Origin of the sequence: Mycobacterium sp. SMC-18, assembly GCF_045310895.1 — a bacterium.
Taxonomy (GTDB): domain Bacteria; phylum Actinomycetota; class Actinomycetes; order Mycobacteriales; family Mycobacteriaceae; genus Mycobacterium.
Window position 1 is genome coordinate 115344 of sequence record NZ_JBJIAL010000007.1, and the last position, 57283, is coordinate 172626.

Consider the following 57283-nt stretch of genomic DNA (forward strand, 5'->3'; position numbering starts at 1 on the left):
GGCTAGTTCGCGGGCTCCAACACCATCGTGGGCAGGTTGCCCCTGTTGATCCCTCCGGGCAGTGGTCTGCTCGTGGTGGTCAACGGGGCGTCCGCCGCCTTGGCCGGTGGCGCGTGGCACCCGGTCTCCGGATCCATGCCGGGGATGCCGCCGGACTCGATGCAGCACAGATCGGCATTCCGGACGGTCTTCTTCATGCAGTTGTCGTACGCCTCGACATCCCAGGTGTCGTCGCTGGGAGCGGCGAGCGATATTGCCGGTGTCGTCAGCGCGGATGCGGCAGACAGCAAAGCGGCAGAAGCGATCTTGAGCGCTTTCACGGTGGCCTCCAATCAGGCCCGATGAGCAGTGGTTGACCAGTCCATGGTGCGCCGATGCCGGGCGTTGTGGACGGGAACTGCGAACTTCCTGAGCGAATCTGGCAAACCGGCGGTGGCACGGGCTGCGACGCGACGGCGGACCGTGGCCGGACCACGGCACTCCACCCGGTAAGCTGTGGCTCATGATTTTGGCCCTGCAGATCACTTTGATCATCACCAGCGTGTTGGTTGTGTTGCTGGTGCTGCTCCACCGGGCCAAGGGTGGCGGTCTGTCGACGCTGTTCGGTGGCGGTGTGCAGTCCAGCCTGTCCGGCTCCACGGTGGTCGAGAAGAACCTCGACCGGCTGACCTACTTCATCACCGGCATCTGGTTGGTGTCGATCATCGGCATCGCGCTGCAGATCAAGTACGGCGCCTGACCTCAGACTTCCGAACCGGCCACGCCCCTCGGGCGTGGCCGGTTCTGTTTGCCCAGCTACTGACAGGAATCGTCCAGCTGGTGCTGTGCCGGCGCTTATCCCGATGACAGGGCGCGCATAGCGCCGGCCCTTAATCTCGCCTCGTGGTGCATGTTCTTCGTATCGGCTCCGGCGCGCTGGTGTTGCTCTGCGTGGCCGGTGGTGCGGCTCCTGGTGTGGCCGGCGCCGATCCGCTCCCGGTGGCCGACGTCCGCCAGGCCGTCAACACCGAAGACGGTTGGCGCCTGGGGGTTTCGCTCACCCAGATGACCGTCAACTCGGTGCCCAACATGGCCGCGACGGCTTTCACGCGAGAAGGTTTCGTCACCGGCCGGGCCGAGGCCACCATCGATGGCAGCGGCTCGTCGGCGGTCAACAACGGGACGTTGGTCGTGGGTCTGCAGCTCGGCTGCCAGGTGGATCTCAGCGAGGGTGCCAGCGTCGGCGGCGACGCCGACATCGGCATCAACCCCGGCTTCAGCGGAAACGTACTGAATGCCATCGGCCCCTATGCGGATCTGGAAGGCAACGTCTCGGTGAACCTGCTGCCGGGCACGATCACCAATGTGGTGCTGGGCAAGAAATCGCTCAAGGGCCGCTCCGGCGGCATCACCGTGCACGACGCCCACGTCAAGGTCGACGCCTGCGGCGGGGCGGTGGCGATCCGGTTCTTCTCCACGGTGACCATCGATACCGACAAGAACGACGACAGTGTGAACGCCTACGGGGACATCCTGCAGCTATGAGCGTCGTACGAATGGTCGGCGTCGCGGCATCGGCCTGGTTCTTGGTTCTGGCACCGGTCGCTCGGGCCGACTGCACCGGCGCGGGAGACTTCGGCGCCGGATCGGGCTGCGCGCCACCGGGTGGCGGCAGCTCGTCGGCGAAGGCCTGGCCGCCGACATCGGTGGACTGGCCACCGAACGTGGATGCAGACAACTCAGGCGGGGACGGCGACGGCGGCGATTCGCACCCAATTGTGTTGCCCGACGGGCAGAAACCATCGGCCACGACGCCGCGTACGAGCGCCCCGGCCACGCCCACCACGTCGTCGACGCCGATCGTCCCCGTCGGTGCCCCGTGACCGGGTCGGTCGCCGTGCTCTGCGCCAACCGCGTGTGGCGTCGATACTGAAGTGATGGCCGAGGTTCCCAACGCTCCCGACACCACACTGCTGCCGATCGGATCGGTTCAGCGCACCGAACTGGGCCGCGAGGCCACCGAACCGATGCGCGAAGACATCCGCCTGCTCGGCGCCATTCTCGGTGACACGGTGCGCGAGCAGAACGGTGAAGCCGTCTTCGATCTGGTGGAACGGGCGCGCGTCGAATCGTTCCGGGTGCGTCGTTCCGAGATCGACAGGGCGGAGCTCGCAGCGCTGTTCTCCGGCATCGACGTTCATCAGGCGATCCCGGTTATCCGGGCATTCACCCATTTCGCGCTGCTGGCCAACGTCGCCGAGGACATCCACCGGGAACGGCGGCGTGCTCTGCACGTGGCAGCCGGCGAGCCGCCGCAGGACAGCAGCCTGGCCGCGACGTACCGCAAGCTGGACGAGGCCGGGGGACTGGACGCGGCGGAGGTCGCCGATGCGCTGCGCGGTGCGCTGGTCTCGCCGGTGATCACCGCCCACCCCACCGAAACCCGCCGGCGCACCATCTTCGACACCCAGAACCGGATCACCGACCTGATGCGGCTGCGGTTGCACGGGCACAGCGTGACGCGTGACGACCGCGACATCGAGACCGAGCTGCGCCGCCACATCCTCACGCTGTGGCAGACCGCGCTGATCCGCTTGTCGCGGTTGAAGATTCAAGACGAGATCGCCACGGGGCTGCGTTACTACCCGGCCGCGTTCTTCGATGTCATCCCACGCGTCAACGCGGAGGTGCGCGGCGCCCTGCAGGCCCGCTGGCCGGGTGAGCCGCTGCTGGAGACACCGATCCTGCGGCCCGGTTCGTGGATCGGCGGTGACCGCGACGGCAACCCCAACGTCACCGCAGACGTGGTGAGGCTGGCCACCGGCAGTGCGGCCTTCACCGCGTTCGACCGCTACTTCGCCGAACTCCTTGCGCTGGAACACGAATTGTCGATGTCGGCGCGGCTGGTCCGGGTCACCGATGCGCTGCAGGCGCTGGCCGACCAGCATCCCGAACCGGCCCACGCCGACGAACCGTACCGCCAGGCGCTGCACGTGCTCCGCGGGCGCCTGACGGCCACGGCCGCCGAAATCCTCGACCGGCAGCCCGAGCACGAGCTGGATCTCGGCCTGCCGCCGTACACCACGCCGGCCGAGCTGCTGGCCGATCTCGACGTCATCGACGCGTCGTTGCGCGCCGGCGGCACCAGCGTGCTGGCCGACGACCGGCTGGCCCGGTTGCGAGAGTCCGTGCGCGTCTTCGGTTTCCACCTCTGTGGCCTGGACCTGCGGCAGAACTCCGAAGTGCACGAGCAGGTGGTGGCCGAGCTGCTGGCCTGGGCCGGTGTGCACCCCGACTACGCGTCGCTGCCGGAAGATGAGCGGGTCGCCGTCCTGGTGGCGGAGCTGTCCACGCGCCGGCCGTTGGTGGGCCGCGACGCCCAACTGTCCGAACTGGCGCGCAAAGAACTGGACATCGTCGCGGCGGCGGCCCGGGCCGTCGAGGTCTTCGGGCCCGAGGCCGTCCCCAACTACATCATCTCGATGTGTCAATCGGTATCCGATCTCCTCGAGGCCGGGGTACTGCTCAAAGAGGCCGGCCTGCTCGATGCGGCGGGGCCCGAGCCGTACAGCCCGGTCGGCATCGTGCCCCTGTTCGAGACCATCGACGACCTGCAACGCGGGTCTTCCATTCTGGAAGCGGCCCTTGCCATTCCGCTGTACCGGTCGATCGTCACCGCCCGGGGCGACCATCAGGAGGTCATGCTCGGCTACTCCGACTCCAACAAGGACGGCGGTTACCTGGCGGCCAACTGGGCGCTGTACCGCGCCGAGCTCGATCTCGTGGAATCGGCCCGCAAGACCGGAATCCGGCTACGCCTGTTCCATGGCCGCGGCGGCACCGTCGGCCGCGGTGGCGGCCCGAGCTACGACGCGATCCTCGCCCAGCCGCCCGGCGCGGTCCGGGGCTCGCTGCGCATCACCGAGCAGGGTGAGGTGATCGCCGCCAAGTACGCCGAACCGCATGCCGCACATCGCAATCTGGAGACCCTGCTCGCGGCGACGCTGGAGTCGACGCTGCTCGACGTCGAAGGGCTCGGCGACGCCGCGGCACCCGCCTACGACGTGCTCGACGATCTCGCTGCCCGCGCGCAACGGGCCTACAGCGAATTGGTGCACGAGACACCGGGATTCGTCGAGTACTTCAAGGCCTCGACTCCCGTCAGCGAGATCGGTGCGCTCAACATCGGAAGCCGCCCGACGTCCCGCAAGCCGACCACCTCGATCGCCGATCTGCGGGCCATCCCGTGGGTGCTGGCCTGGAGCCAGTCGCGCGTCATGCTGCCCGGCTGGTACGGCACGGGGACCGCGTTCGAGGAGTTCGTCGACAACACCGACGGCGGCCTCGAGGTGCTGCAGGACCTGTACGCGAAGTGGCCGTTCTTCCGGACCGTGCTGTCCAACATGGCGCAGGTGCTCGCCAAGTCGGATCTCGGTCTGGCGGCGCGGTATTCGGAGCTCGTGGACGACGAGGCCCTGCGCCACCGGGTGTTCGACAAGATCGCCGCCGAACATGAGCGCACCATCCGGATGCACGCCCTGATCACCGGCCACGACGACCTGCTCGCGGACAACCCGGCCCTCGCCCGGTCGGTGTTCAACCGGTTCCCGTACCTGGAGCCGCTCAACCACCTCCAGGTCGAGCTGCTGCGCCGCTACCGCTCGGGCGACGACGCCGAACTCGTGCAGCGCGGCATCCTCCTGACCATGAGCGGGTTGGCCACCGCGCTGCGCAACAGCGGGTAGCCGACTCAGGCTGCGCGGTCGGCCAGTGTCACCGCGACGGATCCGTCGATCATCTTCGCCTCGATCACGATGCGCGCGGACGGTGTGGTGCGGCCGCGGAGTACACACTCGGCTGCCGGTGCGATGAGATGGGATCGGATGGTTCGGCGCAACCCACGGGCACCGTAGATCGGGTCGAACCCACAGTCTTGCAAGAACTGCACCACGGCTTCGTCGACACGGAGTTCGACCGATTCGCGGGCCAGCCGCGCGGTGAACAACTCCACTTCGCGCCGGGTCACCTGCCGGGCCGTCGAGGTGCTGAAGGGCTCCATGACGACGGTTTCGTCGATCCGGTTGAAGAACTCCGGGTCGAAGAACTCCTCGACCGCGGCGGTCACCAGACCGTGCATGTGGGTCACCGGATGTCGGCGCCACCGGGACGACCACCGGTGTGCGCGCTGGGCCGTGGCGACGGCCTTGGAACCCAGGTTCGACGTCATGAAGACGTAACTGTTGCGGAAGCTGATGCGTTCGCGCCCGTTCGCGAGCCTCAGCTGGCCGCTGTCGAGCACGTGCAGCAGCGCACGGATCACCGTGGGATCCGCTTTCTCGACCTCGTCGAAGAGCACGATGCCGGGTGTGTACGGATCGCCTTCGATCTTGTTCTTGTCGAACAGGGTGAAGGATTCCTTGCTTCCGGCGTATCCCGGTGGTGCCCCGGAGAACGACGCGGCGTAGTGCTCCTGGGCCAGGGCGGCCATGTCGATTCGGCAGAGGTCGTCGGGCCCGGTGCGGATCTCGGCGGCGACCTGGCGGACCAGTTCGGTCTTGCCGATCCCGGTCGGCCCGACCAGCAGCACGCTGGCCAGCGGGCGACCGGGATCTGCGATACCGGCATGCGCGATCGACAATGCCCGGGCGACGGCGCCGACGGCCTCCGGTTGACCGAGTATCCGCTGCCCGAGTCGGTCGGCGAAGGCATCGGGATCGAACCTGGTGACCGATTTCACGGCGACGTCGTTGATGCGCTGCGGCGTCGCGTTCTGATCGTGAAACATGTCGGTGAGGTAGGGCACGTCGCTCTCTTACGCCTCGACGGTCCGCTCGACGGGCAGGTTTCCCACGCGACAGTCCGCCACACCGACGGTGTCCCGGGTGATCGATTCGACGACTTCCTGAGCCTTCTGCGCGTCGGTCACCCACAGCTTGTAGAACTCGAACGGGCAATCGGCGACACCCTTGTCGCCGTCACCGGCCGCGTGCACGCCGGAGTAGCCGCGGTGCAGCAGTTTGAACAGGTGGTTCTGCGACTGGTCGTTCTGGCGGGCATCTCGAATCGCCGACAGCGACAGCTGCGCGTACTGGATTCCGTACTCTTCCTCGCCGGTTTCGCCCAGGGTGCGGCCGTCGAACCCGACGATGGCCGAGTGCCCGAAGTAGGAGTACACCCCGTCGAAGCCGGCCGCGTTGGCCACGGCGACGTAGGTGTTGTTCGCCCACGCCATCGCCTTGGCCATGAGCACCTGCTGCTCCTTGGCGGGATACATGTACCCCTGGCAGCGCACGATCAGCTCCGCACCCTTCATGGCGCAGTCCCGCCAGATTTCGGGGTAGTTGCCGTCGTCGCAGATGATCAGCGAGATCTTCATGCCCTTCGGCCCCCGGGAAACATAGGTGGTGTCTCCGGGGTACCAGCCCTCGATCGGACACCAGGGCAGGATCTTTCGGTACTTCTGCACGATCTCACCGGTGTCGTCGATGAGGACGAGGGTGTTGTACGGCGGCTTGTTCGGATGGTCTTCGTGGCGCTCACCGGTGATGGAGAAGACGCCCCACGTCTTGGCCTTCCGGCACGCCGCGGCGAAGATGTCGGTTTCGTCGCCGGGGATGGAAGCCGCGGTGGCGTACATCTCCTCGGGGTCGTACATGATGCCCTGAGTCGAGTACTCGGGGAACACCACGAGATCCATGCCCGGCAGCCCGGACTTCATTCCCACGACCATGTCCGCGATCTTGCGGGCGTTGTCGAGGACTTCTTCCCTGGTGTGCAGCCGGGGCATCTTGTAGTTGACGACGGCTACGCCGACGGTGTCCGGGCTCGACGAAATGTCACCATGACGCATGGCGGTTCTCCTCAAAAGGTAAGGGCTCGAACGGAATACGGACCGAAAACAACCGTGGCGATGCCGGGACTACGTCGACACCGGGCACGGTTGCCACCTCAAAAAGATTCAGATGAAATATCTTCAATTGAAATTAAATGCCCGTTGGCACGGTGTCAACCCGAGCCGGCCAAACCATCGGCCGTCACAATGCGGTCAGGGTGGTGAGCACATCGAAGTCGTATCCGTCGGCCACAGCCAGGTGCACCGGTTGCACCGTCGCGTCCGCCCGGTAGTGCACGGTGCCCCTCGGACCGTCGTACGAGACCCGATCGCTCGTCGCTATGTCGGTCAACTGCCCTGAGCGATGAATGAGTCGGGACAGCAGTTGCAGTCCCTCGTAACAGGATTCGGCGATACCGCTCAGCGGTGGCGCGGTGGGGCCGTGCAGGTCGTGGTAGCGGCCTGTCAACTCCATTGCGTTGGCGTCCACCAGCGAGGAGAAGAAGGAGGCGGCGACGAACAATCCTCGGGTGCCGTCCGCCCCGCTGCCCAGCAACATGCTCTCGTCCATCAACGGGCTGAACCGGAGGAACGAGTCGGCGGCGCCGAGGGCGGCGCAGGCGCGGTTGAATTCGACCGCGTCCTGCCCCACCAGCAGCATCAACACCGCATCGCATTCCGACGCCATGGCCGCCCTGACGGCCTCCGACATGTCAGCGCGGCCCAGGTCCACGAACCGGTGCCCGACGAGGTCGAGACCGAGATCGCGGGCATACTCCCGGACCGCGGCCACCGACGATCGCGGCCACACATAGTCGTCGCCGACGATGAACCAGCGCCGTACCCCGGCGTTCTCCCGCAACCAGCGCAACGCCGGCGCGATCTGGCGGTCCGGAGTCTCGCCGCAGCAATAGATGTCGCGGCGACGCTCGCCGCCTTCGTAGAGGGCGGGGTACACATAGGGCACCCGGCCGGCGATCACCGGAGCGAGCGCATTGCGTACGGAGGAGATGTGCCATCCGCTGACTGCGTGGATCGTGCCCGTTGTGATGAGTTGATCGATGCGCCGGGCGACCAGGTGCGGGTCGGCCCCGCCGTCGACCACCTCGATCTGCACTTCGCGGCCGAGGACTCCGCCGTCGACGTTGAGGTCGTGGGCCGCCAGCTCGCTGACGGCTTCACATGCCGGACCGAAAACGCCGCCCGGACCCTGCAGGGGCACCACCATGGCCACCCGCCATGCCTCGCCGACAGTGCTGGTGGCCTGCGAGTTCATGACCATTACGTCCTTTGCCGCACCGTCCGCGGACCGGCTATCATCATTTTCAATTGAAAGTATTGCGCTACCCGGCCCAGCGGGCAACACGTAGGAGTTGGTCATGGCGAGCACGGTGTCCCAGCACGACATGACGACGTCGATCACCGCCACGCTGCTTCGCGCAGCCCGCAATCTGACCGCCTGCCTGGATGCCGAACTTCACGACACCGGGCTCGGCGTCGACCACTGGCTGGCACTCGACGCCCTGGCCGCCGCCGCCGGACTCACGATGGCAGAACTGCAGGCGCTGACGCCGACCCCTGGACCCACCCTGACCCGGGTGGTCGACCGGCTGGTCGTCCAGGCACTCGCATACCGGGAGGTCGACCAATTCGACCGCCGTAAGGTTCGGGTCTTCCTCAGCGAACGCGGCACCCTGCTGCACGACAGTTTGCGTAGCCGGATCGAGCCCGTCGAAGCGCAATGGGCGGCGTCCAATCGCCGGCAGCTGTCTGACCGACTCGCGTCGCCGTAGTCCTACGAGGCCCAGTCGCGAACCGACTTCAGGACGCCGCGCACGACGTTCTCCGTGACCGTGATGGGCGACAGCACCGTCTCGGCGACCCCGACGATGGCCTCGACACGCGTCACGATCGCCTCCATGCGGTCGACGACGCCGAAGATGCGCGGCGCGAGTTCGTCGATCTGAGTGATGGTCTCGTTGAACCGCGACATCGTGGTGTCGAGGTCGCCGGTCAGCGTGCTGAGGGTCGCCAGGGTGCCTTCCATGTCGACCAGCAGTGCGTCGACCTGGGACACCGTGACGTCGGCGTTGAGCGCCGCCTGCGTGAGCGTCCGGATGCGGCCGCCGACCGGACGCGCGCGGCCATCGCCTTTGTCGACCATGGCTACAGTTTCGCTGCCGCGGCCTCGTCGAGCAACCACACCGTCGCCTCGGTGCCGACGGCGCCGGCCGCTGGAATGTCTTCTGCCGCAGCGCCACCGACCGCGGCCGCGACCGCGCCGGCCTTCTCGGCGCCGGCCACGACAAGCCACACCTGACGGGCCCGCCGGACCGCGGGCAGCGTCAGGGTGATCCGCCGCGGTGGGGGCTTGGGGGAGTCGGTGACGGCGACGACGTACCGTGCCGTCTCGCGCACCGCGTCGGTGTGCGGGAACAGCGAGTTGACGTGCCCCTCGCTGCCCATGCCCAGCAGGTGGACGTCGAATTCCGGTGTCGGCGAACCATTCCCGGCGACCAGGGCCAACTCGCGTTCGTAGGCGGCGGCCGCGGCGTCGATGTCGTCGCCGAACTCGCCGTCGCTCGCGGCCATCGCGTGCACGTTCGCGGCCGGAATCGCAACGGAATCCAGCAGCGCCTCGCGCGCCTGCTTGATGTTCCGGTCGGCATCGTCGGCCGGGACGAAACGGTCGTCACCCCAGAACAGGTGCACCTTGGCCCAGTCGATCGGATGTCCGCCGACGTGCTTGAGCAACTTGATGCCGGTGCCGCCGCCGGTCAGCACGATGTACGCCACACCGCGGGCCGCGATGGCACCGTTGATGGCCGACACCAGGCGGTCTCCCGCCGCGGTCACCAAAGCGTCTGCGTCGGCGTACTTTTCGATGATCTGCTCAGACATAAACAACCTTGTCCAGGCCCACCAGGGCGCGATGATAGATCTCGTCGGCATCCAGCCGGCGCATCTCTTCGGCGAGGCAGTCGCGAGCTTCCCGGCGGGCCAGCGGAATGCGGGCCTCCGGCCGGCCGGTGCGGGTGAGCGACGCGGTGACACCGGTCTGCGGGCGGCTCAGCGTGATGGTCTCGCTCGGCCGGGTCAGCACGACTTTGAGATCGCCGACTGCACGTGTCACAGGACCGTCGATGCAGGCCGCCAGCCAGCCGGCCAAGATGTCCAGGGCCGGTTCGTCTTTCAGCCCCGACACCAGTGCTTCGGTGATCGGTTCGTACGGTGCCTGATCCAGTGCGGCGGCGAGCAGCGCCCGCCAGTAGGTAACCCGGCTCCAGGCCAGATCGGTGTCCCCGGACGTGTAGCCGGCGAGTCGGCTCTTGATGCACGCCAGCGGGTCTTCGCCGTTGGTGGCGTCGGTGATCCGGCGGATGGCCAGCTTGCCCAACGGGTCGGCCGCCGGCACCGCCGGTGCCACGTCGGGCCACCAGGTGACCACCGGGGTATCCGGAAGCAGGAAAGGCGTCACCACGCTGCTGGCGTGGCCGGCCAGCGGCCCCGAAAGGCGAAGCACCACAACCTCGTTGGCGCCGGCATCGCGGCCCACCCGGAGTTGGGCGTCGAGGCGGGCGTCGGTGGCCAGGCGGTCACCCGGAATCACCACGATCACGCGGCACGGGTGTTCGCGGCTGGCGGTGTTGGCCGCGTCGATCGCCTCTTCCAGCATGGCTTCGGTGTCAGGTGCCACCACCAGGGTCAGGACCCGCCCGAGGGTGATGGCGCCGCCCTCTTCGCGCAGGGCGACGATCTTCTTGTTGATCGCACCGGTATCGGTGTCGGGCAGTTCGAGAATCACGGCCGCCTCCATTCGCGGCCGGTGCGCCGCAACATTTCGAACGCCGATTCCGGCCCCCAGGTGCCTGCTTCGTAGGCCTCGGGCCGGCCGCCGGCGCGGTCCTGCGCCGCCCAATGTTCGAGCACGGGATCCAATATCTTCCAGGACAATTCGACTTCGGCGTTGACCGGGAACAGCGACGGTTCGCCGAGCAGGACGTCGAGGATCAGTCGTTCGTAGGCTTCGGGGGAGTCCTCGGCGAACGCCGAACCGTACGAGAAGTCCATGCTGACGTCGCGGACCTCCATGAGATGACCCGGCACCTTCGAACCGAACCGCAGGGTGATGCCTTCGTCGGGCTGCACCCGGATCACCAGTGCGTTCTGCCCGAGCTCGTCGGTCATCGTCGCATCGAACGGCAGGTGCGGGGCCCGCTTGAACACCAGCGCGATCTCGGTGACCCGGCGCCCCAACCGTTTTCCGGTGCGCAGGTAGAACGGCACGCCGGCCCAGCGCCGCGTGTCGACTTCGACGGTGATGGCGGCGTACGTCTCGGTGGTGGACGTCTTCGAGAAGCCTTCCTCGTCGAGCAACCCGACCACCTTCTGTCCGCCCTGCCAGCCGGCGGCGTACTGACCGCGTGCCGTGGTCTCGTCCAGCGGCTCGGCCAGGTGCGTTGCCGACAGCACCTTGATCTTCTCGGCTTGCAGTTCATGCGGCGAGAAGTTGACCGGCTCCTCCAGCGCCGTCAGCGCGAGCAGCTGCAGCAGGTGGTTCTGGATGACGTCGCGGGCCGCGCCCACACCGTCGTAGTAACCGCCACGGCCACCGAGACCAATGTCTTCGGCCATGGTGATCTGCACACTGTCGACGTAATGGGCGTTCCACACCGGCTCGAACAACTCGTTGGCGAACCGCAGGGCCAGGATGTTCTGGACGGTCTCCTTGCCCAGGTAGTGGTCGATGCGGAACACCGATGACTCCGGGAACACACTGTTGACGACCCCGTTGAGCGCTTCGGCGCTGGCCAGGTCGTGACCGAACGGTTTCTCGATGACCACCCGGCTCCAGGACCCGTCCGACTTGTTGGCCAGGCCGGACGTCGACAGCTGCTCGCACACCTGCGGGAACGCGTTCGGCGGAATCGACAGGTAGAACGCGTGATTGCCGCCGGTGCCGCGTTCCTCGTCGAGCTTGTGCAACGTGTCACGCAGCCGTTGGAACGCTGCGTCGTCGTCGAACGTGCCCTGCACGAACCGGAATCCCTCGGCCAGTCGGTCCCAGACCTCCTGCCGGAACGGTGTCCGAGCATGTTGTTTGACGGCGTCGTACACGACCTTGCCGAAATCCTCGTCCGCCCAGTCCCGACGTGCGAAGCCGACCAGGGCGAACGACGGCGGCAGCAGCCCGCGGTTCGCGAGGTCGTAGATCGCCGGCATGAGCTTCTTCCGGGCGAGATCGCCTGTGACACCGAAGATCACGACCGCGCACGGGCCGGCGATGCGGGGCATGCGCTTGTCACGCTTGTCCCGCAGCGGGTTCACCCAGTCCGTCGGCCGCCCGCTGCTGTCGCTCATTTCAGCGCGTCGAGCTGACCCTGAGTGGCCTCGAGCAGCTCGCCCCAGGACTTCTCGAACTTCTCCACGCCCTCGACCTCGAGGACGTTGAACACGTCAGCAAGGTCGATACCGACGGCCGAGAGCTCGTCGAACACGGCCTGTGCGGCCGCAGCCGTGCCGGTGATGGTGTCTCCGGTGATCTGACCGTGGTCGGCGACGGCCTCCAGCGTCTTCTCCGGCATGGTGTTGACCGTGTCGGCGGCGACCAGCTCGGTGACGTACAGCGTGTCCGGGTAGTCCGGGTTCTTCACGCCGGTCGACGCCCACAGCGGACGCTGCACGCGAGCGCCCTCGGCCTTGAGGTTCGCGAACTGCGGGCCGCCGAAGACCTGCTCATAGGCCGCGTAGGCCAGCCGGGCGTTGGCGACGCCGGCCTTGCCGCGCAGACCCAGCGCCGAGCCGCCGATCTTCTCCAGCCGCGCGTCGATCTCGGTGTCCACGCGGGACACGAAGAACGAAGCGACGGAATGGATCTTGGACAGGTCATGGCCGGCTTCGCGGGCCTTCTCGAGCCCGGTCAGGTAGGCGTCCATCACGGCCCGGTGCCGCTCCACCGAGAAGATCAGGGTGACGTTGACCGAGATGCCCTCGGCGATCACCGCGGTGATCGCCGGCAGGCCCGCCAGCGTCGCCGGGATCTTGATCAGCAGGTTGGGCCGGTCGACGATCTTCCACAGCTCGATGGCCTGCAGGATCGTCTTGTCGGTGTCGTGCGCCAGGCGCGGGTCGACCTCGATCGACACCCGGCCGTCGACGCCGCCGGTGGCCTCGTACACCTTGGCCAGCACGTCGCACGCGTTGCGGACGTCGTCGGTGGTGACGGTGCGGATGGTGGCGTCCACGTCGGCGCCACGAGACGCCAGCTCGTGCACCTGCTCGTCGTAGGCCGTGCCCTTCGACAGCGCGGCCTGGAAGATCGACGGGTTGGTGGTGACGCCCACGACGCTGCGGGTGTCGATCAGCTGCTGCAGGTTTCCGGTCTGCAGCCGCTCACGCGACAGGTCGTCGAGCCACACGGAGACACCGGCGGCGCTCAGCGCCGCGAGGTTCGGGTTCTGAGTCATGAGGGTGCTCTTTTCTGAATCGGTTGTCAGTTGTCCAACGAGCGTTCTGCGGCGGCGACGACGGCCTCAGCGGTGAAGCCGAACTCCCGGAACAGGGTCTTGTCGTCGGCCGATGCGCCGTAGTGCTCGATCGAGATGATCTCGCCGGTGTCACCGACCAGCTTGTGCCAAGGCTGCGCGATGCCGGCCTCGACCGCAACACGTGCCGAGACGTCGGGCGGAAGCACCGCGTCGCGGTACTCCTTCGGCTGCGCCTCGAACCATTCCAGGCACGGCATCGACACCACGTAGGCGACGATGTCCTTGTCCGCCAACAGCTTCTGTGCCTCGACGGCCAGCTGTACCTCGGAGCCCGTCGCGATGATGATGACGTCGGCGTCGTCGGCGGGGTTACCGCCGCCGAGCACGTAGCCACCCTTCGCCGCACCTTCCGACGACGTGCCCTCGAGGACGGGTACCCCCTGGCGGGTCAGGATGAAACCGGTCGGGTTGTTGCCGTGGGTGCGCTGCAGGATGGTGCGCCACGTGTAGGCGGTCTCGTTCGGGTCGGCGGGACGGACCACCGACAGGTTCGGGATCGCGCGCAGCGCGGCCAGGTGCTCGATCGGCTGGTGCGTCGGGCCGTCCTCACCCAGACCGATGGAGTCGTGGGTCCAGATGTAGATCGGGTCGATGTTCATCAGCGCGGCCAACCGCACCGCCGGGCGCATGTAGTCGGCGAACTGCAGGAAGGTGCCCGCGAACGGACGCGTCGGGCCGTGCAGCACGATGCCGTTGAGGATCGAGCCCATGGCGTGCTCGCGGATGCCGAAGTGCAGCACGCGGCCGTACCAGTCGGCGGTGTAGTCCTCGGTCGAGATCGACGGCGGGCCGAAGGACTTCACCCCGTTGATGGTGGTGTTGTTGCTGCCCGCGAGATCGGCTGAGCCACCCCACAATTCGGGCAGCTTGCCGGCCACGTCGTTGAGGACCTTGCCGAACGCGGCACGCGTCGCGACGGCCTTGCTGCCCGGCTCCCAGTACGTCAGGTCGGCGTCCCAGCCCTCGGGCAGTTCGCCGGCCTCCAGGCGGTCCAGCAGCTTCTTGCGTTCGGGTTCCTTGGCGGCCCAGGCGTCGAACGCGACCTGCCACTCGTCGTGCGCCTTCTTGCCGCGGGCGACCAGTTCACGGGTGTGTTCGATGACCTCGGGCTTCACCTCGAAGCTCTTGTCCGGGTCGAAGCCCAGCACCTTCTTGGTGGCGGCGACCTCGTCGGCGCCCAGCGCCGAACCGTGCACCCCGCCGGTGTTCATCTTGGTGGGCGCCGGGTAGCCGATGATGGTGCGCACCGAGATGAACGACGGGCGGTCCGTCACCGCGCGCGCGGCGGCCAGCGCCTCTTCGATCGCGACGACGTTCTCGCCGCCCTCGACCTCCTGCACGTGCCAGCCGTAGGCGCGGTAGCGGGCGCAGGTGTCCTCGGACAGCGCGATGTTGGTGTCGTGCTCGATGGAGATCTTGTTGTTGTCCCACAGCACGATCAGGTTGCCCAGCTGCTGGGTGCCGGCGAGCGACGACGCCTCGCTCGTCACCCCCTCTTCGATGTCGCCGTCCGAGGCGATCACGTAGATGAAGTGGTCGAACGGGCTCTCACCCGGAGCGGCGTCGGGGTCGAACAGACCGCGCTCGTAGCGGGCCGCCATCGCCATGCCGACCGACGACGCCAGGCCCTGGCCCAGCGGACCGGTGGTGATCTCGACACCCTTGGTGTGGCCGTACTCGGGGTGGCCGGGGGTCAGCGAGCCCCAGGTGCGCAGCGCCTCGATGTCGGCCAGTTCGAGGCCGAAGCCGCCCAGGTACAGCTGCAGGTACAGCGTCAGGCTGGAATGTCCACACGACAGGACGAAGCGGTCACGGCCGATCCAGTGGGTGTCGGACGGGTCGTGGCGCATCTGGCGCTGGAACAGGGTGTAGGCCAGCGGGGCCAGGCTCATGGCGGTTCCGGGGTGGCCGTTTCCGACCTTCTGAACCGCATCCGCGGCCAGCACGCGCACGGTGTCGACGGCGGCCGAGTCCAGCTCGGTCCAGTCGTCCGGGTGGTGCGGGCGGGTGAGTTCGGAAATCTCTTCGACTGTGGTCACGGGCGCACTCCTACTGAGGGACGTCTCGGGCTCGGCAAATCGCAAGCGAGCTGCATGACTACCCTAGTGCGCGCCGCTGGTGTGGTGCAGACCGCTTCACCTTTGGCCTGTCCGTCATTGGGTTTCCGTTCACCTGAATGCACCCTGCGGTGTGGAGCACTCAGGTGCGCGGTCTACCATCGTCTGTAGTAGAGGCTGCGCGGCCGTGACTTCCGAGGAGATATCTGCGTGAGCATTCGCGAGCGCCGTTCCGTCCACGGGGCACACGGTTTCGGTCCCGGAGCTGCGGCGTCTGACGAGCACGACGCTGCTTCGGGGACCAAGTCGCCGAACCGCGTGCGGGACACGCTGCTGGCCTACATCGCGCTCACCAAGCCGCGTGTCATCGAGCTGCTGCTGGTGACGACCATCCCGGCGATGCTGCTGGCGCACCGCTTCGACGTGGTGGCCAGCCAGGGTCCGATCAAGCCGCTGTTGATCCTCAACACCCTGGTCGGCGGGCTGCTCGCGGCGGCCGGCGCCAACACGCTGAACTGTGTCGCCGACGCCGACATCGACAAGGTGATGAAGCGCACCGCCCGCCGGCCGTTGGCCCGCGCGACGGTGCCCACCCGCAATGCGCTGATCTTCGGTCTGGTGCTCACGGTCACGTCGTTCCTGTGGCTGTGGCGCAGCTCGAATCTGCTGTCGGGCCTGCTGGCGCTGGCGACCATCGCCTTCTACGTCTTCGTCTACACGCTGCTGCTGAAGCGCCGCACCTCGCAGAACGTGGTGTGGGGCGGCGCGGCCGGCTGCATGCCGGTGATGATCGGCTGGTCGGCGGTCACCGGCACCATCCAGTGGCCGGCGCTGGTGATGTTCCTGATCATCTTCTTCTGGACGCCGCCGCACACCTGGGCGCTGGCCATGCGTTACAAGGAGGACTACGAGGCAGCCGGCGTGCCGATGCTGCCCGTCGTCGCCACCGAGCGCGCGGTCACCAAGCAGATCCTGATCTACACCTGGGCGACGGTCCTCACGACGCTCGCGCTGGCGTTCGCCACCGGCTGGCTGTACGCGGCCGTCGCGCTCGTCGCCGGCGTCTGGTTCCTGGTGATGGCGCACCAGCTGTACTCGGGCGTGAAGCGCGGTGAGCCGGTGAAGCCGCTGCGCCTGTTCCTGCAGTCGAACAACTACCTCGCCGTCGTGTTCTGCGCGCTGGCGGTCGACTCGGCACTCGCGCTGCCGATGCTGTTCCACTGACCCGCTAGCTTGGGAGCATGCCCCAACCGGTGAGCCCCGACAATTTCGCCCGCGCCGAATCGGATCTGTACTTCTCCGGCATCGTGAACGACGGCGGCGTCGGTGGCTTTCTTCATCATCGCGAACTGAGCTCGATCGACCATCAGGTCGTCATCCGGCAGAACCGCGACACCCTCTACTCGGCCGCGGTGTTCGACCTCGACGCCGGACCGGTCACCGTCACCCTGCCCGACAGCGCGGGCCGGTTCATGTCGCTCCAGGTCATCAACGAGGACCACTACACGACCCAGGTCGCCTACGCCCCGGCGACGGTCGACCTGACACGCGAGGCCGTCGGCACCCGGTACGTGGCGGTGGCCGTCCGCACGCTGGTCGATCCCAACGATGCCGCCGACCTGGCCGCCGTGCACGCGCTGCAGGACGCCGTCACCGTCGCGCAGGACGCCCCGGGCAGCTTCGAGGTACCCGACTGGGACCCCGTCAGCCAGAAGACCGTGCGCGACGCCCTCGTCACGCTGGCCACCACGCTGCCGGACACCAAGGGCATGTTCGGCACCGCGGCCGACACCGACCCGGTGCGGCACCTGATCGGCTCGGCCAACGCCTGGGGCGGCAATCCCGCGCGCGACGCGTTCTACCTGACCGTGGTGCCGTCCCAGAACGACGGCACCACGGTGCACCGGCTCACCGTCGAAGACGTTCCGGTGGACGGTTTCTGGTCGGTGACGGTCTACAACCAGGACGGCTACTTCACCGCCAACGAGCAGAATGCCTACTCGCTGAACAACATCACCGCGGTCAAGGCCGCCGACGGTTCGACAACCATCCAGTTCGGTGGCGCGGGTGCCGACAATCTGCTGCCGATCACGCCGGGCTGGAACTACACCGTGCGGCTGTACCGCCCGCGGGCCGAGATTCTCGACGGCGCCTGGACGTTCCCGGCGGCCGAGCCGGTCTAGGGCACCAGCACCACCGAGCCGACGGTCAGGCGGGCCTGCAGGTCGGCGTGTGCACGGGCGGCGTCGGCCAGCGGGTAGCGCTGGCTGACCGTAACGTTGATGGTGCCGTCGGCGACGGCCTGCAGCAGTTCGCCTGCCCGCCACGAGAATTCGTCGGCCGTGCGGGTGTAGTGGGCCAGCGTCGGCCGGGTGACGAACAACGAGCCCGCGCTGTTGAGCCGCTGCAGGTCGAACGGCGGCACGGGACCGCTCGACGCGCCGAACAAGGCCAGGGTGCCGCGCACCGCGAGGCTGGCCAGGCTGGCCTCGAACGTGGACGCGCCCACCCCGTCGTACACGGCGGCGACGCCGTTGCCGCCCGTCAGTTCGCGGATCTTGGCGCCGAACTCGGCGGGGTCGTCGGGATAGTCGAGCACCTCGATGGCGCCGGCCCGCCGGGACAACTCGGCCTTGTCCTGGTTGGAGACAGTGGTGATGACCCGGACGGCCATGCTGGTGGCCCACTGCGTCAGGATGAGCCCGACGCCGCCCGCGCCGGCGTGCAGCAGCACGGTGTCGCCCTGCTGGACCGGATAGGTCGACTTGATCAGGTAATGCGCCGTCATGCCCTTGAGCAGTGCCGCGGCCGCCACCTCGGGGTCGACGCCCTCCGGGACGTAGGCCACGTAATCGGCTGGTGCGACGCAGTATTCGGAGTAGGTGGCGTCGGCCGCGGCGGTGACCACGCGGTCGCCGACGGCCAGCGCCGCCACATCGTCACCAACCGCGGTGATGGTGCCGCAGACCTCGGTGCCGGGGATGTACGGCACTTCGCGCTGATAGAGGCCGGAGCGGAAATACGTGTCGATGAAGTTGACGCCGATGGCCTCGGCCTTGATCAGGACCTCGCCCGGGCCCGGCGTGGGCTCGGGGCGTTCGACGAAGGACAGGACTTCTGGACCGCCGAGTTCGGCGACTTCGATGGCGTGCATGCCACCTATCATTCCAACGTGAAACTCGCGCGGCCCGATATCCGTCATCCACGCATCGTTTTGGCAGGTTGCCGGGCTCTCGTCGAAGGCGACGGAGACGACGACGGGTTGGTCAAGGCGTTGCGGGACCGCGGTTTGCATGCGCAGTGGCTGGCGTGGGACGACCCCGCCACACTGCAGGCCGATCTCGTGATCCTGCGGGCCACGTGGGACTACACCGAGCGGCACGACGAATTCCTGGCCTGGACCACGAAGGTGCGCAATCTGCTGAACGCGCCCGGGGTGGTGGCGTGGAACAGCGACAAGCGTTACCTGGCGGACTTGGCGGCGGCCGGCGTGCCGACGGTGCCCAGCGGTTTCTTCGCGCCGGGGGAGTCGGTGACGGTGCCCAGCGGTGAGGTCGTGGTCAAACCCGCAGTGGGTGCGGGTTCGGTTGGGGCGCAACGATTCACCGATGCCGCCGCGGCCGCCGCGCATGCTGCCGCGCTCCAGGCCGATGGCCGCACGGCGCTGATCCAGCCGTATGACGAGCGTATCGAGGCAGGGGAGACCGCCCTGGTGTTCCTGGCCGGCAAGCAGTCGCACGCGTTCAGCAAGGGGCCGATGTTGCCGCCGCCCGGTGGCAGTGTGGAGATGCACGAATCCGGCACGTACACCGAGGAACAGCTACAGCCTGCCGACCCGGATTTCGAATTGTGGGACGTCGGCTACGCGACGCTGGCCGCTGCGGCCACGCATCTCGGGATCGAGCCGGAGGAGTTCCTGTACGCGCGGGTGGACGTCATCGGCGATCACCGGGACCCGCGGTTGCTCGAGCTGGAACTCGTCGAACCGGGCCTGGGCTGGCGGCAACTGGCCGAGCCCGAACGCGCTGTGGCCCAACGGCAATTCGCCGTCGGCGTCGAGTCGGCCCTGGAGCGGCTCGGGCTAGGCCCGCTGTCGGGCCGGGGATAACCAGGCTGCCTGGGGCATGGTTGGCGGGCGAAGTGCTGAGCCGAGATCCCTGACGTCAATCTGCGGCGACGTGTCGCTACTTTGACTCAAGTCAGGGATCGATTTCGGCGTCGCTGCGTCCCTGGTTGAAATCTGTGGCGGGATGCCGCAGACCCGACTGAAGCCAGGGATTTCGTTACGGGGACGTCCGCTGTCGCATCGACGCCCATAGCGCTGCGGTGGCCGCGGTGCAGGCGCCGGCGCCCGCGACGTGGATGGCGACCAGAACGGCGGGGACGCCGGTGTAGAACTGGACCGCGCCGACGGCGCCCTGCGCGAGCACCAGCCCGGCCAGCACCGCCAGCCGCAGCAGTACGGGCTTGGGGGCGCGCACCGCGAGCAGTGCGAAGCCCAGGCCGATGACGAAGCTGAGGTAAGCCACCAGCAGCGACGAGTGCAGGTGCGCCAGATCAGTGATCTCGACCTGCAGGCGCTTGACCGGTTGGAGGGCGCTCTTGTCGCCGGCATGTGGTCCGGCGCCGGTCACCAAGGTCCCGGTGACGAGCACCGCGGACAGGGTGACGGCGGTCAGTGCGGTGAACCAGCGCAGCGGCTGCGGCACGACGAGTTCCTCGGTGCCCGAGTCGGGTTCGCCGATCTTGACGTAGAGCAGCACGGCCAGCCAGACCATCACCATCGACACCAGCAGGTGGACGGCGACGGTCCACCACAGCAGTCCGGTGCGGACCGTGATGCCGCCGATGACCGCCTGCACCACAGTCGACGCCGGCATCAGCCAGGCATAGACCTGCACCTCGCGGCGGCGGCCGGCACGGATGACGGCGAGCACCGCCAGGGCGGCCGTCAGCACGACGCCGAACGTGAACATGCGGTTGGTGAATTCGACGGCCTGATGCACGACGGGCACTTCGGCGTGCGGCACCGGCACGAAGCTGCCCGGGAAGCACTGCGGCCACGTCGGGCAGCCCAGACCGGATGCGGTGACGCGGACGATGGCTCCGGTGACGGCGATGCCGCCCTGGGTCAGGATGACGAGGAACGCGATGAGCCGCTGGACCCGAAGCGAGGGGATGGGCAGCTTGTCGAGCACGGTCTGATCGTAGGCCAGCGCTAACTACGTGGCGTAGTAGGGGCCGTCAGCTGAACCGGAACCAGCGCATCGCGGCTAGCCCGGCGAGCACTCCCCACACGGCCAGCACCGCGATGCCGAACCAGTCCACCGACAGCGTCATCGCCTGGGTGAGGGACTCGGTCAGCGCACCCGACGGCGTCAGCCGGGCCACCCAGCGCAGCGCCTCGGGGACGACGCGGTGCTCGATGGTCAAGGCGCCGAGGGCGGCCAGGATGAACCACAGCAGGTTCGCCAGGGCCAGCACGATCTCGGCCTTCAGCGTCCCGCCGAGCAGCAGACCCAGCGCCGCGAACGAGGCCGTACCGAGCGCGATGACGAGGGCGCCGAGCAGCAGGCTCAGCGGGCTCGGCCGCCAGCCCAGCGCAATACCGATGCCGCCCAACAGGATTGACTGCAGGAACACCGTCGTGATGACGGCCAGCGACTTACCGGCGATGATGCCCCAGACCGGCAGCGCGGTCGCGCCGAGGCGCTTGAGCGCGCCGTAGCGCCGATCGAACGCGACGGCGATGGCCTGTCCGGTGAACGCCGTCGAGATGACCGCCAGCGCCATGATTGGCGGGGTGAACGTCCCGGGCCGGTGATCACCGAGGGAGCCCAGCGGCAGCAGCGTGAGCCCGACCAGCAGCGTGATCGGGATGAACATGGTCAGCAGCAGCTGCTCGCCGTTACGCAGCAGCAGTTTGAGCTCCAGGCCGTACTGTGCCGCCAGCATGGCGGGGATACCCGCGGGCCGCGGGTCCGGGGTGAACGTCCCCGGTGCGAACCGATTGGTCTCGGTACTCACGACCGCAGCTCCCGTCCGGTCAGGTCGAGGAACACGTCCTCGAGGCTGCGCTGCTCGACGCGCATGTCGGTGGCCAGCACGTTCAGGCGGGCGGCCCATGCGGTGACGGTCGCCAGCACCTGCGGGTCGATGTGGCCTTCCACCAGGTACTCGCCGGCGCCGGCTTCGGTGGCGCGGTAGCCCTCCGGCAGCGCCGAGATCAGCAGCGAAAGGTCCAATTTGGGCGGGGCCGAGAAGCGCAACTGGTTCTCGGCGCCGCCGCGCGTCAGGTCGGCGGGAGTGCCCGCGGCGACGGCCGCGCCGTGGTCGATGATGACGATCCGGTCGGCCAGTTCCTCGGCCTCGGTGAGCTGATGCGTGGTCAGTACGACGGTGACACCGTCGCGGCGCAGGCCTTCGATCAACTCCCACACCACGATCCGGGCGTGGGCGTCCATGCCGGCGGTCGGCTCGTCGAGGAACACCAGCTCGGGCCGTCCGACGATGGCGCAGGCCAGCGCCAGGCGCTGCTGTTGCCCGCCGGACAGCCGGCGGTAGGTGGTGCGGGCGGCCTCCGTCAGACCGAGGGTGTCCAGCAGCCATTGCGGGTCGAGCGGGTTCGCCGAATACGCCGCGACCAGGTTCAGCATCTCGCCGGCCTTGGCGGCGGGGTAGCCGCCGCCGCCCTGCAGCATCACGCCGATGCGGGCGCGCAGCTTGGCGTTGTCGGCCGTCGGGTCCAGGCCCAGGATCGAGATGCTGCCGGAGTCGGGCTTGTTGAAGCCTTCACACATCTCGACAGTGGTGGTCTTGCCGGCCCCGTTGGGTCCGAGCAGGGCCAGCACCTCGGCGCGCTGCACCTCCAGATCCAGGTTGTTCACGGCCTGGATATCGCCGTAGCGCTTGCTGACGCCGCGCAGCAATACGGGCGTCTCACCGGAACTCACGGGGATTCAGCGTAAGCGTCGGACCTGGCAGCGCCGCTACCAGGGGCGTCACCGTTGTCTGATTCCGGCAATCCGCGCCAGGGCAGGCTGTTGCGCGTCAGGGCGATCAGCAGCAGCACGATGACGGTGCTGGCCAGCGTGGCGTCGAGGATCTGGAAGAGCGCGAACCGGTCACCGTTGGCCGTCGGGCCGAAGACGCCGACGACGAACGTCACCACGATGGTGGTGCCACGGAAGCCCGGCCGGGTCGCCCAGCAGGCCAGCGGGATGATCGCCCAGAGCAGGTACCAGGGCTGCACGACGGGGAACAGCAGCACCGTCGCGCCCATGGCGACGCCGAGGCCGCCGAGCGGGTGGAGCCGTCCCCGCAGCACCGACAGCAGCAGCCAGCTGACCAGCACGCCGATGACGAAGACGCCGATCCCACGGGTCAGTCCGAGGACCGCGGTGGTGTGGTCGCCCAGGCCCAGCAGGATGCCGACCTGTCCCGTGCCGAGCGCGACGAGTGTCGGCGGCGACATCCAGGACCGCACCACGTTCGCGGTGCCGAGGGTGAACAGCCAGCCGAAGCCCAGGCCGCTGGCCCAGCCGATGAGCGCCATGACCGCCAGCGCGACGGTGCCCAGCGGCACACAGGCCTGGAAGAAGGCCTTGACCGTCCCGCCCAGCCGGCGCGCGAGGGCCATCGCCACGAAACCCAGCGCGAGCAGGGAGGGCAGCTTGATCTGCGATGACATGGCGATGAGCACCGTGCCGGTCAGCAGCATCGCCAGCGGCCACCACGCGGACCAGTCCTCCCGGTGCCGTGGCCAGTGCAGTGGTCGGGGGATGAGGGGACGGCCGGAATCGATGCCGCGCATGGCGAATTCGGTGCCGGCGAGCATCAGGCCGAGCATCGGGGCTTCGTTGTGGATGCCCGCGATGAGGTGCATGAAGAGCAGGGGATTACACGGTCCCAGCCACAGCGCGCTGACCTCGGCGACACCGCAGCGACGGGCCAGACGTGGCGTTGCCCACACCGTGGCCGCGACACCGAGCAGCACGACCAGCCGGTGGGAGAGCACGCCGGCGACGATGTTGTCGCCGGTGAGCTCGGAGATGCCGCGCCCGATCCACAGGAACAGCGGTCCGTAGGGCGCCGGTGTCTCGCGCCAGAGGCTCGGCACCGTCAGGGTGAACACGTGGCCGAGCCCGAGACCGGTCGCCGGGCCGACACGGTAGGGGTCCAGCCCGATGCTCGCTATCTGGCTCTGCGCCAGATAGGAGTAGACGTCCTTGCTGTACATCGGCGGCGCGATCAGCAGCGGCAGCGCCCACAGCAGCAGTGTCTGGTCCAGCTGGCTACGCGACATCCGGCGTTTGCCCAGCGTGTAGCGGCCCAGCATCAGCCACGCCAGCGCCATCATGACGGCGCCGGTGGTGGTCATGGTCAGTGAGACGGTCTGGATGCGCGACGGCAGGTTCAGCAGGCGCACGCCGAACGTCGGGTCCTGCACGACGGGCCGGGCGCCGGCGCCGAGCGCGCCGATGGCCATGAGTACGGTTCCGGTGGCGCCGAATCGCCGGGTCCGGCGCAGGGATGCGACCTCGGACGCGTTCAGGGGCGAGCCGACGGACGGTTCGTCGGCGTGCCAATGCGCGACGGCCGTGCTCAGGTGCTGAAGGCGGTCGGGCATCAGAGCAGATTAGCCGTAGGCCTGTTCGGCCCCCGCCAACTCGGTGATAAGGGTTACCTTCCTAGATTCGGGTTCTGAATTCCGTCACAATGGTGTTGTGAAATTACCGTCCGGAGCTCCCGAAGCTGTCGGCACCGCGACCGCGGTGGCGTCGGCGACGGCTGTTTCCGATGGTCACACCCGTTCGGCCATCGTGCAGTTGCTGCTGGAAGGCGCGGTCACCGCGACCCAGATCGGCGAGCAGCTCGGCATCTCCGCCGCTGGTGTGCGGCGTCATCTCGACGCTCTCATCGAGGCCGGCGACGCCGAGTCCAGTGCCGCGGCCGCATGGCAGCACAACGGGCGTGGTCGTCCCGCCAAGCGCTACCGGCTGACCGCCGCCGGGCGCGCCAAGCTCGGCCACACCTACGACGACCTCGCCGCGGCCGCCATGCGCCAGCTGCGCGAAATCGGCGGTGACGACGCCATCCGCACCTTCGCGCGTCGTCGTATCGACTCGATCCTGTCCGGCGTGACCGCCACCGACGATGTCACCGACACCGCGGACCAGGTGGCCGCGGCGCTGACCAAGGCCGGTTACGCCACCACGACAACCCCGGTGACGGGGCCGATCGGCGGGGTGCAGATCTGCCAGCACCACTGCCCGGTCTCGCACGTCGCCGAGGAGTTCCCCGAACTGTGCGACGCCGAGCGTGAAGCGTTCGCCGAGGTCCTCGGCACGCACGTCCAGCGCCTGGCCACCATCGTCAACGGCGACTGTGCATGTACGACGCACGTTCCCGTCATCCCCGAGAACGCAGTCCACTCGATCCACCCCGCGACCCAAGAAGAAGGAGTGTCGCAATGACGACCACCCCGGAACAGCTGACCCAGGAGGAGACCATTGCCTCCCTGGGCACGTACGGCTACGGCTGGGCAGACAGTGATGCCGCAGGCGCCGCCGCGACCCGTGGGTTGAACGAGGCTGTCGTCCGCGACATCTCGTCGAAGAAGAACGAGCCGGAGTGGATGCTCGACTTCCGGCTCAAGGCGCTGCACATCTTCGACAAGAAGCCGATGCCGCGCTGGGGCAGTGACCTCGAGGGCATCGACTTCGACAACATCAAGTACTTCGTGCGGTCCACCGAGAAGCAGGCCGCGTCCTGGGAGGACCTGCCCGAGGACATCAAGAACACCTACGACCGCCTGGGCATCCCGGAGGCCGAGAAGCAGCGCCTGGTCGCCGGTGTCGCCGCACAGTACGAGTCCGAGGTCGTGTACCACCAGATCCGCGAGGACCTCGAGGCGCAGGGCGTCATCTTCCTGGACACCGACTCGGGCCTGCGCGAGCACCCGGACCTGTTCAAGCAGTACTTCGGCACCGTGATCCCGGCCGGTGACAACAAGTTCTCCGCGCTGAACTCGGCCGTGTGGTCGGGTGGCTCGTTCATCTACGTGCCGCCGGGCGTGCACGTCGACATCCCGCTGCAGGCCTACTTCCGCATCAACACCGAGAACATGGGCCAGTTCGAGCGGACGCTGATCATCGCCGACGAAGGCTCCTACGTGCACTACGTGGAGGGTTGTACCGCGCCGATCTACAAGTCGGACTCGCTGCACTCGGCCGTCGTCGAGATCGTGGTGAAACCCGGTGCGCGCGTTCGGTACACGACCATCCAGAACTGGTCGAACAACGTCTACAACCTGGTCACCAAGCGGGCCCGCGCCGAGGCCGGCGCGACCATGGAGTGGATCGACGGCAACATCGGTTCCAAGGTCACCATGAAGTACCCGGCGGTCTGGATGACCGGCGAGCACGCCAAGGGCGAGGTGCTCTCGGTGGCGTTCGCGGGCGAAGGCCAGCACCAGGACACCGGCGCCAAGATGGTGCACCTGGCGCCGAACACGTCGAGCAACATCGTGTCCAAGTCGGTGGCCCGCGGTGGCGGCCGCTCGTCGTACCGTGGCCTGATCCAGGTCAACAAGGGCGCGCACGGCTCCAAGTCGAGCGTGAAATGCGATGCGCTGCTTGTCGACAACGTGAGCCGCTCGGACACCTACCCGTACGTCGACATCCGTGAGGACGACGTCACGATGGGTCACGAGGCCACGGTCTCGAAGGTCAGCGAGGACCAGATGTTCTATCTGATGAGCCGCGGCCTGACCGAGGACGAGGCCATGGCGATGGTGGTGCGCGGCTTCGTCGAGCCCATCGCCAAGGAACTGCCAATGGAATACGCGCTCGAGCTCAACCGGCTGATCGAGCTGCAGATGGAAGGTGCTGTCGGCTAGTGAGTTCGAATCTGACTGAGGCGACGGAAGGCATCGTCGCCAACAAGGGTGAGCTGTTCACGTCCTACGACGTCAACGCTTTCGAGGTCCCGGGCGGCCGTGACGAGCTGTGGCGGTTCACGCCGCTGAAGCGTCTGCACGGCCTGCACGACGGCTCCGCTGTCGCCACCGGCGCTGCGCGCGTCGAGGTTTCGGAGCGCGACGGTGTCACCGTCGAGACCGTCGGCCGCGACGACGAGCGCCTGGGCCAGGGCGGCGTGCCCGCGGACCGCGTTGCCGCGCAGGCATATTCGTCGTTCACCGAGGCGACCATCGTGTCGGTCGGTCGCGACGTCCAGGTCGCCGAGCCCATCGAGATCGCCATCGCCGGCCCCGGTGAGGGCAAGACCGCGTACGGCCACCTGCAGCTGCGGGTCGCCGAGCTCGGCGAGGCCGTCGTGGTCATCGACCAGAGCGGCAGCGGAACCTACGCCGACAACATCGAATTCGTCGTCGGTGACGCGGCGCGGCTGACCGTCGTGTCGATCGCCGACTGGGCCGACGACGCGGTGAACGTCAGCACCCACCACGCCACGCTGGGCAAGGACGCCGTGCTGCGGCACGTCGCCGTCACGCTCGGCGGTGACGTCGTGCGGCTGACCTCGCGGACCCGTTACCTGGGCCCCGGCGGTGACGCCGAGATGCTCGGCCTGTACTTCGCCGACGAGGGTCAGCACTTCGAGTCGCGCCTGCTGGTCGACCACGCGGTGCCCAACTGCCGCTCGAACGTGCTGTACAAGGGTGCGCTGCAAGGGGATCCGGACTCGAAGAAGGCCGACGCCCACACCGTGTGGATCGGCGACGTGCTGATCCGGGCCGCGGCCACCGGCACCGACACCTTCGAGGTGAACCGCAACCTGGTGCTCACCGACGGTGCCCGCGCCGACTCGGTGCCCAACCTCGAGATCGAGACCGGCGAGATCGTCGGCGCCGGACACGCCAGTGCCACCGGACGTTTCGACGACGAGCAGCTGTTCTACCTGCAGGCCCGCGGCATTCCCGAGGACCAGGCCCGCCGCCTGGTGGTCCGGGGCTTCTTCGGCGAGATCATCCAGAAGATCGCCGTGCCGGAAGTCCGCGAACGCCTCACCGCCGCCATCGAACACGAACTTGAACTGACTGAAGGACGCAACAACTCATGACCACACTGGAAATCAAGGACCTGCACGTCTCGGTCACCGCGCCGGACGGCGCCGATGTGCCGATCCTCAAGGGCGTCAACCTGACGGTGAAGTCGGGCGAGACCCACGCAGTCATGGGCCCCAACGGTTCTGGCAAGTCGACGCTGTCGTACGCCATCGCCGGCCACCCCAAGTACACCGTCACCTCGGGCTCCATCACCCTGGACGGCGAGGACGTGCTGGAGATGAGCGTCGACGAGCGTGCGCGCGCCGGCCTCTTCCTGGCCATGCAGTACCCCGTCGAGGTGCCCGGCGTCTCGATGTCGAACTTCCTGCGCACCGCGGCGACCGCGGTCCGTGGCGAGGCCCCCAAGCTGCGCCACTGGGTCAAAGAGGTCAAGACCGCCATGTCGGAGCTGGACATCGACCCGGCGTTCGGCGAGCGCAGCGTCAACGAGGGCTTCTCCGGTGGTGAGAAGAAGCGCCACGAAATCCTGCAGCTGGGCCTGCTGAAGCCGAAGATCGCCATCCTCGACGAGACCGACTCGGGCCTGGACGTCGACGCACTGCGCGTCGTGTCCGAGGGCGTCAACCGGTACGCCGAGGCCGAGCACGGCGGCGTCCTGCTGATCACGCACTACACCCGCATCCTGCGCTACATCCGTCCGCAGTTCGTGCACGTCTTCTTCGACGGCCGCATCATCACCTCCGGTGGTCCGGAGCTGGCCGACGAGCTCGAAGAGAACGGCTACGAGCGCTACACGCAGGCCGCGGCCGCCGGAGCCTGATTCCCATGACAGCGTCAGTCGACCTCGACCTGACCAGGATCAGGGCCGACTTCCCGATCCTGAGTCGGGTGATGCGCGGCGGAAACACGTTGGCGTACCTGGATTCCGGGGCCACGTCGCAGAAGCCGCTGCAGGTGCTCGATGCCGAGCGGGAGTTCCTGACCACCTCCAACGGCGCGGTGCACCGCGGTGCGCACCAGCTGATGGAGGAGTCGACCGACGCCTACGAACAGGGCCGTGCCGACATCGCGGCGTTCGTCGGTGCCGACGACGACGAGCTCGTCTTCACCAAGAACGCCACCGAGGCCCTGAACCTGGTGTCGTATGCGGTGGGGGACAACCGGTTCGACCGCGTGGTCGGGCCGGGGGACGTCATCGTCACCACGGAGCTGGAGCACCACGCCAACCTGATCCCGTGGCAGGAGCTGGCCCGCCGGACCGGCGCGGAACTGCGCTGGTATTCGGTGACCGATGACGGCCGCATCGACCTCGATTCGCTGCAGCTCGATGACCGGGTGAAAGTGGTTGCCTTCACCCATCATTCGAACGTCACGGGTGCCGTCGCGCCGGTCGCGGAGATCGTGCGTCGGGCCAAGGCTGTCGGTGCGCTGACGGTGCTGGACGCCTGCCAGTCGGTGCCGCACCAGCCCGTCGACTTCCACGCGCTCGACGTCGACTTCGCGGCCTTCTCTGGTCACAAGATGTTGGGGCCCACCGGGATCGGTGTGCTGTACGGGCGCCGTGCGCTGCTCAACGCGCTGCCGCCGTTCCTCACGGGCGGATCCATGATCGAGACCGTCACGATGGAGTCGGCGACCTATGCGGCCGCGCCGCAGCGCTTCGAGGCCGGTACGCCGATGACGTCGCAGGTGGTCGGATTGGCCGCTGCCGCACGGTATCTCGATGCCATCGGGATGGCCGCTGTCGAGGCGCACGAAGCCGAGCTGGTGGCCGCCACGTTGGATGGGCTGACCCAGATTCCGCAGGTGCGGATCATCGGGCCGACCACCACCGAGCATCGCGGGTCTCCGGTGAGCTTCGTGCTCGACGGTGTACATGCCCACGACGTCGGCCAGATTCTGGATGACGAGGGCATCGCGGTCCGGGTCGGGCACCACTGCGCGGCTCCGTTGCACCGGCGATTCGGCATCGCCGCGACGGCGCGCGCGTCGTTCGCGGTCTACAACACGCTCGACGAAGTGGACCGGTTGGTCGCGGGCGTCAAACGCGCTGTGGAGTTCTTCTCATGAGAATGGAACAGATGTACCAGGAAGTGATCCTGGACCACTACAAGCACCCGCATCACCGCGGGCTGCGCGAGCCGTTCGGCGCGCAGGTGCACCACGTCAACCCGACCTGCGGTGACGAGGTGACGTTGCGGGTCACGCTGTCCGACGACGGCGAGACCATCGCCGACATCTCGTACGACGGCCAGGGCTGCTCGATCAGCCAGGCGTCGACGTCGGTGCTCACCGACCAGGTGATCGGTCAGAGTGTCGACGAGGCGCTCAAGACCGTCGGCGCGTTCACCGAGATGATCTCCTCCCGCGGCAACGTCGAGGGGGACGAAGATGTGCTGGGTGACGGCATCGCGTTCGCCGGTGTCGCCAAGTACCCGGCACGGGTGAAATGCGCGCTGCTGGGCTGGACTGCATTCAAGGCTGCGCTCGCCGAGGCGAGCGCCAAAGACACTGTGCTGGCAGCTGTCGGCACCGATGCGGAGGACAAGCGATGACTGAAGGCACCCCCGAGGCCACCACCGCGGCCAACGTGGTCGACGACCCCGAACTGCTCGACGCCGTCGAGGAGGCCATGCGCGACGTCGTCGACCCCGAGCTCGGTATCAACGTCGTCGACCTGGGGCTCGTCTACGGCATGACCCTCGAAGAGGGCGAGGAGGGCACCGTGGTGAAGCTGGACATGACGCTGACTTCGGCGGCCTGTCCGTTGACCGACGTGATCGAGGATCAGTCGCGGACCGCTCTGGTGGGCGCGGGCCTCGTCAGCGACCTCAAGCTGAACTGGGTGTGGAACCCGCCGTGGGGCCCGGACAAGATCACCGACGACGGCCGCGAGCAGCTGCGCGCGCTCGGCTTCACCGTCTAGTTTTCTCCCTGTTTTTCGTCGAAACGGCATTCCAGCAGGCGGTCACTCGCACTTTCTCTGCTGGAATGCCGTTTCGGCATGCGGGTGGCGGCAGCCTGTGGATAACTCGTGATTCTGACGCCTTATCGCGGCGTAGTTGTCGGTCGTCTTCTCTAACTTCCAGCGCAACAGGACCAATCGGGTCCGCTGCGACAGGAAGGCACCACGATGAACGCTGATATCGAACGACTGCGGGCCGCGTGCGAACGCGATCTCGACGACCCCGCCGGTTGGCCGACGCCCGTCGGCTATCCAGATTCCTTGGCGCTCTGCATCATTGACGCCATCTACGCCGCCGGCGCCCGGCACCTCACGGTCGACAAGATCGTCGAGCGGTACCGCAGCTACCGGGCCGGGCAAGGCGGTGACGCCGACACCGACGGCGCACCCGAACTGCTCGCGAACGTCGAGGCATTGGGCGGTCCCGAGCAGTGGGCCGCCCAGATCGCCAATCGGCGGCCGACATCCACGAGGAAAGACGCACCGCTGCGCTCGGTGGCGCTGACCGAGGTCGCGCAGGCCTTTGTCGCACTCGGGATCAGCACGACCGAGGACCTGCGGGTGATCGCCGCGGACCCCGAGCTGGCGAAGGAGGCCAAGCGGGCGTGGTGCGCGATACCCGGCCAGCGGTCGGGCTTCACCTGGCGCTTCCTGCTGATGTTGGCGGAACTGCCCGGCACTGATCCGAACGTCGCGGCATACGTCGCGCGCGAAATCGGTCGCGACGGCCCGATCGACACCGCGGGCCTGCTCGCCGCCGTCGCGGACGTCGCGGGCTGGCACGCCGATGCGCTGCACCAGGCGATCTGGCGGTTCGAAGCACGCCGCGCACACGAGCTGCCGTCATCGGCATGACGGCAGGCAACTGACCGGCAGCCGGGCACCGGCGGAATCGGTTGAGCCGTCAGGGTGTTGCATAGGCTCATGATCGTCGATGCATCTGGACTCTTCGCCCCACTGGCCCTGCGGAACCTGACCGTACCCAACCGGTTCGCGATGGCGCCCATGACCAGGCAGGCGTCGCCCGGAGGTGTGCCGGGGCCCGACGTGGCGGAGTACTACGCGCGTCGGGCCGCCGGCGGCGTCGGCCTGATCATCACCGAAGGCGTGCGGGTGGGTGACCCGTCGGCCGCCGGCTCACCGGACATCCCGACGCTCGTGGGCGCCGCGGCGCTCGACGGCTGGCGCAACGTCACCAGCGCGGTGCACCGCCACGGCGCGACCATCGCCGCCCAGCTGTGGCACCAGGGCGCCGAGCGTGGCGACCGCGACGGGGTGGCCCCCGTCAGTCCGTCGGGAGTCAACGGACTCGGCGAGCAGATCGGCCGGGCCCTGGCGACTGACGAACTGCCCGCCGTCGCGCAGTGGTACGCCGAGGCGGCGCGCAACGCCAAGGAGGTCGGCTTCGACGCCGTCGAACTGCACGGGGCGCATGGCTACCTGCTCGACCAATTCCTTTGGACCAGAACGAATCTGCGTACCGACGAATACGGGGGATCGGTGCAGAACCGCACCCGGTTCCCCGCCGAGGTGGTCGCGGCGGTGCGCGCCGCGGTCGGCCCGGACTACCCGATCATCTACCGCTTCTCGCAGTGGAAGGGCACCGACTACAACGCGACGCTGGTCGACGACCCGATGCAGCTGCAGGAACTGCTGGCGCCGCTGGTCGATGCCGGTGTCGATGCGCTGCATCCGTCCACGCGCCGGCACTACGTGCCGGCGTTCCCCGACGCCGACCCGGCCCTGACGTTGGCCGGCTGGACCAAGAAGGTCACCGGGACGCCCGTCATCGCGGTCGGTTCGGTGGGCCTGCAGACCGCGTTCCGGTCCGAGAAGCCCGGCCAGGTCATCGAGCCGGGCCCGGTGGACCAACTGGTGGAGCAGTTCGACGCGGGCGAGTTCGACATGGTCGCGATCGGCCGGGCACTGCTGGCCGACCCCGGTTGGGTGAACCGCCTGCGCAGCGGCACGCTGGACGGGTTCAATGGCTACGACGCGGCCAGTGCGCTGGCACGATTGAGCTGACCAGATACTGGGAACAAGCAGGTATACCGCAATGTTGGGAGAAGCGTGAGCACCAAGGACATCACCGCCGCCGAATTCAACGGCATCATCAGCGACAACGACATCGTGCTGGTGGACTTCTGGGCGTCATGGTGCGGGCCGTGCCGGGCGTTTGCTCCGACGTTCACCGCATCGTCCGAGAAGCACCCCGACGTCTTCCACGCCAAGGTCGACACCGAGGCCGAGCAGGCGCTGGCCTCCGCGGCCGAGATTCAGGCCATCCCGACCCTGATGGCGTTCAAGAAGGGCCAGCTGGTGTTCCGGCACTCGGGCATGCTGGCGGCCAATCAGCTCGACGAGGTCATCAGCCAGATCAAGGAATTCGACATCGACGCCGCGATGGCCGAAAAGGGCGACGCCACCGACGCCTGAGGCCGGCCGAGCACTGCCGGCGGGTGTGACATTGCGCACCCGCTAGCGTGCAGGACGTGAGCAAACAGAACCCACTGGTACTCGTCGACCATCCGCGGCCCGGCGTCGCACTGGTCACCCTGAACCGCCCCGAGCGGATGAACTCCATGGCGTTCGACGTCATGGTCCCGCTCAAGGCGGCGCTCGACGACATCACCAACGACAACGATGTCCGCGCGGTCGTCCTCACCGGCGCGGGACGCGGGTTCTCGTCCGGTGCCGACCACAAGTCGGCCGGCTCGGTGCCGCACGTGGCGGGGCTGACCCGGCCGACGTTCGCGCTGCGCTCCATGGAGGTGCTGGACGACGTCATCCTGGCACTTCGCAAGCTGCACCAGCCGGTTATCGCGGCTGTCAACGGAGCCGCGATCGGCGGTGGCCTGTGCCTGGCCCTGGCGTGCGATATCCGGGTCGCCGGCGAGGGCGCCTACTTCCGGGCTGCCGGCATCAACAACGGTTTGACAGCCAGCGAGTTGGGCCTGTCCTATCTGCTGCCGCGGGCCATCGGCACGTCGCGGGCATTCGAGGCGATGCTGACCGGCCGGGACATCGATGCGGCGGAGGCCGAGCGGATCGGTCTGGTGTCGAGGACCGTCGCCGACGATCAGCTCCTGCAAACCTGCTTCGACATGGCCGAGCGCATCGGCTCGTTCTCCCGCCCGGGAATTGAATTGACCAAGCGGACTCTCTGGAGTGGACTGGACGCCGGTAGTCTGGAGAGCCATATGCAGGCCGAAGGCCTGGGTCAGCTCTTCATCCGACTGCTCACCGCCAACTTCGAAGAGGCGGTTGCCGCGCGCGCCGAGAAACGACCCGCGGTCTTCACGGACGACAAATGAGCTAGGAGGCAGCTGCGTGATCACCGCAACGGACCTGGAGGTCCGCGCCGGAGCGCGCACGCTGCTGGCCTTCGAGGGTTCCGCGCTGCGGATCCAGCCGGGCGACCGGATCGGTCTGGTCGGCCGCAACGGTGCCGGCAAGACCACGACGCTGCGCATCCTGGCCGGTGAAGGCCAGCCGTATGCCGGGACGGTCGAGCGCATCGGCGAGGTCGGTTACCTGCCGCAGGATCCGAAGGAAGGCGATCTGGACGTCCTGGCCCGCGACCGGGTGCTCTCGGCCCGCGGCCTGGACACGCTGCTGGCCGACCTGGAGAAGCAGCAGGCCATCATGGCCGAGGTGGTCGACGAGGCCGCCCGCGACAAGGCGGTGCGCCGGTACGGCGTTCTGGAGGAACGGTTTTCGGCCCTCGGTGGATACGCCGCCGAGAGCGACGCCGGCCGCATCTGCGCCAGCCTCGGCCTGCCGGACCGCGTGCTGACGCAGCCGCTGCGGACCCTGTCGGGTGGTCAGCGTCGTCGTATCGAACTGGCCCGCATCCTGTTCGCGGCCTCGGAGGGCTCCGGCTCCAACACCACGCTGCTGCTGGACGAGCCGACCAACCACCTCGACGCCGACTCGATCGGTTGGCTGCGCACGTTCCTGCAGAGCCACACCGGCGGTCTCGTGGTGATCAGCCACGACGTCGAACTGCTCGCCGACGTGGTGAACCGGGTGTGGTTCCTCGACGCCGTGCGCGGCGAGGCCGACGTCTACAACATGGGCTGGCAGAAGTACCTCGATGCCCGCGCCACCGACGAGCAGCGCCGCCGCCGTGAACGCGCCAACGCCGAGAAGAAGGCGGGTGCGCTGCGGGCGCAGGCCGCCAAGATGGGCGCCAAGGCCACCAAAGCCGTTGCCGCACAGAACATGCTGCGCCGCGCCGAGCGCATGATCGCCGAGCTCGACGCCGAGCGGGTGGCCGACAAGGTCGCCAAGATCAAGTTCCCGACGCCGGCGCCGTGCGGCAAGACCCCACTGATCGTCAAGGGCCTGACCAAGACCTACGGCTCGCTGGAGATCTTCACCGGCGTCGACCTCGCCATCGACCGGGGCTCGCGGGTCGTGGTCCTCGGCCTCAACGGCGCCGGTAAGACGACGCTGTTGCGCCTGCTGGCCGGCGTGGAGACCGCCGACGCCGGTGGCATCGAACCGGGCTACGGCCTCAAGATCGGGTACTTCGCGCAGGAGCACGACACCCTCGACAACGCCGCGACGGTGTGGGAGAACATCCGGCACGCCGCCCCCGACACCGGGGAACAGGATCTGCGTGGCCTGTTGGGCGCGTTCATGTTCACGGGTCCGCAGCTGGATCAGCCCGCCGGCACGCTGTCCGGTGGTGAGAAGACCCGGTTGGCGCTGGCCGGCCTCGTCGCCTCGACCGCCAACGTGCTGCTGCTCGACGAGCCGACCAACAACCTGGATCCGGCGTCGCGCGAGCAGGTGCTCGACGCGCTGCGCAGTTACGCGGGTTCGGTGGTGCTCGTGACGCACGATCCGGGCGCGGCCGAAGCGCTCAATCCGCAGCGCGTGCTGCTGCTGCCGGACGCCACCGAGGACTTCTGGTCGGACACCTACCGCGATCTCATCGAATTGGCCTGACCTGATTCACCGAATCGCCCGCGCCGAGCGAGCGCTGTTCTTACGCTGATTCCCGTCAGCCCGGTATACCGCCGGGGGAGAGTCAGGGGACCGGCGATGAGGCAATCCAAGGCATCTCGCGACCAGATGATGACCCAGCTGCGTAACGCCTACGAGAGCGGCGCCAGTATCAGGTCATTGGTGGCCACGTCCGGAAAATCCTATGGGTCGGTGCACAGCATGCTGGTGCAGTCCGGCGCGGTGATGCGCAGCCGCGGCGGCCCGAACCACCGCAGCCGCAAGATCGCCTGAACGACCCTGCGGCCCAGCCGCTTTCGCCGTGAACAGTCAGTCGCGGCGTAACCCGTTGGTGCTCCTTAGATTTCGTCGGTCAGTCGGACCGGGGCGATCATGTCGAAGACGTCGCCCGGACCGGGGTTGGTGGGCGAGGTCGACCCGCCGAACTGGTCCATCACGGCCCACACCGCGTTGAGCGCCGTGGTGATCGCGCCCTCCGCCCAGCCCGCCGTCCACGAGATGTCGTCGCCCGCCAGGTAGATGCCGCGATGCCGCGCGTCGAGGTCACGCTGCATGAAGTGCGTGTACAGCAGCTCCTGGTAGCGGTAGTGGCCCGGCAGGTTCGCCTTGAACGCACCCATGAAGTTGCGCTCGGTCTCCCACGAGACCGTCTTGGGCGTCTCGATGATGTGGCTGCGGATGTCCACGTTCGGGTAGATCGCCTGCAGTGACTTGAGCATCAGATCCATGCGCTCGGTGGCGCCCAGCGGCACGATCTTCCGGGAGTCGTCCTCCCAGGTGTACGACAGGCAGATGACGCCGGGCTTCTCGTTGCCGTCGGCGTCGAGCCCCTGGTCGAGCAGATAGGTGCCGCGGCTCATCCGGTCGGTCAGCGTCATCGACATGACGTCGCGGCCCTGGGCGTCCTTGTCCTTCCAGAACGGTCGGTCGACCAGTACGAACACCTTCGACGAACCCATGTAGTGCGTCTGCTCGATGGCCGACCACACGTTGGACGGGAACAGGTCGTCGTCGCAGCGAATGTTGTTGAGCAGCATCCACGATTGGGCGGTGACGATGACGGCGTCGTAGGTGCGTGTCTCGCCGTCGGCGTCGGTGATGGTGTAGCGGTTCGGGTGCGTGCGCCGGATGTCGGTGACGGCACCGCGGGTCCGGCCGCCGTGCAGCGATTCGAGCGAGGTGCCGGCAGGCCAGTGGGCGAGGCGCTGCGGGGAGCGCTTCCACAACCGCAGCGGCAGCTGCTGCGAACCGCCGACCACGCCGCGGTGGTTGTCGTCGGCCTCGGTGAGCACCACGCGCAGGATTTCGAGCATCGAGCTCGGGTAGTCGGTGTCCCAGCCGCCCGTGCCGAAGCCGACCTTGCCGAAGATCTCACGCAGCTCGAACGACTTGAAGTGGTGCGACTTGGTCAGAAAGCCCCAGAACGTCTCGTCGTCGAGTTCGCGAACGAGCTTGCCCCACGCCGACTTCAGGGCCTGGGTGTCGCGTTCGCGGATGGCGTTCTGGATCGCGTGCAGGTCGGCGCCGTCCTCGAGCGTCTTGCGCCAGGCGTCGGCGACGTCGGTGAAGGCCTGCGGCAGGTCGGCGAGTTTCTCGGCGTAGTATGTCTGGCCCTTGAGGTCGACGACGGTGCTGGGGGTCGCGGGGCCCAGCGGGTTCGGGAATTCGATGGTCTCGATGCCGACCTTGTCGAAGTACCGGTACAGCGTCGTGGACGTGGGTGGGAAGCGCATGGCGCCCATTTCGGCGACGGCTTCGGGAGCGTGCTCGAACGGGATGGACCGCATCCGGCCGCCGATCTGATCCGCTTCGTACACAACGGGTTTCAGGCCCATCTTCATGAGCTCGTAGGCGGCGGTGAGACCCGCGCAGCCGGCGCCGACGATCGCGACCTCGGTGCCGTGGCGGTCGGAGGGGATCTCGCCGAGGCCGTCGGCGGAGGACACGTAGTCGTCGTAGGCGAATGGGAAGTCGGGACCGAACATGGTGATCGGCTTGTCGGACGACCGTGGTCCGGTCTCCGACAGCTGCGTCTCTTCGATGGGCTGGGGGACGGTCATCGGGTCTGGTTCTCCTGGTAGAGATCTCGGCGGCGATCGCCGAGATGGGTGTTGACGGCGCGGGACACGGCCACCGCGGCGGGATCGATGTGGGTGACGAGGAGGTCCTCGGTCCGGCCACCGCGACTCAGTTCGGTCGTGTCGGGCGCGATGGTGCAGCTCAGTCCGCAGTACTCGAGGCCGTTCTCGAACCCCGTGCGGTTGACATAGGACAGGAACAGCTGGCTCTCGTACGCGCGGGCCGGAACGATATGCGTCGCAACGAAACTCCACGGCTCCATGAGCCCGGTGGGGACGACGAGCCACTCGGTGCCGGCGTCGGCGTGGGCTCGGGCGTTCTCCGGGAATTCGATGTCGTAGCAGATCAGCAGTCCGCAGGTGACGCCGTCGAGCTCGAACTGCGTGACCCACTCGGCACCCGGGGTGAAGAAGTCGCGGTCGAACCCGTACAGGTGGGTCTTGCGGTAGTTGGCCAGGGCCGCGCCGTCCCGGTCCACGACCTGAACGCTGTTGTACGGCTTGCCTTCTGCGACTTCGGGATACCCGTAGACGACGGCGATCCCGGTGTCGCGCGCAATCGTGCTGACTGCCTGGAAGATCGGGCCGTCGGCGGATTCGGCGCGTGCGGCGATCTCGGTGCCGATGTTGTAGCCGGTGGCCGACATCTCGGGCGTGACGAGGACCCGGCAGCCGGCGTCGGCGGCCCGCCTGGCCGCCGCCGCGATGGCGGCGAGGTTCTCGGCGACGGTCCCGGATTCCTGCGGGCCCTGGAACATGCCGACGGTGATCATCTACGCGACGTCCACGCGCAGCTTCGACTTGCGGATGCTGTACCCGAAGTAGACCGCCAGCCCCAGGACACCCCAGATGCCGAACGCGATCCACGTCGCGACGGGCAGTGCCCACATCAGGTAACAGCAGAACAGGAAACCCAGCACAGGTGCGACGGGGAACAGCCGCAGGCGGAACGTGCGATGCAGATCGGGGCGCGTGCGCCGCAGGATGATGACGGCGATGTTGACCAGCGCGAAGGCGAAGAGGCAGCCGATCGAGGTGGCGTTGGCCAGCTCACCGAGCGAGACGAATCCGGCCAGCAGGGACACGACGACGCCACAGATGACGATGTTCCAGGTCGGCACGAAGGTCCGCGGGTTGATCTTGGCGAACAGCGCGGGCACCAGGCCGTCGACAGCCATGGTGTACAGGATGCGGGTCTGTCCGTACTGGACGGCGAGGACGACGCTGGCGATCGCGATGACGGCGCCGATCGACAGGATGATGGCCGGCACGTTGCTGGTGGTGATGCCGCTGAGGGCGACGGCCAGGGTGGCGCCTTCGTCGGCGCTGAACTTGGTCCAGCTCATCGCGCCGAGGGCGGCCAGCGCGACGGCGAGGTACAGCACCGTGACGATCAACAGTGAGGCCATGATGGCGCGCGGCAGGTCCCGCTTCGGGTCCTTGGCCTCGTTGCCCGCGGTGGATGCCGCATCGAAGCCGATGTAGGAGAAGAAGACCTGCGAGGCGGCGGCGGAGACGCCGAGGAAACCCAGGGGCATGAACGGGGTGAGGTTGCCGGCCTTGAACGCGGTGAAGGCGACGGCGCAGAAGAACACCAGCACGACGCACTTGAGGACCACCATCGCGGTGTTGACGGCGGCTGACTCGGACGCGCCCCGCAGCAGCAGTATCGAGGCGAGGACCACGATCGTGATGGCGGGCAGGTTGATGACGCCGCCTTCGCCGGGTGCGCCGGTGATGGTGGCGGGAAGCTCGATGCCGAACAGCTGGTGGAGCAGGGTGTTGATGTAGCCGCCCCAGCCGACGGCGACGGCAGCGACCGAGACTCCGTATTCGAGCATGAGGCACCAGCCGCACACCCAGGCCCAGAATTCGCCGAGGGTGGCGTAGGCGTAGGAGTAGGAGCTGCCGGAGACGGGGATGGTGCCTGCCAGTTCGGCGTAGGACAGCGCCGAGAACAGTGCGGTGACGGCGGCGAGGATGAACGAGATCAGGACGGCCGGGCCGGCTTTCGGGACGGCGGCGCCGAGGATGACGAAGATTCCGGTGCCGAGCGTCGCGCCGATGGACAGGGCGGTCAGATGGATGAAACCCATCGAGCGCTTGAGGTGGGGGCCGTCGGGTGTTTCGTTGGCGGCGACGATGTCGTCGACGGATTTTTGTGCGCTCATGGCGCGCAGGATGCCCGGCCGTGGGGCCTCGGTGATGGCCAAGGGGAGCTCCGTGGAGAGGAGGGCGCGCCACGAGATTTGTGACTCGCGTAACAGAGTGCGGTACGTCACTCCCATCTGTCAACATGTGGAGTGAGCTAGGAAACAATTGTTGCCTTTGGCGGTCGGAAATGCCTACTCTAGGGCCAGTGATCTGAGCCACATCAAAGGGGATGCCATGGCAGGCGCGATCGAGACCCGGTCGACATCGTCGAGGTGTCCCCGGCGTACGACCACGCCGAGCTGACGGGCATCGCCGCCGCACACGTCGGCTACGAGCTGCTGTCGGTGATGAGCGCGAACCGCTGAAAGGGTTGAGCCGCTAGGGCTTTCGGCGGACCGATGCCTCGACGATGTCGAGGACGGCCGCCAGATCCTCGCCGGTCTGCCCTGAGGCCAGCCGTGCGATGAGGCCGTCGAGCACCAGGTCGAGATAGATGTGCAGCACTTCGGTGGGCACGTCGTCACGCAGCGTGCCGGCGGCCTTCTTGCGCTCCAGGCGCGCGATGGTGGCCTGGTTGAGTTCCTCGTAGCGCTGCTGCCACTCGGCGCGGAACTCGGCGTCGGTGCGCAGCCGGCGGGCGATCTCCAGCCGGGTGCCCAGCCACTGGTAGTTCTCCGGCTTGGCCAGCATGTTCCGCATGACCTGCACGAGGCCGTCCTTCTCGACGGTCTCGGCCATCCGCTCGCCGTCTTCCTCGGCGAGCGCGAAGAACAGCGCGTCCTTGTCGCGGAAATGGTGGAAGATCGCGCCGCGCGACATCGTGGTGGCTTCTTCGAGAAGCCGCACTGTCGCACCTTCGTACCCGAACTCGGAAAAACAGCGTCGGGCGCCGTCGAGGATCTGCGCTCGACGGGCGGCGAGATGATCGTCGCTGACTTTGGGCACCAGGACTCCTACTGGCGTTCGGTTGGGCAGCGCCCTCGTATGTCCAGGGGCTGCCCAACCGAATCAGCCAGCTATCAGGCCTCGCTACCCGACCGCAGCATGTTGCGCAGCACGTACTGCAGGATGCCGCCGTTGCGGTAGTAGTCGGCCTCACCGGGGGTGTCGATCCGGACCACGGCCTCGAACTCGACCTTGGTGCCGTCCTCCTTGGTGGCGGAGACGTGCACCGTCTTCGGCGTCTTGCCGGCGTTGAGCTCCTCGATGCCGGTGATGTCGAAGGTCTCGGTGCCGTCCAGGCCCAGCGACTTGGCGCTCTCGCCCGCCGGGAACTGCAGCGGGATGACGCCCATGCCGATCAGGTTGGAGCGGTGGATGCGTTCGAACGACTCGGTGATGACGGCCTTGACGCCCAGCAGCGTGGTGCCCTTGGCGGCCCAGTCACGCGAGCTGCCCGAGCCGTATTCCTTGCCGCCCAGGACGACCAGCGGGATGCCGGCCTTCTGGTAGTTCATGCACGCGTTGTAGATGAACTCCTTCGGGCCATCTTCCTGCGTGAAGTCGCGGGTGTAGCCACCCTGCGTGCCCTCCAGGCCGATGGTGTCGAGGATCCGGTTCTGCAGGCGGATGTTGGCGAAGGTGCCGCGGACCATGACCTCGTGGTTGCCACGACGGCTGCCCAGCGAGTTGTAGTCCTTGCGGGCCACGCCGTGCGCGTCCAGGTAGTCGGCGGCCGGGGTACCCGGCTTGATCGGGCCGGCCGGGCTGATGTGGTCGGTGGTCACCGAGTCACCCAGCAGCGCCATGACGCGGGCACCCTTGATGTCCGAGACCGGTGCCGGCTCGAGCTCCATACCGTCGAAGTACGGCGCCTTGCGGACGTAGGTCGAGGCGTCGTCCCACGCGAAGGTGTCGCCGTCCGGGGTCGGCAGGTTGCGCCAGTTGTCGTCGCCCTTGAACACGTCGGCGTAGGACTTGCGGAACATGTCCTGGCTGATCGCGCTCTTGATGGTGTCGTCGATCTCCTGAGCCGACGGCCAGATGTCGCGCAGGAAGACGTCGTTGCCGTCGGTGTCCTTGCCGAGGGAGTCCGTCTCGAAGTCGAAGTCCATGGTGCCGGCGAGGGCGTAGGCGATGACCAGCGGCGGCGAGGCCAGGTAGTTCATCTTGACGTCGGGGGAGATGCGGCCCTCGAAGTTGCGGTTACCGGAGAGCACCGCGGTGACGGTCAGGTCCTCTTCGTTGACGGCCTTGGAGATCTCCTCCGGCAGCGGGCCGGTGTTACCGATGCACGTGGTGCAGCCGTAGCCACCCAGGTAGAAGCCCAGCTTCTCCAGGTACGGCCACAGGCCGGCCTTCTCGTAGTAGTCGGTGACGACCTGGCTGCCCGGGGCCATGTTGGTCTTGACCCACGGCTTGCTGGACAGGCCCTTCTCGACGGCGTTGCGGGCCAGCAGGGCGGCACCGATCATGACCGACGGGTTGGAGGTGTTGGTGCACGAGGTGATACCCGCGACCGCGACGGCGCCGTGGTCGAGGATGAACTCGCCGCGGTCGCCCTTGACGCGCACCGGCTTGCTCGGGCGGCCCTCGGCACCGTTGGCGGCGGACTGGACGTTGACGGCACCGTCGTCCGCGAACGACAGGGCGGCCGGGTCGGAAGCCGGGAACGACTCCTCGACGGCCTCGTCGAGCTTGGTGTGGTCGGCCGGGTGCTGCTCCTCCACGTAGTTGTGGATGTCCTTGCGGAACGCGATCTTGCTCTCCGACAACAGGATTCGGTCCTGCGGGCGCTTCGGGCCGGCGATCGACGGCACGACCGTCGACAGGTCCAGCTCGAGGTACTCCGAGAACGCCGGCTCGCGGTCGGCGTCGTGCCACATGCCCTGGGTCTTGGCGTAGGCCTCGACCAGCGCCAGCTGCTCGTCGGTGCGGCCGGTCAGGCGCAGGTAGTTGATGGTCTCTTCGTCGATCGGGAAGATCGCACAGGTCGAGCCGAACTCGGGGCTCATGTTGCCCAGGGTGGCGCGGTTGGCCAGCGGCACCTCGGCGACGCCCTTGCCGTAGAACTCGACGAACTTGCCGACGACGCCGTGCTTGCGCAGCATGTCGGTGACGGTCAGCACCACGTCGGTGGCGGTGACGCCCGGCTGGATTTCGCCGGTCAGCTTGAAGCCGACGACGCGGGGGATCAGCATCGAGACGGGCTGGCCCAGCATGGCGGCCTCGGCCTCGATACCGCCGACGCCCCAGCCCAGCACGCCCAGGCCGTTCTCCATGGTGGTGTGGCTGTCGGTACCCACACAGGTGTCGGGGTAGGCCTGGCCGTTACGGACCATGACGGTGCGGGCCAGGTACTCGATGTTGACCTGGTGGACGATGCCGGTGCCCGGCGGGACGACCTTGAAGTCGTCGAAGGCGCCCTGGCCCCAGCGCAGGAACTGGTAACGCTCGGCGTTGCGCTCGTACTCGAGGGCGACGTTCTTCTCGTAGGCGTCGGCGGTGCCGAACACGTCGAGGATGACGGAGTGGTCGATGACCATCTCGGCGGGTGAGAGCGGGTTGACCTTGTTGGGGTCGCCGCCGAGGGCGGTGACGGCCTCACGCATGGTGGCCAGGTCGACGACGCAGGGCACGCCGGTGAAGTCCTGCATGATCACACGGGCCGGGGTGAACTGGATTTCGATGCTCGGCTCGGCCGACGGATCCCAGTTGGCCAGGGCCAGAATGTGATCCTTGGTGATGTTGGCGCCGTCTTCGGTGCGCAGCAGGTTCTCCGCAAGCACCTTGAGGCTGTAGGGAAGCTTCTCGGTACCCGGAACCGCGTCGAGGCGGAAAATCTCGTAGCTGTTTTCCCCGACAACGAGCGTGTCACGGGCTCCAAATGAATTGCTGCTCACATCAACTCCCGGCTAGATCTCGCCGCGACGGGCTGTGTCAGCGGCGCGTTGCTACCCTAACAGTACGCTTGTCCTATGAGCGCCCAGGGGGTGGCTACAGTCTTGTCGGGTTCCGGGTGCGCCGTCAGGGAGTTCGAGGAAATTCCAGTACCGTTTGCCGCGTGACAACTTTCGCGGCATTCATTCCGCCGGACGTCTGCGCCACGGTCGGGCAGGACCCGGCCAAGACCCCTGTCGACGTGTGTATGGCGACAGTGATCACGCAGGTGCGTGACGGTGGGGTCAGCGCGCCGGGCATCGCGCCCGCCAAGACGCCGGCCACGCCGCAGGAGGCGAAGCAGGCGGCCGAGGCCGCGCAGGAGGCCGCCGCCCTGCGTCAGGTCGTCGCCGACGCCCACGCCAAGGGCATCGACCTCAAGATCGTGGTGCTGCCGACGAGTCCGGGCATCGACACCCCGCTGCGCGACATCGCCGCGGACGTGGGCCGGGTGTACCCCGAGTCGACGGTGCTGACCCTCAGTCCCGGCTTCGCCGGCTCGGTCAGCCCGACCTATGACAGGTCGCTGTTGGAGGCCGGTCAGGATCTCGCGAAGACACCGAGCGTTGTGCAGAACTCGAAGAATTTTGTGAGCCAGCTGGAAACCCCGATATTTCCCTGGACGTCGTTCACTGTGGTGGTCATCCTCGGCGTGGTGGCGGCTGCCGTGGGCACCCGGTTTCTGCAGGTCCGGGCTCGGAAAGCGGCCGCGGCTGCGGCGCCGCAGGACGCCGCCGCGCCCGCATCTCGGTAGCTGCGCGCGGGGCGCCGCGAATTCGAATATCACTATTCGGTCACACCTTTTTCAATTACAACGGTGTGGTTTGTTACTAACGTTTCATTTGTGCAACCTGTGACGTACGGTGCAGTTGGTACCGCTTGTTGCAGTTGTGATGATTTGTGATTTCTGCGACTTACGGGACCAACGGATCGAGCCCGCTTTTGCCTTAGGCGGGCACCAGCGCGCTGGAGCCTTAGGAGACCTGAGTCAATGGGACGCAGCATTCGGCCCTTCACCGGTGGGCTGGCCACCCGGCTGGGCAGTCGCGTCGGCACCGGGTCGCTCGTATTCGGTGTCATGACCGCGTCCGTCTTCGCCTCCGGTATCGCGTCGGCCCAACCCGGCAGCAGCGAGATCGCCGCCCTGGTCACCGAACTCGCCAATGCCAACCAGAAACTGCAGGACCTCGGCGCGGCCATCCAGACCCGGCAGGAATCGGTCAACAAGGCCATCGCCGACGTGCAGACCGCCCGGGACGACGCCGCGACCGCCCAGCAGGACATCGACACCAGCCAGACCGGTCTGAAGGACGCCAACGCGGCCATCGCCGCCGCCCAGGCGCACTTCGACAAGTACGCCGAGGCGGCGTACATCAACGGGCCGTCCGCGTCCTACCTGACCGCGACCGATCCCGGAGAGATGATCAACACCGCCGCCACCGGCCAGGCGCTGACCATCAGCTCGCAGGAGGCCATCGCCGATCTGCAGCGCAGCCGGACCGAACTGGCCAACCGCGAATCCGCCGCCCGACTGGCCAAGCAGAAGGCCGACCAGGCCGTCAAAGATGCCCAGGCCAGACAGGACGACGCGGTCAAGGCCCTGACCGACGCCCGGACCACGTTCGCCGACCAGCAGACCCAGTTGGACCAGTTGGTCAGCCAGCGCGACGCGGCGCAGGCCAAGCTCAACGCCGCGCGCACGCAGTGGGCCGCGAGCGCCCCGGCGTCCGGAACTCCGGCGGCCGACCCCGGCCGGTATGCCGACAACTGGGACGGCGCGCCCGCCGCGGCCGGCCCCCGCAAATGGGACGACGGTGGCTGGGATCCGACCCTGCCCAAGATTCCGAGCGCCAACATCCCCGGTGACCCGATCGCCGTCATCAACAACGTGCTCGGCATGACCGCGACGTCGGCTCAGGTCACCCAGCAGATGGGCCACAGCTTCCTGCAGAAACTCGGCCTGGTGCCCGCCACCGTCACCAAGTCGGGCTACACCAACGGCGCCATCCCGCGCGTGTACGGAAAACAGGCCTCGGAATACGTCATCAAGCGCGCCATGTCGCAGATCGGCGTGCCGTACTCATGGGGCGGCGGCACCGCAGCCGGTCCCAGCACGGGCATCGACTCGGGTGCCGGCACCGTCGGCTTCGACTGCTCGGGTCTGATCCTCTACGCCTTCGCCGGCGTCGGCATCAAACTGCCGCACTACTCCGGCAACCAATATGAGGCGGGCCGCAAGATCCCGACATCGCAGGCCCGCCGCGGGGACGTCATCTTCTACGGCCCGGGTGGCAGCCAGCACGTGACCCTGTACCTCGGCAACGGGCAGATGCTCGAAGCGCCCTACACCGGTTCCAACGTCAAGGTGTCGCCGGTGCGAACCAGCGGCATGACGCCGTACGTGATCCGTTACATCGAATACTGATACAGGGGTTATTGCATTGCAGGGCAAGGAATTTCACCGGAGAGACCTTCTCGCGGGCGTGGGCGCGCTGGCGCTGGCACTCGCGTTCGGGCCTGCGCCGAGTGCGGTTGCCGACCCCGACGGCGGCTGGGATCCCACCTTGCCCGCGAAACCCAGCTCCGGCGCGCCCGGTGACCCGGTGGCCATCGCCAACGCGACGTTCCAGGCCAGCCAGCTGGCCCTGCAGACCACCCAGAACCTCGGCCAGAGCTTCCTGTCGAGCCTGGGCCTCGGCGGCAAGCCCAGCGGCGGTGGCGGCGGCAGCGCCACGATGATGCCGGGCGGCCGCGTCGGCGGTAAGCAGGCCATCGAATACGTCATCCGGCGCGGCGGCTCCCAGATGGGCGTCCCGTACTCGTGGGGCGGCGGCACCCTGACCGGTCCCGGCCCCGGCGTGGACTACGACGCCGGCAAGATCGGCTACGACTGTTCGGGTTTCACCCGCTACGCCTACGCCGGTGTCGGCGTGCAGATCCCCAAGTACTCGGGCGACCAGTACAACACCGGGCGCGCCATCCCGCCGTCGCAGGCCAAGCGCGGCGACCTGATCTTCTACGGCCCCGGCGGCAGCCAGCACGTCACGATCTATCTCGGCAACGGAAAGATGCTCGAGGCGTCCGGCAGTGCCGGCAAGGTTACGGTCAGTCCGGTCCGGACGGCCGGCATGTCGCCGCACCTGTCGCGCATCATCGAGACCTGATAATCACCTAAGTCCGTCGTGGCAACGTCGACGGATGCCGGGCCGCCTGGAATAGTTGAGTCCGGGCGCGCCGCTATATTGGCGGCTACCCGCTAGACCAGCGATTTTGTGCCGGACACCCGGCCGAAACAATTGTGGGAGGAAGCTAGATGACGTCACCGAGTGGGCCGCCCGACGGCGCCGGAGGCTACCCAGGCCCGGCACCCACGCAGGGTTACCCGCCCGGGGCGCACGCCGCCCCCGCCGCGCAGCAGCCCGTCAGCGGCTCGTTGCAGTCCGAGGTGCACACCCTCGAGCGCGCCATCTTCGAGGTCAAGCGCATCATCGTCGGCCAGGACCAGCTGGTCGAGCGCATGCTGGTCGGCCTGCTGGCCAAGGGCCACGTCCTCCTCGAAGGTGTGCCGGGCGTCGCCAAGACCCTCGCCGTGGAGACCTTCGCCAAGGTGGTCGGCGGCTCGTTCGCCCGCATCCAGTTCACCCCCGACCTGGTGCCCACCGACATCGTCGGTACCCGCATCTACCGCGTCGGCAAGGAAGAGTTCGACATCGAGCTCGGCCCGGTGATGGTCAACTTCCTACTCGCCGACGAGATCAACCGCGCACCGGCCAAGGTGCAGTCGGCGCTGCTGGAGGTCATGGCCGAGCGCAAGATCTCCATCGGCGGCAAGACGTTCCCGCTGCCCAGCCCGTTCCTGGTCATGGCTACCCAGAACCCCATCGAGCAGGAGGGCGTCTACCAGCTGCCCGAGGCGCAGCGCGACCGCTTCCTGTTCAAGCTCAACGTCGGCTACCCGTCGCCCGAGGAAGAGCGCGAGATCATCTACCGGATGGGCGTCAAGCCGCCGGAGCCCAAGCAGATCCTCACCACCGAGGACCTGCTGCGCCTGCAGGACGTGGCCGCCAACACCTTCGTGCACCACGCGCTCGTCGACTACGTGGTGCGCATCGTGACCGCCACCCGCGAGCCCGAGAAGTTCGGCATGCCCGACGCCAAGGCGTGGATCGCCTACGGCGCCTCGCCGCGCGCCTCGCTGGGCATCATCAGTGCCTCCCGGGCGCTGGCGCTCGTGCGTGGCCGTGACTACGTCATCCCGCAGGACGTCGTCGAGGTCATCCCGGACGTGCTGCGGCACCGCCTCGTGCTCACCTACGACGCGCTCGCCGACGAGATCTCCGCCGAGACCGTCGTCAACCGCATCCTGCAGACCGTCGCGCTGCCGCAGGTGAATGCCATTCCGCAGCAAGGACATTCGGTTCCGCCCGTGATGGCCGGCGCAGCTGGGGCCTCTGGTCGGTGACCGCCCCCGGGTCTGATCGTTCGGCTTCGCCGCAGACCGGCCGGTCCGTCGATCTGCCGTCACTGCAGCGCGGCCAGATTCGCGATCCCGAACTGTCGGCCGCCCTGCGCAAGCTGGAGCTCACCGTCCGGCGCAAGCTGGACGGTGTCCTCCACGGCGACCACCAGGGTCTGATCCCCGGGCCGGGTTCCGAGCCGGGGGAGTCCCGGCTCTACCAGCCCGGCGACGACGTCCGCCGGATGGACTGGTCCGTCACGGCCCGTACGACGCATCCGCACGTGCGGCAGATGATCGCCGACCGGGAGCTGGAGACCTGGCTGGTCGTCGACATGTCGGCGAGCCTGGACTTCGGCACCGCCGGCTGCGAGAAGCGTGATCTGGCGGTCGCCGCGGCGGCCTCCATCGCGTTCCTCAACAGCGGTGGTGGCAACCGGCTCGGCGCGATCATCTCGAACGGCGACACCGTCCGCCGGGTACCCGCACTGTCCGGCCGGTTGCACGAGCAGGAGCTGTTGCGCGCCATCGCCACCACACCCAAGGCCCCGGCCGGGGTTCGTGGTGACCTGGCCGCCGCCATCGACGCGCTGCGCCGGCCGGAGCGCCGCCGCGGCATGGCCGTGATCATCAGTGACTTCCTCGGCCCGATCAACTGGATGCGCCCACTGCGGGCCATCTCCGGGCGCCACGAGGTGCTGGGCATCGAGATCATCGACCCGCGCGACGTGGAGCTGCCGGCCGTTGGCGACGTGGTGCTGCAGGACGCCGAGTCCGGCATCACCAAGGAATTCACCATCGACGAGCAACTTCGGGACGACTTCGCCCGCGCCGCCCAGGCGCACCGCGACGAAGTGGCCCGCACGCTGCGCCGATGCGACGCCCCGCTGCTGACGCTGCGCACCGACCGGGACTGGATCGCCGACGTCGTCCGGTTCGTGGCGAACCGTCGCCGCGGCGCCATGGCGGCGCGCTGAGCGGACAACGCGTGCACAGACCGTTGTGCGGCTCGCCGCAGCGTGCCGATTTAGGCGTGCACCGGCCGAGACGATAAGTTGACCAGCATGAGTGACACTGTTGCCACCGAGGGTGCCGCCACGCCCGCAGCCGGCCGTCCGGCCTTCGTTTCCCGTTCCGTGCTGGTCACCGGTGGTAACCGGGGTATCGGCCTGGCCATCGCGCAGCGCCTGGCCGCCGACGGCCACAAGGTCGCGGTGACCCACCGCGGTTCCGGTGCGCCCGAGGGCCTGTTCGGCGTCGTGTGTGACGTGACCGACGCCGAGGCCGTCGACCGGGCGTTCAAAGAGGTCGAAGAGCACCAGGGCCCGGTCGAGGTGCTGGTGTCCAACGCCGGTATCTCCAAGGACGCGTTCCTGATGCGCATGACCGAGGAGCGGTTCACCGAGGTCATCGACGCCAACCTCACCGGCGCGTTCCGCGTCACCCAGCGCGCGTCGCGCAGCATGCAGCGCAAGCGGTTCGGCCGGATCATCTACATCGGCTCGGTCTCGGGCATGTGGGGTATCGGCAACCAGGCCAACTACGCCGCCGCCAAGGCCGGCCTGATCGGTATGGCGCGCTCCATCTCGCGCGAGCTCTCCAAGGCCGGCGTCACCGCCAACGTCGTTGCCCCCGGCTACATCGACACCGAGATGACGCGTGCTCTCGACGAGCGCATCCAGGAAGGTGCGCTGGAGTTCATCCCGGCCAAGCGCGTCGGCACGGCCGAAGAGGTTGCCGGTGCCGTCAGCTTCTTGGCGTCCGAGGACGCCGGCTACATCGCCGGTGCGGTCATCCCGGTCGACGGCGGCATGGGCATGGGTCACTGACCCGAATTCTTTGGCTTAGCAGAACTTTCGTTTAAAGGAGTCAGCACAATGGCAGGTTTGCTCGAAGGCAAGCGGATCCTCGTCACCGGGATCATCACCGACTCGTCCATCGCGTTCCACATCGCGAAGGTCGCCCAGGAACAGGGCGCCGAGCTGGTGCTCACCGGCTTCGACCGGATGAAGCTCATCCAGCGCATCGCCGACCGGCTGCCGAACCCGGCGCCGCTGCTGGAGCTCGACGTGCAGAACGAGGAGCACCTGGCCTCGCTCGGTGAGCGCGTCACCGAGGTGATCGGCGCGGGCAACAAGCTCGACGGCGTCGTGCACTCCATCGGCTTCATGCCGCAGAGCGGCATGGGCATCAACCCGTTCTTCGACGCACCCTACGAGGACGTCGCCAAGGGCATCCACATCTCGGCCTACTCGTACGCCTCGCTGGCCAAGGCCCTGCTGCCGATCATGAACGAAGGCGGCGGCATCGTCGGCATGGACTTCGACCCGACCCGCGCCATGCCCGCCTACAACTGGATGACGGTCGCCAAGAGCGCCCTCGAGTCGGTCAACCGGTTCGTCGCGCGCGAGGCCGGCAAGTACGGCGTGCGCTCCAATCTCGTTGCGGCAGGCCCCATCCGGACCCTGGCCATGAGCGCCATCGTCGGCGGTGCCCTCGGCGACGAGGCCGGCCAGCAGATGCAGCTGCTCGAAGAGGGCTGGGACCAGCGCGCGCCGATCGGCTGGAACATGAAGGACCCGACGCCGGTCGCCAAGACCGTCTGTGCGCTGCTGTCCGAATGGCTGCCCGCGACCACCGGCTCGATCATCTACGCCGACGGTGGCGCCAGCACCCAGCTGCTGTGATGAGCGCTTGCGCGAAGAACCAACAGCGCTGATGGATTTCGACGCACTGCTGCTGCTGTCGTTCGGCGGGCCCGACGGCCCCGACGACGTGCGTCCGTTCCTGGAGAACGTGACGCGCGGACGTGGGGTGCCGCCGGAGCGCCTCGACGCCGTCGCCGAGCACTACATGCACTTCGGGGGCGCGTCGCCGATCAACGCCATCAACCGGGCGCTGATGTCCGAGCTCGAGGCGGCGATGCCGCAGCTGCCGGTGTACTTCGGGAACCGGAATTGGGATCCGTACATCGAAGACACGGTTGTCGCCATGCGGGACAACAGAGTTCGCCGGGCAGCGGTGTTCACCACGTCGGCGTGGGGCGGCTACTCGAGCTGTCGGCAATATGTCGAGGACATCGCGCGCGGCAGGGCTGCGGCGGGACCGCAGGCGCCGGAGCTGGTGAAGGTGAGGCAGTACTTCGACCATCCGCTTTTCGTCGAGATGTACGCCGAATTCGTTTCGCAGGCCTTGCATGCCGCGCCTTCGGGCGCGCGCCTGGTGTTCACGGCGCACTCCATACCGCTGGCCGCCGACGAACGGTACGGACCGCGGCTGTACAGCCGGCAGGTGGCGTATGCGGCGCGTCTGGTCGCTCAGGCCGTCGGAGTGGGCGACTACGACCTGGTGTGGCAGTCTCGGTCCGGCCCGCCACAGGTGCCGTGGCTGGAACCGGACGTCGGCGACCATCTCGCCGCGCTCGGGGACGCGGGCGCCAGCGCTGTCGTGGTATGTCCCATCGGATTCGTCGCCGACCACATCGAGGTGGTGTGGGACCTGGACAACGAGCTCGCCCAACAGGCCGCCGAGGCCGGAATCACGTTGGTGCGCACCGCAACTCCCAATGCCGACCGGCGTTACGCGAAGCTGGCGGCAGCGCTGATCGAGGAGTTGCGCACGAGCGCCGAGCCGGCTCGGGTCGACGGTGACGATCCCGTGCCCGGTTACGGCTGCAGCATCAACGGCGCACCCTGCTCGCCGCAGTGTCCCGGCTCGTGAGTTTCTCTCGCGAACTGACATGAAACTGTGCGAGGGCCCACGCTCGGCGTAGGTCAACTTGAGCCGAATGCCGAGTAGCGAGCTGCCAAGACGCACGGTCAATTTCCGGCGACACGCCGCGGCCACGGCCGGTGCCAGTAGGGGACGCCTAGCGCTCCCAGGCGGAGTGCAGGATCGCCGTCACGGCGGCCAGCCGGGCGGACCGCACGATGTCGGTCAGCGGCCGCATGGCCTCGGTGGCGATCTGCATCTCCGATGCGCTCTGCAGGCCGATGGGCGCCAGCCCGGCGCTGACGGTGATGATCGCGTCGATGTGGGCCGCGGTCTCCAGCACCCGCACCGCGCGGGTGGGGGCGTGGTCCGGTAGCTTGTGCAGGTGTCCGGCCTCGAGCAGCTGCTCGACCATCTCGCGCGGATCCTCGATGTCCGAACCGGGTTCGGCCCGCAGGCGGCCGAGGGCGTCGGCCGCCGACCGGACCGCGTCGCGCAGGCGGTACTCCTCTTCGCCGAGGTCGAAGTGGCCGGCCACGGGAGCGCTGGGCAGCGAGTACACCGTCCAGGACAGGGCCTTGACCTCGGCGTCGTCGGTGTCGTCCTCGTATTCGAAATCGGGGACCAGCCCGACGGCCTCGCCGTAGTTGGAGGTGACGACGACGGCTTCGCCCATGTCGACGGCGTCCTGCTGGAACTGGGTGCCGGGGGTCAGTCCACGGACATCCCCGGGTACGGGCAGTACCAGGTTCAGGGCCGGCTCCGAGCGCGCGGCGCCGGCCGCGTGCCGCAGCGTCTGCAGCAACGTGACGCCGCCGTAGTTGGTCAGGTCGGGCCACGGCAGCCCCGTCCGGCTGGCCGCCACGGCGTCGTAAGCGGCAATGGAATGCCTTGGTGCCCACGGCGATAGCGCATCGAGGACATCGTCGGGTGCGGCCAGGCCGGCATGCCAGGCATTGGCCCACACCGTCAGCGAAACACTTGGACACCACATGATGCACGCAGTGTAAAACGCTCCGGCCGATTAAGCCTGCAAGGCGCTACTCTGGTCGCATGCCGGTGCCGTTGCTGTGGCTCATCGTGGCGATCGGGCTCGCCGGTGCCGAAGCGCTGACCGGTGACATGTTCCTGCTCATGCTGTCTGGCGGTGCCCTCGCGACGGCAGGTCTGAGCTGGGCCACCGACTGGCCCATCTGGGCCGACGGTCTCTCCTTCCTCATCGTGTCGGTGCTGTTGCTGGTCCTGGTGCGGCCGGCGCTGCGCAAGCGGCTGGGTGCCGCGGGCCTGCCCGAACCGGTGAAGGCCTTGGAAGGCAAGTCGGCGCTGGTGCTGGAACGGGTGACCCGCCATGAAGGGCAGGTAAAACTCGACGGCGAAATCTGGACGGCGCGCCCGATGGCCGACGACGATGTCTTCGAACCCGGCGATCACGTCACCGTGATGCGGATCGACGGCGCGACCGCGGTGGTCTTCCGGGCCATCTGAACGCAAGGGGAGCTGAAATTGACTGGTGCACTTGTCCTTCTGCTGATCCTGGTGGCGTTTGCCATCGTGGTGGTGGTCAAATCGGTGGCGCTGATCCCGCAGGCGGAAGCGGCCGTCATCGAGCGGCTGGGCCGCTACAGCAAGACCGTCTCGGGGCAGCTGACGCTGCTGCTGCCGTTCATCGACAAGATCCGGGCCCGCGTGGATCTGCGTGAGCGGGTGGTGTCGTTCCCGCCGCAGCCGGTGATCACCGAGGACAACCTGACGGTCAACATCGACACCGTCGTCTACTTCCAGGTGACCAGCCCGCAGGCCGCGGTGTACCAGATCAGCAACTACATCGTCGGCGTCGAGCAGCTGACCACCACGACGCTGCGCAACGTCGTCGGCGGCATGACGCTGGAGCAGACGCTGACCTCGCGTGACCAGATCAACGCCCAGCTGCGCGGCGTGCTCGACGAGGCCACCGGCCGGTGGGGTCTGCGCGTCGCGCGCGTCGAGCTGCGCAGCATCGACCCGCCGCCGTCGATCCAGGACTCGATGGAGAAGCAGATGCGCGCCGACCGCGAGAAGCGCGCCATGATCCTGACCGCCGAGGGCGCCCGGGAGGCGTCCATCAAGCAGGCGGAGGGGCAGAAGCAGTCACAGATTCTGGCGGCCGAGGGTGCGAAGCAGGCGGCGATCCTGGCCGCCGAGGCAGACCGGCAGTCGCGCATCCTGCGCGCGCAGGGTGAGCGGGCCGCCCAGTACCTGAACGCGCAGGGCCAGGCCAAGGCCATCGAGAAGACGTTCGCGGCCATCAAGGCCGGCCGGCCGACGCCCGAGCTGCTGGCCTACCAGTACCTGCAGACGCTGCCGCAGATGGCCAAGGGCGAGGCCAACAAGGTGTGGGTGGTGCCCAGCGACTTCGGTTCGGCGCTACAGGGTTTCACCAAGCTGCTCGGCGCCCCGGGGGAGGACGGCGTGTTCCGCTACACGCCGTCGCCGGTCGACGAGGCCCCCGCCAAGGATGACGACGACGAGGTCGCCGACTGGTTCTCCACCCAGACCGATCCGGCCATCGCGCAGGCGGTGGCAAAGGCGGAAGCCGAGGCCCGCACGCCGGTGCAGCAGCCCGGCTACGGCGTCCCGTCGGTGCCGGTGCCCCCGGCCCCGCCGACGCAGCCGCTCGAGGCGCGTCCGTTCCCCGAAATCGACCCGCCCGCCGGGCAGCACTCGAGGTGACCATGAGCCTGTTGACGTCCCGCCGCACCTACACCGCGCTGGCGCTTCTGATGGCCGGCGACGCGGCGGCGTGTGCCGTGCCCGTCGCACCCATCGAGAAGGCCCTGAACGGCGTGCACTTCCCGCTGGAGTACCGGTGGATCCTCGTCGGCTCCAAGGCGGCGGCTGCCGTGGGCCTGCTTGCCGGACAACGTAATTCGGCCCTGGCCCGGCTGACCACCGCGATGCTGGCGCTGTACTTCACGCTGGCCGTCGGCGCACACATCAGGGCCCACGACAAGCCGGTGAACGCGGCGCCGGCCGTGCTGTTCCTGGCGCTGTTCACCGCGATGACGGCGAAGGGTCTGCCCGAGCGCGAGTCGTAGTCAGCTGTGCGCGTCGACCGGGTGCTGCGCGGCGTGGGCGCGGCGGTGCAGCCGGATCTCGTAGATCAGCCCGCAGATCCCGATGGTCGCGGTGCAGGCCGACACGACCAGCAGCGACGGCCGGATCTGTCCGGTGAGGGCGTCGCCCAGGATGACGACGGCCGCGGTACCGGGCAGCAGCCCGAAGAACGTCGCGAATGCGTACGGCACCACCCGGACCGATGAGGCCCCGGCGGCGTAGTTGAGCACCGAGAACGGCACCGCCGGGATCATGCGCATCGACAGGATCGCCGCCCAGCCGCGTTCCTTGAGTCGCGCGTCGAGGCTGTCGATGTGCTTGTGCGACAGCTTGCTCAACTGCCAGCCGAGCACGCGCACCAGCCAGAGCGCGATCAACGCGCTCAGCGTGCTGGCAATGACGGCCAGTGTGACGCCGAGGGCGGAGCCGAACAGCAGGCCTGCGGCGAGGGTGAACGCGGTGCGCGGGAACGGCAGCACCGTGACGACGGTGTGCGCGAGCAGGAACGCCAGCGGGAACCACGGCCCGGCGGCGGCCGCCCAGTCGCGCATCTGCACCGCGTTGGGCAACGGCACCCAGATGGCGATTGCGACAAGAATCACAATTGCCGCCCCGATGCCCACGGCCCGTCGCAGCGGCATCTGTGCCGCAGTGGCCTGCACGGCGGACAGGACCGTGCGCAGCGCGCTGACAACGGAGTTCACGTGTTCCAAGGGTACGGGTTGACCGCCCGATCATCGCTGTCAGGAGCGGGCCCATGCGACGTTCGAGCGCCCTGACCCGTCGCTGTCCGGGGTATGCGCAACCGGTGTGCGGTGGAGCTACTGGGTAGTAGCGACCTGCGTGATTTAGCCTGAAAATCAAGTGTGATAGGCATTTCTGCATGCAGTGCCAGATGTCTGATGGCCGAAAGATTGGGAGTCGCCGGTGACTGTCGACGCGTCCACCGTTCGGGACCGCTACGCGCGGTGGCAAGAGAACGTCGCCGGTGTGCTCGCCAAGAGCACGCGCAAGGCTGTCGAGGATCTGCCTGCCGAACCCGAGCGTTTGCTCGATTCACCCACGTACGACGGTTTCCCGGTCCGTCCGCTCTACACCAGCCTGGACGGCTTGGCCGAGCCCGCGCTGCCCGGACACTGGCCGTTCACCCGCGGCGGTGACGCCCACCGCGACGTGCTCGCCGGCTGGAAGGTGGCCGAATCCTTCCCGATCGCCAGCGATGCCGACGTCGCCACGGTCAACGGTGCCATCCTGCTCGCCCTGACCGACGGCACGAGCGCCCTCGAGGTCCGGGTCGGTTCGGGCGGCGTGCCCGTCGACCAGCTCGACCGCGTATTCGAGGGCGTCTTCCTGGATCTGGTTCCGGTGCTCCTGGATGCCGGTGCCGACCTGGCGGCCGCCGCTGACCAGCTGCTCACGCTGGTCAAGCCGTTCGACGCCGACCAGCGTGCCCGGCTGTCGATCGACCTGGGTGCCGACCCGCTGACCGCGCCGCTGTCCGGCCGCGCTGCCGCGACCGACGCCGACGTCGTCGCCACCGCCGCGAAACTGACCGAGTACGACGGGGGAGTGCGCGCCGTCACGGTCGACGCCGCCGCGCTGCACAACCTCGGCGCGAGTGCCTCGCTGGAGCTGGCGGGCGCCATCGCCGCCGGTGTGGCGTACCTGCGTCTGCTCACCGAGAGCGGACTGTCGGCCGCCGACGCGCTGCGGCAGCTCAGCTTCCGCTTCGCCGCCGACGACGACCAGTTCGCCACCATCGCCAAACTCCGTGCGGCGCGCCGGCTTTGGGCCCGCGTGGCGGAGGTCGTCGGCGCACCGGACGCCGGCGCCGCGACCATCCACGCCGTCACCTCGAAGGCCATGATGTCGCAGCGTGACCCGTGGGTGAACATGCTGCGCACCACCCTCGCCGCGTTCGCCGCCGGCGTCGGTGGCGCCGACACCGTGCTGGTCGAGACGTTCGACGCCGCCATCGACGGTGGATTGCCCGGCACGGCAGTCACTTTCAGCCGCCGCATGGCGCGCAACACCCAGTTGCTGCTGCTCGAGGAGTCGCACCTGGGTCGCGTCGTCGACCCGTCGGGCGGCTCGTGGTTCGTCGAGGACCTCACCGACCAGCTGGCGCAGCGGGCCTGGGCGAAGTTCCAGGAGCTGGAGTCGCTGGGCGGTTTCGTCGCGGCCCGTGATCAGTTGAGCGCCCAGATCGCCGAGGTCGCGGCCCGTCGCGCCGACGACATCGCACACCGGCGCACGGCGCTCACCGGCGTCAACGAATTCCCGAACCTCGCGGAAAGCCCGCTCGCACAGACGGATTCGTTCCCCGGCGTGGTGCGCTACGCCGCGGCTTTCGAAGCGCTGCGCAACCGTTCCGATGCGTACCTGGCCAAGACCGGCAAGCGACCGCAGGCCGTGCTGCTGCCGGTCGGCCCGCTCGCCGAGCACAACATCCGCACCACGTTCGCCGCGAACCTGCTGGCTTCCGGCGGCATCGAGGCCGTCAACCCCGGCACCGTCGACGCCGCGGGT

Annotated in this window: 55 protein-coding genes and 1 pseudogene (1 of these 56 running past the window's edge); 34 read left to right on the forward strand and 22 right to left on the reverse strand. The window is 67.9% G+C overall.

The features are described from left to right. Positions 1-2 precede the first annotated feature (2 nt). Entirely contained in the window at positions 3-320 is a 318-nt protein-coding gene (locus tag ACJH6J_RS08695; RefSeq protein WP_406803815.1) for a hypothetical protein, read from the reverse strand. Positions 321-502: 182 nt separating this feature from the next. Here ACJH6J_RS08695 and secG point away from each other — a divergent pair, with 182 nt between their 5' ends. The 4 genes from secG (at position 503) to ppc (ending at position 4724) form a co-directional block, all read left to right on the forward strand. After that, entirely contained in the window at positions 503-739 is a 237-nt protein-coding gene (gene secG / locus ACJH6J_RS08700; protein WP_029105032.1) for a preprotein translocase subunit SecG, read from the forward strand. Between the two features lie 179 nt (positions 740-918). Next, the gene (locus ACJH6J_RS08705; protein ID WP_406803834.1) at positions 919-1524 is read left to right on the forward strand and encodes an MspA family porin; all 606 of its coding nucleotides are present in this window, start codon (positions 919-921) and stop codon (positions 1522-1524) included. Next, positions 1521-1862, forward strand: a complete 342-nt coding sequence (locus tag ACJH6J_RS08710; protein ID WP_406803816.1) for a hypothetical protein — start codon at positions 1521-1523, stop codon at positions 1860-1862. The genes ACJH6J_RS08705 and ACJH6J_RS08710 overlap by 4 nt, the downstream gene beginning before the upstream one ends. Before the next feature lie 54 nt (positions 1863-1916). Continuing rightward, the gene (gene ppc, locus ACJH6J_RS08715; RefSeq protein WP_212811518.1) at positions 1917-4724 is read left to right on the forward strand and encodes a phosphoenolpyruvate carboxylase; all 2808 of its coding nucleotides are present in this window, start codon (positions 1917-1919) and stop codon (positions 4722-4724) included. Between the two features lie 5 nt (positions 4725-4729). Here ppc and ACJH6J_RS08720 read toward each other — a convergent pair whose 3' ends face one another. The 3 genes from ACJH6J_RS08720 to ACJH6J_RS08730 form a co-directional block, all read right to left on the reverse strand. Continuing rightward, positions 4730-5782, reverse strand: a complete 1053-nt coding sequence (locus tag ACJH6J_RS08720; RefSeq protein ID WP_212811517.1) for an AAA family ATPase — start codon at positions 5780-5782, stop codon at positions 4730-4732. A 9-nt stretch (positions 5783-5791) separates the two neighbouring features. Then, positions 5792-6829 (reverse strand): aliphatic amidase, encoded by a 1038-nt coding sequence (locus tag ACJH6J_RS08725; protein WP_212811516.1) that lies wholly within the window; start codon positions 6827-6829, stop codon positions 5792-5794. A gap of 184 nt (positions 6830-7013) precedes the next feature. After that, complete coding sequence (locus ACJH6J_RS08730; protein WP_244872559.1) at positions 7014-8087, reverse strand: substrate-binding domain-containing protein; 1074 nt, start codon at positions 8085-8087, stop codon at positions 7014-7016. Positions 8088-8190: 103 nt separating this feature from the next. Between ACJH6J_RS08730 and ACJH6J_RS08735 the strand changes: the two genes are divergently transcribed. Continuing rightward, a complete protein-coding gene (locus ACJH6J_RS08735; RefSeq protein ID WP_318984561.1) occupies positions 8191-8604 on the forward strand; it encodes a MarR family transcriptional regulator in 414 nt (137 codons plus the stop codon). Positions 8605-8606: 2 nt separating this feature from the next. Here ACJH6J_RS08735 and ACJH6J_RS08740 read toward each other — a convergent pair whose 3' ends face one another. From ACJH6J_RS08740 to tkt, 6 genes are read right to left on the reverse strand one after another with little or no spacing between them, the layout of a single operon-like run. Further along, entirely contained in the window at positions 8607-8975 is a 369-nt protein-coding gene (locus ACJH6J_RS08740; protein WP_318984562.1) for an ATPase, read from the reverse strand. Between the two features lie 2 nt (positions 8976-8977). Continuing rightward, positions 8978-9712, reverse strand: a complete 735-nt coding sequence (pgl, locus tag ACJH6J_RS08745) for a 6-phosphogluconolactonase (protein ID WP_318984563.1) — start codon at positions 9710-9712, stop codon at positions 8978-8980. Next, positions 9705-10616 (reverse strand): glucose-6-phosphate dehydrogenase assembly protein OpcA, encoded by a 912-nt coding sequence (gene opcA, locus ACJH6J_RS08750; RefSeq protein WP_318984564.1) that lies wholly within the window; start codon positions 10614-10616, stop codon positions 9705-9707. Before opcA ends, pgl begins: the two co-directional genes overlap by 8 nt. Continuing rightward, positions 10613-12172 carry a glucose-6-phosphate dehydrogenase gene (gene zwf / locus ACJH6J_RS08755; RefSeq protein WP_346415675.1) on the reverse strand — a complete coding sequence of 520 codons (1560 nt, stop codon included), beginning with the start codon at positions 12170-12172 and terminating at the stop codon, positions 10613-10615. The genes opcA and zwf overlap by 4 nt, the downstream gene beginning before the upstream one ends. Beyond that, a complete protein-coding gene (gene tal, locus ACJH6J_RS08760) occupies positions 12169-13278 on the reverse strand; it encodes a transaldolase (RefSeq protein WP_406774680.1) in 1110 nt (369 codons plus the stop codon). Before tal ends, zwf begins: the two co-directional genes overlap by 4 nt. Before the next feature lie 26 nt (positions 13279-13304). Further along, entirely contained in the window at positions 13305-15398 is a 2094-nt protein-coding gene (tkt, locus tag ACJH6J_RS08765; RefSeq protein WP_346415677.1) for a transketolase, read from the reverse strand. A 228-nt stretch (positions 15399-15626) separates the two neighbouring features. On the opposite strand from tkt, the gene ACJH6J_RS08770 reads away from it, so the two are divergent. Continuing rightward, a complete protein-coding gene (locus tag ACJH6J_RS08770; RefSeq protein ID WP_346415678.1) occupies positions 15627-16640 on the forward strand; it encodes a heme o synthase in 1014 nt (337 codons plus the stop codon). 29 nt (positions 16641-16669) lie between these two features. Then, entirely contained in the window at positions 16670-17599 is a 930-nt protein-coding gene (locus ACJH6J_RS08775; RefSeq protein WP_406803835.1) for a DUF1214 domain-containing protein, read from the forward strand. Here the strand turns inward: ACJH6J_RS08775 and ACJH6J_RS08780 are convergent. Further along, complete coding sequence (locus ACJH6J_RS08780) at positions 17596-18570, reverse strand: quinone oxidoreductase (RefSeq protein ID WP_318984568.1); 975 nt, start codon at positions 18568-18570, stop codon at positions 17596-17598. The genes ACJH6J_RS08775 and ACJH6J_RS08780 overlap by 4 nt on opposite strands. An 18-nt stretch (positions 18571-18588) precedes the next feature. Between ACJH6J_RS08780 and ACJH6J_RS08785 the strand changes: the two genes are divergently transcribed. Then, positions 18589-19524 (forward strand): hypothetical protein, encoded by a 936-nt coding sequence (locus ACJH6J_RS08785; RefSeq protein ID WP_318984569.1) that lies wholly within the window; start codon positions 18589-18591, stop codon positions 19522-19524. Between the two features lie 175 nt (positions 19525-19699). On the opposite strand, the gene ACJH6J_RS08790 is transcribed toward ACJH6J_RS08785, so the two are convergent. From ACJH6J_RS08790 to mptB, 4 genes are read right to left on the reverse strand one after another with little or no spacing between them, the layout of a single operon-like run. Then, entirely contained in the window at positions 19700-20614 is a 915-nt protein-coding gene (locus ACJH6J_RS08790; protein WP_346415679.1) for a heme A synthase, read from the reverse strand. 46 nt (positions 20615-20660) lie between these two features. Further along, entirely contained in the window at positions 20661-21443 is a 783-nt protein-coding gene (locus ACJH6J_RS08795) for an ABC transporter permease (RefSeq protein ID WP_406803817.1), read from the reverse strand. Beyond that, complete coding sequence (locus ACJH6J_RS08800) at positions 21440-22369, reverse strand: ABC transporter ATP-binding protein (RefSeq protein WP_318984575.1); 930 nt, start codon at positions 22367-22369, stop codon at positions 21440-21442. Before ACJH6J_RS08800 ends, ACJH6J_RS08795 begins: the two co-directional genes overlap by 4 nt. Then, positions 22366-24045 carry a polyprenol phosphomannose-dependent alpha 1,6 mannosyltransferase MptB gene (gene mptB / locus ACJH6J_RS08805; RefSeq protein ID WP_406774675.1) on the reverse strand — a complete coding sequence of 560 codons (1680 nt, stop codon included), beginning with the start codon at positions 24043-24045 and terminating at the stop codon, positions 22366-22368. The genes ACJH6J_RS08800 and mptB overlap by 4 nt, the downstream gene beginning before the upstream one ends. Before the next feature lie 97 nt (positions 24046-24142). Here mptB and ACJH6J_RS08810 point away from each other — a divergent pair, with 97 nt between their 5' ends. The 13 genes from ACJH6J_RS08810 to ACJH6J_RS08870 all read left to right on the forward strand — a co-directional run bounded on the left by ACJH6J_RS08810 (position 24143) and on the right by ACJH6J_RS08870 (position 35656). Then, on the forward strand, positions 24143-24892 hold the full coding sequence (locus ACJH6J_RS08810; RefSeq protein ID WP_318984577.1) for a metalloregulator ArsR/SmtB family transcription factor: 750 nt from the start codon (positions 24143-24145) through the stop codon (positions 24890-24892). Then, positions 24889-26316, forward strand: coding sequence for a Fe-S cluster assembly protein SufB (gene sufB, locus ACJH6J_RS08815; RefSeq protein ID WP_318984578.1), 1428 nt, complete (start codon positions 24889-24891; stop codon positions 26314-26316). The genes ACJH6J_RS08810 and sufB overlap by 4 nt, the downstream gene beginning before the upstream one ends. Next, positions 26316-27497 carry a Fe-S cluster assembly protein SufD gene (gene sufD, locus ACJH6J_RS08820; RefSeq protein WP_406774674.1) on the forward strand — a complete coding sequence of 394 codons (1182 nt, stop codon included), beginning with the start codon at positions 26316-26318 and terminating at the stop codon, positions 27495-27497. The genes sufB and sufD overlap by 1 nt, the downstream gene beginning before the upstream one ends. Continuing rightward, a complete protein-coding gene (gene sufC, locus ACJH6J_RS08825) occupies positions 27494-28264 on the forward strand; it encodes a Fe-S cluster assembly ATPase SufC (RefSeq protein WP_020100570.1) in 771 nt (256 codons plus the stop codon). Before sufD ends, sufC begins: the two co-directional genes overlap by 4 nt. 5 nt (positions 28265-28269) lie before the next feature. Continuing rightward, complete coding sequence (locus ACJH6J_RS08830) at positions 28270-29514, forward strand: cysteine desulfurase (RefSeq protein WP_406803818.1); 1245 nt, start codon at positions 28270-28272, stop codon at positions 29512-29514. Then, complete coding sequence (gene sufU, locus ACJH6J_RS08835) at positions 29511-29999, forward strand: Fe-S cluster assembly sulfur transfer protein SufU (RefSeq protein ID WP_293020103.1); 489 nt, start codon at positions 29511-29513, stop codon at positions 29997-29999. The genes ACJH6J_RS08830 and sufU overlap by 4 nt, the downstream gene beginning before the upstream one ends. Then, on the forward strand, positions 29996-30370 hold the full coding sequence (locus ACJH6J_RS08840) for a metal-sulfur cluster assembly factor (RefSeq protein WP_293020101.1): 375 nt from the start codon (positions 29996-29998) through the stop codon (positions 30368-30370). The genes sufU and ACJH6J_RS08840 overlap by 4 nt, the downstream gene beginning before the upstream one ends. 207 nt (positions 30371-30577) lie before the next feature. Further along, positions 30578-31264, forward strand: coding sequence for a heme peroxidase (locus ACJH6J_RS08845; protein WP_406803819.1), 687 nt, complete (start codon positions 30578-30580; stop codon positions 31262-31264). Positions 31265-31333: 69 nt separating this feature from the next. Next, on the forward strand, positions 31334-32434 hold the full coding sequence (locus ACJH6J_RS08850) for an NADH:flavin oxidoreductase (protein ID WP_406803820.1): 1101 nt from the start codon (positions 31334-31336) through the stop codon (positions 32432-32434). A 45-nt stretch (positions 32435-32479) separates the two neighbouring features. Continuing rightward, on the forward strand, positions 32480-32845 hold the full coding sequence (gene trxA, locus ACJH6J_RS08855; protein WP_020100563.1) for a thioredoxin: 366 nt from the start codon (positions 32480-32482) through the stop codon (positions 32843-32845). A gap of 47 nt (positions 32846-32892) precedes the next feature. Beyond that, positions 32893-33723 carry an enoyl-CoA hydratase gene (locus tag ACJH6J_RS08860; RefSeq protein WP_406803821.1) on the forward strand — a complete coding sequence of 277 codons (831 nt, stop codon included), beginning with the start codon at positions 32893-32895 and terminating at the stop codon, positions 33721-33723. A gap of 16 nt (positions 33724-33739) precedes the next feature. Next, on the forward strand, positions 33740-35365 hold the full coding sequence (locus ACJH6J_RS08865; RefSeq protein ID WP_061000875.1) for an ABC-F family ATP-binding cassette domain-containing protein: 1626 nt from the start codon (positions 33740-33742) through the stop codon (positions 35363-35365). Positions 35366-35461: 96 nt separating this feature from the next. After that, positions 35462-35656: a helix-turn-helix domain-containing protein gene (locus ACJH6J_RS08870; protein WP_029105025.1), complete on the forward strand. Its 195-nt coding sequence runs from the start codon at positions 35462-35464 to the stop codon at positions 35654-35656. 65 nt (positions 35657-35721) lie between these two features. Here the strand turns inward: ACJH6J_RS08870 and ACJH6J_RS08875 are convergent, their stop codons facing one another. The 3 genes from ACJH6J_RS08875 to ACJH6J_RS08885 are packed head-to-tail and all read right to left on the reverse strand — an operon-like array spanning position 35722 to position 39632. Next, positions 35722-37443, reverse strand: coding sequence for a flavin monoamine oxidase family protein (locus ACJH6J_RS08875; RefSeq protein ID WP_406803822.1), 1722 nt, complete (start codon positions 37441-37443; stop codon positions 35722-35724). Next, positions 37440-38234, reverse strand: a complete 795-nt coding sequence (locus tag ACJH6J_RS08880) for a carbon-nitrogen hydrolase family protein (RefSeq protein ID WP_406803823.1) — start codon at positions 38232-38234, stop codon at positions 37440-37442. The genes ACJH6J_RS08875 and ACJH6J_RS08880 overlap by 4 nt, the downstream gene beginning before the upstream one ends. Further along, positions 38235-39632, reverse strand: coding sequence for an amino acid permease (locus tag ACJH6J_RS08885; protein ID WP_406803836.1), 1398 nt, complete (start codon positions 39630-39632; stop codon positions 38235-38237). It abuts the gene before it with no gap. A gap of 243 nt (positions 39633-39875) precedes the next feature. Between ACJH6J_RS08885 and ACJH6J_RS08890 the strand changes: the two are divergent. Further along, a pseudogene (locus ACJH6J_RS08890) lies at positions 39876-39980 on the forward strand (agmatinase); the annotation flags it as partial. Positions 39981-39993: 13 nt separating this feature from the next. Here the strand turns inward: ACJH6J_RS08890 and ACJH6J_RS08895 are convergent. Together ACJH6J_RS08895 and acnA are read right to left on the reverse strand one after the other, a co-directional pair. Next, a complete protein-coding gene (locus ACJH6J_RS08895) occupies positions 39994-40560 on the reverse strand; it encodes a TetR/AcrR family transcriptional regulator (RefSeq protein ID WP_406803824.1) in 567 nt (188 codons plus the stop codon). A 74-nt stretch (positions 40561-40634) separates the two neighbouring features. Beyond that, a complete protein-coding gene (gene acnA, locus ACJH6J_RS08900) occupies positions 40635-43457 on the reverse strand; it encodes an aconitate hydratase AcnA (protein ID WP_406803825.1) in 2823 nt (940 codons plus the stop codon). Between the two features lie 161 nt (positions 43458-43618). On the opposite strand from acnA, the gene ACJH6J_RS08905 reads away from it, so the two are divergent. The 8 genes from ACJH6J_RS08905 (at position 43619) to ACJH6J_RS08940 (ending at position 51670) form a co-directional block, all read left to right on the forward strand. Beyond that, complete coding sequence (locus ACJH6J_RS08905; RefSeq protein ID WP_135355955.1) at positions 43619-44248, forward strand: DUF6676 family protein; 630 nt, start codon at positions 43619-43621, stop codon at positions 44246-44248. Positions 44249-44485: 237 nt separating this feature from the next. After that, complete coding sequence (gene ripA / locus ACJH6J_RS08910) at positions 44486-45919, forward strand: NlpC/P60 family peptidoglycan endopeptidase RipA (RefSeq protein WP_135355956.1); 1434 nt, start codon at positions 44486-44488, stop codon at positions 45917-45919. A 58-nt stretch (positions 45920-45977) separates the two neighbouring features. Beyond that, positions 45978-46658, forward strand: coding sequence for an NlpC/P60 family peptidoglycan endopeptidase RipB (ripB, locus tag ACJH6J_RS08915; RefSeq protein WP_209841001.1), 681 nt, complete (start codon positions 45978-45980; stop codon positions 46656-46658). A 149-nt stretch (positions 46659-46807) separates the two neighbouring features. Beyond that, on the forward strand, positions 46808-47956 hold the full coding sequence (locus ACJH6J_RS08920; protein ID WP_020100548.1) for a MoxR family ATPase: 1149 nt from the start codon (positions 46808-46810) through the stop codon (positions 47954-47956). 53 nt (positions 47957-48009) lie between these two features. After that, positions 48010-48927: a DUF58 domain-containing protein gene (locus ACJH6J_RS08925; RefSeq protein ID WP_346414904.1), complete on the forward strand. Its 918-nt coding sequence runs from the start codon at positions 48010-48012 to the stop codon at positions 48925-48927. Positions 48928-49014: 87 nt separating this feature from the next. Further along, positions 49015-49779, forward strand: a complete 765-nt coding sequence (gene fabG1, locus ACJH6J_RS08930) for a 3-oxoacyl-ACP reductase FabG1 (RefSeq protein ID WP_135355959.1) — start codon at positions 49015-49017, stop codon at positions 49777-49779. A gap of 48 nt (positions 49780-49827) precedes the next feature. Further along, complete coding sequence (gene inhA, locus ACJH6J_RS08935; RefSeq protein WP_061000853.1) at positions 49828-50637, forward strand: NADH-dependent enoyl-ACP reductase InhA; 810 nt, start codon at positions 49828-49830, stop codon at positions 50635-50637. Between the two features lie 31 nt (positions 50638-50668). Beyond that, positions 50669-51670, forward strand: coding sequence for a ferrochelatase (locus ACJH6J_RS08940; RefSeq protein ID WP_135355960.1), 1002 nt, complete (start codon positions 50669-50671; stop codon positions 51668-51670). A gap of 148 nt (positions 51671-51818) precedes the next feature. Here the strand turns inward: ACJH6J_RS08940 and ACJH6J_RS08945 are convergent, their stop codons facing one another. Then, the gene (locus ACJH6J_RS08945; RefSeq protein ID WP_135355961.1) at positions 51819-52655 is read right to left on the reverse strand and encodes a hypothetical protein; all 837 of its coding nucleotides are present in this window, start codon (positions 52653-52655) and stop codon (positions 51819-51821) included. A gap of 59 nt (positions 52656-52714) precedes the next feature. Here ACJH6J_RS08945 and ACJH6J_RS08950 point away from each other — a divergent pair, with 59 nt between their 5' ends. From ACJH6J_RS08950 to ACJH6J_RS08960, 3 genes are read left to right on the forward strand one after another with little or no spacing between them, the layout of a single operon-like run. Continuing rightward, positions 52715-53146 (forward strand): NfeD family protein, encoded by a 432-nt coding sequence (locus tag ACJH6J_RS08950; RefSeq protein ID WP_020100542.1) that lies wholly within the window; start codon positions 52715-52717, stop codon positions 53144-53146. Between the two features lie 18 nt (positions 53147-53164). Further along, a complete protein-coding gene (locus tag ACJH6J_RS08955) occupies positions 53165-54370 on the forward strand; it encodes an SPFH domain-containing protein (RefSeq protein ID WP_244872557.1) in 1206 nt (401 codons plus the stop codon). A 2-nt stretch (positions 54371-54372) separates the two neighbouring features. After that, entirely contained in the window at positions 54373-54735 is a 363-nt protein-coding gene (locus tag ACJH6J_RS08960; RefSeq protein WP_318984597.1) for a DoxX family protein, read from the forward strand. Here ACJH6J_RS08960 and ACJH6J_RS08965 read toward each other — a convergent pair whose 3' ends face one another. Beyond that, positions 54736-55458: a TVP38/TMEM64 family protein gene (locus tag ACJH6J_RS08965; protein ID WP_212811505.1), complete on the reverse strand. Its 723-nt coding sequence runs from the start codon at positions 55456-55458 to the stop codon at positions 54736-54738. A 223-nt stretch (positions 55459-55681) separates the two neighbouring features. Here ACJH6J_RS08965 and mutA point away from each other — a divergent pair, with 223 nt between their 5' ends. Continuing rightward, positions 55682-57283 carry the 5' portion of a methylmalonyl-CoA mutase small subunit gene (gene mutA, locus ACJH6J_RS08970; protein WP_318984599.1) on the forward strand. 237 nt of this gene lie beyond the right edge of the window, so 1602 of the gene's 1839 nt are visible here — the first part of the coding sequence; it begins with the start codon at positions 55682-55684; its stop codon lies off the right edge, out of view.

Bases quoted from the DNA above. Each gene is read 5' to 3' on its own strand.
- secG (WP_029105032.1), top strand. From the start codon at position 503: ATGATTTTGGCCCTGCAGATCACTTTGATCATCACCAGCGTGTTGGTT.
- ACJH6J_RS08710 (WP_406803816.1), top strand. From the start codon at position 1,521: ATGAGCGTCGTACGAATGGTCGGCGTCGCGGCATCGGCCTGGTTCTTG.
- ppc (WP_212811518.1), top strand. From the start codon at position 1,917: ATGGCCGAGGTTCCCAACGCTCCCGACACCACACTGCTGCCGATCGGA.
- ACJH6J_RS08725 (WP_212811516.1), bottom strand. From the start codon at position 6,829: ATGCGTCATGGTGACATTTCGTCGAGCCCGGACACCGTCGGCGTAGCC.
- ACJH6J_RS08730 (WP_244872559.1), bottom strand. From the start codon at position 8,087: ATGAACTCGCAGGCCACCAGCACTGTCGGCGAGGCATGGCGGGTGGCC.
- ACJH6J_RS08735 (WP_318984561.1), top strand. From the start codon at position 8,191: ATGGCGAGCACGGTGTCCCAGCACGACATGACGACGTCGATCACCGCC.
- ACJH6J_RS08740 (WP_318984562.1), bottom strand. From the start codon at position 8,975: ATGGTCGACAAAGGCGATGGCCGCGCGCGTCCGGTCGGCGGCCGCATC.
- pgl (WP_318984563.1), bottom strand. From the start codon at position 9,712: ATGTCTGAGCAGATCATCGAAAAGTACGCCGACGCAGACGCTTTGGTG.
- zwf (WP_346415675.1), bottom strand. From the start codon at position 12,172: ATGAGCGACAGCAGCGGGCGGCCGACGGACTGGGTGAACCCGCTGCGG.
- tal (WP_406774680.1), bottom strand. From the start codon at position 13,278: ATGACTCAGAACCCGAACCTCGCGGCGCTGAGCGCCGCCGGTGTCTCC.
- ACJH6J_RS08780 (WP_318984568.1), bottom strand. From the start codon at position 18,570: ATGCACGCCATCGAAGTCGCCGAACTCGGCGGTCCAGAAGTCCTGTCC.
- mptB (WP_406774675.1), bottom strand. From the start codon at position 24,045: ATGCCCGACCGCCTTCAGCACCTGAGCACGGCCGTCGCGCATTGGCAC.
- sufB (WP_318984578.1), top strand. From the start codon at position 24,889: ATGACGACCACCCCGGAACAGCTGACCCAGGAGGAGACCATTGCCTCC.
- sufC (WP_020100570.1), top strand. From the start codon at position 27,494: ATGACCACACTGGAAATCAAGGACCTGCACGTCTCGGTCACCGCGCCG.
- ACJH6J_RS08830 (WP_406803818.1), top strand. From the start codon at position 28,270: ATGACAGCGTCAGTCGACCTCGACCTGACCAGGATCAGGGCCGACTTC.
- sufU (WP_293020103.1), top strand. From the start codon at position 29,511: ATGAGAATGGAACAGATGTACCAGGAAGTGATCCTGGACCACTACAAG.
- ACJH6J_RS08840 (WP_293020101.1), top strand. From the start codon at position 29,996: ATGACTGAAGGCACCCCCGAGGCCACCACCGCGGCCAACGTGGTCGAC.
- ACJH6J_RS08845 (WP_406803819.1), top strand. From the start codon at position 30,578: ATGAACGCTGATATCGAACGACTGCGGGCCGCGTGCGAACGCGATCTC.
- ACJH6J_RS08850 (WP_406803820.1), top strand. From the start codon at position 31,334: ATGATCGTCGATGCATCTGGACTCTTCGCCCCACTGGCCCTGCGGAAC.
- ACJH6J_RS08870 (WP_029105025.1), top strand. From the start codon at position 35,462: ATGAGGCAATCCAAGGCATCTCGCGACCAGATGATGACCCAGCTGCGT.
- ACJH6J_RS08875 (WP_406803822.1), bottom strand. From the start codon at position 37,443: ATGACCGTCCCCCAGCCCATCGAAGAGACGCAGCTGTCGGAGACCGGA.
- ACJH6J_RS08880 (WP_406803823.1), bottom strand. From the start codon at position 38,234: ATGATCACCGTCGGCATGTTCCAGGGCCCGCAGGAATCCGGGACCGTC.
- ACJH6J_RS08885 (WP_406803836.1), bottom strand. From the start codon at position 39,632: ATGAGCGCACAAAAATCCGTCGACGACATCGTCGCCGCCAACGAAACA.
- ripA (WP_135355956.1), top strand. From the start codon at position 44,486: ATGGGACGCAGCATTCGGCCCTTCACCGGTGGGCTGGCCACCCGGCTG.
- ACJH6J_RS08920 (WP_020100548.1), top strand. From the start codon at position 46,808: ATGACGTCACCGAGTGGGCCGCCCGACGGCGCCGGAGGCTACCCAGGC.
- fabG1 (WP_135355959.1), top strand. From the start codon at position 49,015: ATGAGTGACACTGTTGCCACCGAGGGTGCCGCCACGCCCGCAGCCGGC.
- inhA (WP_061000853.1), top strand. From the start codon at position 49,828: ATGGCAGGTTTGCTCGAAGGCAAGCGGATCCTCGTCACCGGGATCATC.
- ACJH6J_RS08940 (WP_135355960.1), top strand. From the start codon at position 50,669: ATGGATTTCGACGCACTGCTGCTGCTGTCGTTCGGCGGGCCCGACGGC.
- ACJH6J_RS08945 (WP_135355961.1), bottom strand. From the start codon at position 52,655: ATGTGGTGTCCAAGTGTTTCGCTGACGGTGTGGGCCAATGCCTGGCAT.
- ACJH6J_RS08950 (WP_020100542.1), top strand. From the start codon at position 52,715: ATGCCGGTGCCGTTGCTGTGGCTCATCGTGGCGATCGGGCTCGCCGGT.
- ACJH6J_RS08960 (WP_318984597.1), top strand. From the start codon at position 54,373: ATGAGCCTGTTGACGTCCCGCCGCACCTACACCGCGCTGGCGCTTCTG.